Source organism: Bradyrhizobium sp. cf659 (assembly GCF_900113725.1).
In the GTDB taxonomy this organism is placed as follows: domain Bacteria; phylum Pseudomonadota; class Alphaproteobacteria; order Rhizobiales; family Xanthobacteraceae; genus Bradyrhizobium.
Genome location: NZ_FOQJ01000005.1, coordinates 394,389 through 450,732, shown reverse-complemented (window position 1 = coordinate 450,732; position 56,344 = coordinate 394,389). Strand labels below are relative to the sequence as shown.

Sequence of the window (56,344 nt, the reverse complement as noted above, 5' to 3'; positions counted from 1 at the left end):
GATCCTCACCGGCGCCGGGCGCGGCTTCTGCTCGGGACAGAATTTGAAGGCCGCCGAAGCGCTCGGCGAGGACATCGCGGCCGGCGTGATGCGCTTCTACTGGCCGGCCTTCAGGGCGTTGCGTGAATGCCGCGTGCCCGTCGTCGTCGCCGTCAACGGGGTAGCGGCGGGCGGCGGCTTCAGCCTCGCGATGGCCGGCGATATGATCGTCGCGGCGCGGTCGGCGAGCTTCATCCAGGTGTTCAGCCGCATTGCGCTGGTGCCCGATCTCGGCTCGACCTGGCTGTTGCCGCGGCTGATCGGCCGCCAGCGCGCGCTCGAGCTGATGCTCCTGAACGAGCCGCTGACGGCCGAACGCGCCCAGGAGATCGGCCTGGTGCGGCAGGTCGTCGACGATGACAAGCTGATGGGGGAGGCATTGACGCTGGCGCACCGCCTGGCCGACGGTCCGACGCGCGCTCTGGTCGCGACGCGCGCGCTGGTCGAGGAGAGCGAGCACGCGACCTACGAGGCCCAGTTCCGCCGCGAGATCGAGCTTCAGGCCACGATCCGCAAGAGCCCCGACGCGATCGAAGGCCGCAATGCCTTCGTCGAGAAGCGCAAGGCGAGATTTACGGGGAGGTGAGGACCCTGCCGCCACGTCGTCATGGCCGGGCATAGCCGTCCGAAGGACAGCGTCGCTTCCGCTCGCCTATGTCCCGGCTATCCACGTTTTTCTGACGTGAGCGCCAAGACGTGGATGCCCGGGACAAGCCCGGGCATGACGAGTGGAGAGGCCGATCTGTTGGGAAAACGGCGAAACCCGGGCGCTCAGAGCGTGCGGTTCAGCCGGCTGGCCTGATACTTGGCGCGCCATTTCGGGCCGGGCCCGCGCATGTAGTGCAACTCGGGGCGGTAGGGGTCGCCGGCAATTCTCAGCAGCGTCTGCCATCTGGTGGCGACGAAGCTCAGGGGCTGGCGGAGCAGGCACAGTGAGGCGAGCAGCATGGCATCACCTCAATGCGGCTTGCCGAGCATGGCGGTGAAGGGGAGGTCGAAGATCTCCTCGCCGTCGTCGTCGCTGACATGGATCACCCAGTCGCGCCAGTCTTCCGCGCCGGGCGTCAGGATCATCGAGCGCATGATCTGGGCGGCGCGGTCGCGTGCCTCGGTCAGATTGGCTACCGCCGTGCCGTACCGATCGATCAGCGTGCCTTCGGTATTGGAGCAGTGGAAATACATCTGGACCATACACGCCTCCTGTAGAAAGCGATTGGGACGGCAAACCGATACCACCCCAGGCATTCGCGAAACATTCGGGACGAGCCCGGTAAGGGAATCTACGGAGATTGGTCGGCACGAAGGTCGTTACAGGTTTAATCACAGGCGGGTGATGGGCAACTGGACGGCGCTGAGGCAGCATGGAACAACCCTGGACGATACGTCCGGGGAGGCTGTTGTGAACGACTTCACATTCTGCTGTGAACGCCCAGGCCTGCGCTTGTTCGCGGCGGCCGTCGTCGGAGTGCTGCTCGGCCTGGCCCCAGCCTCGTCCGAGTCGCTCAGGAGGAGCGGCTATGCGGTCGGCACGGAAAGCTGCGGCAGCGGCGATCTCGCTTTTCCAAGACTCCAGATCGACATGAAGGCCGGATTTTGCGCCGGTCTCGTCGCCAGCGAGGAGGATCACCTCAAATTCCCGCGTTCGATCGTCCAGGTGCCCGGCCGCGACCTGTTCGTGGTCGCCGACATGGGCGGCTGGGGCCACACCGATGGACGGCTGCTGCTGCTCGATCCGCATGCCCCCTTGGGCCAGCGGTTCAAGGAACTGCTGACCGGCCTCGAATACCCGTTCGGCCTCGTGATCGGCCCGGACAAGAAGCTCTATGCCTCGACCGCGGAGGCGATCTTCCGGTTCGATCCGCTCGCGGACAATCCGCGCGGCACGGTCGAGACCGTCATCCGTCACCTGCCCGGCCGCCGGATTACGCTGCCGGATGGCACCCGGCCCGACGAGAGCGCGCATCCGCTCAAGCAGTTCGTGTTCGACCGGAACGGCCGGCTGTTCGTCAATGTCGGCTCGCACAGCGACGACTGCATCACGCAGGCGCCGATCACAAGACCCTGTGCGGCGGCCGAGGGCGCCTCCGCGATGGCCGCGATCTGGCTGTTCACGCCGCCGTCAGGCGGCGTCTTCCCGGCGTTGAAGCCGAACGACCCTGACCCGCCGCACACCGTCTATGCGCGCGGCCTGCGCAATTCGATGGCGCTGGCGCTGCATCCGAGCTTCCCGGATGCCGGCTACGCCTTCCTGCAAGGCGAGAATGGCCGCGACCTGCCCGACATCTTCAAGCCCAACGAGGAGATCAACGCGATCGAGCAGGGCAGGCATTATGGCTGGCCCTATTGCTACGACCTGTCGACGCCGAGCCCCGAATTCAGGATCGTGCTGCAATCCGGGACCTACAAATCGCTCTGCACGGCCAATGCGCTCTACAAGCCGCCGTTCTCGCTGCTGCCGCCGCACGGCGCGCCGCTCGCGATGCTCTATTATCACGGCGCGAAATTTCCGGAGCTCGAGGGCAAGCTGCTGGTCGGCCTGCATGGCTATCGTCCGACCGGCAGCCGCGTCCTCGTCTACGATGTCGACGACCACGGCTTCCCCAAGTCGAGCCCGGCGCCGGTGCGCTACCACGTCAGCTGCGCGGCTGATCCGACCCACAGCTTCCAGACCGACGCCGGCGAGGTCGCCGCCGCGCCGTTCGAGGAGCTGATTGCAGGCTGGCACCGCGTCAACGGCGCGCGGCCGCAAGGCGCGCCGGTCGGCATGACGGTCGCCGAGGACGGCGCGATCTGGCTGGTCGAGGACAAGAACCAGACCGTGATCCGCATTGACCGTGCCGCGGGCGACGCGCCTCAGCCGCTGCCCTGCGACACGCGCAGCCAGGCGATGATCGACCAGCTCGCGGCCTTCGTCGCCAGGGACGCGCAGAACAGCGTTCGCCTCACCACGCTGCGCAAGGGCCTCGTCGAGAAGCATTGCCTCGGCTGCCATTCGGATTTCGGCCTGAAGGCAGGACAGTCAGACGCAGAGAAGGACGCAACCGTGCTCCGCTTCATGCTGGCACAGGACGGCTGGATCTATCCGGGTGACCCTGATGCCGGCAGGCTGCGTATGCGCCTTCGCGGTCTCGGCGCGGAGAAACTGATGCCGCCGGGCGGCGAAAGCCTGCCGAGGACCGAGCCCGGCTATGCGCGTCTGCTCGACACCGCCGACCTGCTCGCCGCCAGGATGGTTCCGGGAACGCGGATGCGGATCAAGGCCGGTCCGCCGCAACGCAAGTTCTTCGGCAAGACCAATAAGGAATGCGGCGAAATACCGGCTGCCAAGGTCGTTGTCGTGACACAAAGGAGCGCTGTAGACAAACCCGGCTTCAGCCGATTCTTCCGGCCGGCCGATCCCTATCTGAACGGCGAGTGCACCGACGACGATGGCTATTACATCCGGCAGGAATTTCTGGTGCCTGTGCAGTAGCATTTTGCTCATCGCGACGCCCCCGGCCGCTGCCGAAACCAGGCTGTTCGACAGCGTGCAGGTGACGCCCGCCAGCGAATACACTTTCGGCATCGAAGGACCCGCCGTCGATCTCGATGGCAATTTGTTCGTCGTCAATCTCGGCAAGCCCGGCACCATCGGCAGGCTGCCTGCGGGCGGTGCGGCTTCGGAGCTGTTCACGACACTCCCCGAAGGCAGCGTCGGCAACGCGATCCGTTTCGATCGGAGTGGCGCGATGTTCATTGCCGACTACAAGAAGCACAACATCTTCACCATTGCGAAGGGAAGCACCGAGCCTGCCGTCTGGTTTCACTCCGACGAGATGAACCAGCCCAACGACATCACGCTCGCGCGCGACGGCACGATCTATGCGAGCGATCCGAACTGGAAGGGCCGCGAGGGCCACATCTGGCGCATCGCGAAAGCCGCCGACGGAACGGTGCAGGGGCAGGTGATGCCGGCGCCCCGCGCGATGGGCACCACCAACGGCATCGACCTCAGCCCCGATGGCAAGACGCTCTATGTCGGCGAGTCCAGCAGCGGCCAGATCTGGTCCTACACGATCAGCGGCAACGAGCTCACCGGAGCAAGGCTGGTGAAGTCGTTTCAGCCCGACACCGTCGACGGGCTGCGCACCGACGTTGCCGGTCGCCTCTACGTCGCGCGCATTCTCAAGGGCACGATCGCGCTGATGAAGCCCAATGGCGCGGTCGAGCGCGAGATCGTCCTGAAGGGCAAGGAGCCGACCAACCTCGCCTTCGGAGGCAATGACGGCAAGACCGTCTTCGTCACGCAGCGCCAGGGCGGCTTCGTCGAGGCCTTCCGCACCGACCAGCCAGGTCGCGAGCACTGCCTCCAGCGCGGGCGCTGCTGAGTTTCACAGGCGATCTGCTTCCGACGCAGGGCGGTGCGACAGAGGCGGCATTCTTCTTGCTTGCATCTGGCCGCCGCAGCGATCAAGAATCTGTGGCACCGTCAAAGCGACCACGGAGTGTTTGAGTGAAAGCCGTCCATACCGAACTGCACCGCAGCCACGATCCGCAATTCTTCCTGGTTCGCGGCGTCGTCAAGCGCACCACCGAGCAGCCCGAGCGCGCCGATCGCCTGCTCAAGGGGTTGAAGGACGGCAAGCATCAACTGGTCGAGCCGATGACATTCGGGCAGGGGCCCCGCGCGCGCATCCACAGTCCGGAATATCTGTCGTTCCTGAGCGAGGCCTGGGACGCCTGGACCGCGCTCGGCGATTCCGGCCCCGAGATGATCGGCAACATCCATCCCGTGCGGCATGCCGCGACCTATCCAACCCACATCGTCGGCAAGCTCGGCTGGCACACCGCCGACACCGCAGCGCCCATCGGCCCGGGCACCTGGCCCGCGGCCTGCGCTGCGACCGATGTCGCGGTCACCGCGGCGCAGATGGTGATGGACGGCGAGGATGCGACCTACGCGCTCTGCCGTCCGCCCGGCCACCACGCCTATCGCGACATGGCCGGCGGTTTCTGCTTCCTCAACAACAGCGCGATCGCAGCCGCACATCTGCGGCTCAAGCACGAGCGCGTCGTGATCCTCGACGTCGACGTCCATCACGGCAACGGCACGCAAGGCATCTTCTACGCGCGGCCGGACGTGTACACGGTGTCGATCCATGCCGATCCTGTCGCATATTATCCTTATGTCTGGGGCTATGCGCACGAGCGCGGCGAAGGCCCGGGCCTCGGCACCAATCTCAACATCCCCCTGGCGATCGGCACCGGCGATGACGGCTACATCCAGGCGATGGACGTTGCGCGCCAGGCGATCGAGTCCTTTGCTCCCGGCGCCCTCGTCATCGCCCTCGGCCTCGATGCCTCCGAGCACGATCCACTGAAGGGCCTTGCCGTCACCACGCCGGGCTTCCGCCGTATCGGCCAGGCCATCGCCAAGATGGGCCTGCCGACCGTGTTCGTGCAGGAGGGCGGCTATCTCTCGGACATCCTGGGTGCGAACCTGACCTCGGTGCTGGCAGGATTCGAGGAGGCGCGTTGAGGCAAACTCTTCGCCTCTCCCCGCAAGCGGGGCGAGGGAGACGACCCGCCGCGCCCTAATCCTTGAACAGAATCTGCTCCAGCAGGTCGACCCGCCTGATCCGGATGGTGCTGCCGTCGATGGCGATGATGCGGCGGTTCTGGAAGCGCTTCAGCATCATCGTCACCCATTGCCGGGTCGAGCCGACCATGGCCGCGATCTGGTCATGGGTGATCTTGCGGTTGATGACGACGGTGTCGCCGTCGGCAATGCCATGCAGCTCCGACAGAGTGAGCAGGAACTGCGCCAACCGCTCGATCACCGACCGCGTGCCGAGGATCTGCGCCATCGAAGAGTAGCATTTGCCCTTGGCGATGAGGCCGTCGATCAGCGCCAGCGCGAACGTCGGCATGGCAGTCAGCAGCTTTTCGAGCGCCGGGCCTGAGAGCGCCGAGATCTCGCAGGCCTCGATCGCGATGCCGGACCACATGTGAATGCCGCCGCCCGAGATCTCCGGACCTCCGATGAAGTGCCCCGGCGTCCAATAGGCGAGCGTGATCTCGCGCCCCGACGGCGCCGTATAGTAGACCCGCACCTGACCGCGCCGGATGATGAAGATGCCGTCATGGCGGTCGCCCTGGCTGAACACCATCTCGCCTTGCGGAACGGTGATCGTGCGTCCGGCTGCATGCACGCGCGCCCGCTCCGGCGAAGACAGGCGATCGAGGAAATGCGCGCCGGCATTCAGTCCGTCGATCGTCTCGCTCATGAACAGCGCCGAGCTTGCGGTCTCTGCGCGTGCGCCAGGGGCGCGCCGCGTCGCGCGGTCTGCCCAGTCGAGCTGAATCCCTGCATGGCGCCCGTCAGCGAAAGCAGCAGGCTCGGTCGCGGCAGCTTCCTTGAGTATGGTCATCGCAATCCGTCAGCTCTCGGAGGTCTTGCGAATAGGTAAGGGCGGCGATGGCGCGATGTCCATCTCTTTGCGATCGTTACAAATCACTTAGCAAAGCTTGATACGTGCGGCGATCGCCTGCGAAACGATTCTCCTGTCGATCATGTCGTCTTGAGAAAATCCTTTGCGTCGCTCGCGACTGAATCGCGAAGCGAGCGGACCGCGACAGCGATGCAAGTAATTGCTTCAACCGCTACGTTGCGCCTTCGATAGTGCCGGCTCGCACCGCTGCCGGCATGAGCCCGGCCTCCGAGGACAGCTCGATGATCGATTTCAGCATTTTGAGAATGAGCGCGGCCGCCGTGGCCATGACCATTGCCACGTTCGGACCGTCGCAGGCGGAGACGATCCGCGTCGCGGTGGGAACGCAGGATACGACCATCAATTGCGCGACCGAAGCCACGACCTTGTCACCGAGCCCGAGTTCGTGCGCCTGAAGCGGCATGTCATGCAGCTCTTGCGGCGGCCGGGGGGCACCGAGCCGCTGGCGCGGCTCAGCCCGCTCGGCGTCTGATCTCAAAACATCCCGCTCGCCGCAAGCGCCTTGCAGACGTGCTGCATCTCGGTCTCCTCCGCGACCATGTCGAGCATGATCGTGGTCAGCCCCTTCGCCGCAAATTCCTTCAGCCTCGCGCCGATCCCGGCGTAGCTGCCGACGAGGTAGGGGCAGTCGGCCTGGAAGGTCAGGAACGGCAGCAGCCAATAACCGTTGTCCGCGAGCTCGCCGCTTTGCCCCTCATACAGCCGCCGCTTCCACACGGAGTCGCTGTTCTCCACGGTGAGCGCGAGCAGCTCGCGATCATCGGGGTTGTCGCGGAAGCGCGCCATGGCCGCTTGCCGCGCCTCGTCGCGGCTCTCGCGCGCGAAGATGCCGAAATTCATGCCTGATACGTCGAGCCCGCGATCGAGGTCCGGCGGCAGCATCTGCATCTTGATGCAGCCCGTCTCCTTCGCCACGCGCTGTGCCGCCTCGGACTGGCCCGCGATCAGGAATTCCGGCATCAGCTCCGCCGGCAGGCGGGGGCGCAGTTGCAGATTGCTCGCGCGGTAGAACCGGCCCTCGACATTCGCCGGCCGCGGGCTCGAGAGCAATTGCCGCATCAGCGCGACGAATTCGCCGAGCCGGACGTAGCGGTCGGCATGGGACTGGTCGTCGCCGAGGCCCTGCAAGTCGCTGACCGCGGTCCCCGTGATCATGTTGAGATAGACCTTGCGGCCGTAGAGCTGCGCGAAGGACGAGACGAATTTCGCTGCCGTGAACGGGTGCATGTAGACCGGATTGACGGCGATCAGCGGCGAAGATCGCGTCGTCCCTGCCATGATGTGCTGGGCCATGGCCCAGGGCTCGACGAACACGTCGTTGCCTTCGAACAGCAGAATGCCTTCGAAGCCGTTGCGGTCGGCGAACTGCGCCACCCGCATCAGCTCGCCGACATATTTCCTGGGGTCGCGGTTGCGTGAGATCGCGGGGAAGACGCGCAGCCGCGAGGTCGTCATTCAGCCGCTTCCTGGAGCGGCCAGGCATTGCGGCTGATGGGAAGGCCGCCGTCCGCACGGGAGCCGTCGGCGATCGCGAGGCGATGCGAGGGGGAGGGCGAGCACAACGAGAAGCGCCATCCCTGCGGATCGTCGGCGATGTCGGGCTTGAAGCTGATCTCGATGGCCTCGCGCGACACCTGCATCGCGAAGGCGTCGAGCGGCAAATTGAGCCCAAAGCCCCTGGCCTTCAGATAGGCCTCCTTGAGCGTCCAATAGTCGAAGAAGCGCTCGATCGCCGCCGGCTCCGGCAGGCTGCGCAGCGTTTCGACCTCCTCCGGCGCAAAGAAGCGATTCGCGGTGGAGAGCGGGGCGACACGCCGTGACACGGTTTCGACATCGACGCCGACGGCCTCATGCCTGGACACGACGCAGGCGACGCAGCCATCGGCATGCGACAGGCTGAAATGCTGCGCGGTCGAGGTCGCGGGCGCAGCGACAAACGGTCGCCCGTAGCGGCCGGCCCCAAAGGACCAGTCGGAGGGAGCGACGTTGGGCGCGACCTGCGATAGCGCCAGGCGCAGCATGGCATGGGCGAAAATATATTGCCGCCGATGCCGCTCGAACATGAAGCGGTCGGCGCGGACCCGTTCGTCGACCGAGAGCAGGCGCCGGCACGCATCGGCCGCGCCCGGCGCGTCAATAGTCTCGATCAGTCCGACAAACAGTTCAATTCTGTCGTCTGCCATCAATCAGGCCCATAGCGTCAGGCGGAGGCCAAATCCCCCGGTCCTGACGGAAGAATCAATTGAGCAAGAACCAACTGAGCGGACCGGTATTATCGGTCCACCCGGGCGAATTCTTGTCGATTTGCAGGCCGGTTTACGAGCTCAAGCTTGTGCGAGACCCCAACTCGCAGGCGAGCGGCCCGTTGTCCGAAAGATTCGTGCGGCGTCCCGGCCGACTAATCTTACTTTTTCTTCTTGGCCTTCTTCGAGCCGCCCAGCATGGAAAGGCTGGCATCGACGTCCTTCAGCGCGGACTGGAGCTTCTTCTTCTCGTCGGTCAGCAACTTTTGCAGGGCCTTGCGGTCCTTGTCACTCAACGAGGTGCCCTTGGTAAATTTGATGAAACCCATAACACTCCCCCGGTTGAAAATTTTCGTCCAAATCAAAACGCGAGAATAATCTTGCGCGCTGGCGCCAAATAATCAAGATGCAACTTGGTCATTCACAGCTTTGGCGAGTGAACCAGTATTCGCCCGTCCTGTGCAGCCGGTCAAGCCGCCCTGCGATCGAGCAACCGGCCGAGCGGCGTGTTGGGTTGGGCGGCGGCGGCCCCCAGCAGCGCGACGAGATCCTCCATCCACTCGCCGACCATGCGGCCGTCGAGCAGTTCGCCCTTGTAATTGCATGAACCGGTGATTCCGGTCGGGCGCTCCTTGAGCATCAGCGACAGCCAGGTCTGGTCGATCGGCAGCACCGGCTGCCCCTCGCGCGCGACGTTTCCGATCGATTGCACCGCAATCTCCGGCAGATCGAGCGGCTGGCGCAGCGGATTTTGCAGCGTGAAATAGACCTGGAGCAGCGCGGCCGGGTCGATCCCCTCCTGCTCCAGATGGTCGGCCAGCATGTTGAACGGCAGTTCCTGCCGCGCATGGGCATCGAGCACGCTCTGGCGCACCCGGACCAAGGCTTGCGCGAACGACAGATCCGGCGTGATTTTCGTGCGGACGATCACCGTATTCTCGAACGGGCCGACGATTCGCTCGGTGTCCGGCTGGGCGCGATTGGCCATCGCGGTGGCGACCGAGATATCGGTGCGGCCGGTCCGTGCCAGCAGCAGGGCCTTCAGGCCGGTGAGCAGGCACATGAACAGCGTGGCGTTCTGCTGGCCGGCGAACGCCGTGAGCCGCGCGATCAGATCGGGCTCGAACCTGAGCGGATGGTGACCGGTGGATGCGCCCGGGCCTGCGTCGCCGTCAAAGATCGGGGCCGAACCGCGCAGATTCTTCGTCCAGTCGGCGGCCTGGCGGCGGGCGGCGTCGGTGCCGCACCACCAGCGCTGCCAGCGCGCGACGTCCGAAAAGGCCGGCGGCAGTTTCGGCAGCGGCGCCGAGGGACGTCCGGCCAGCGTCGCATAGCGGCTCGACAGTTCCTCGAACAGCACGCCGATCGACCAGCCGTCGGCAACGGCATGATGCAGCGTCAGCAGCAGCACGTGGTCGTCGGCATGGAGCCGCAACAGCCGTGCCCGCAACAGCGGCGGCCGCGCGGTGTCGAACGGGGTGTAGGTCTCCTGCTCGATCAGGAGATCGATCTTCCTGAGTTCGAGGGCCTGGCGCCGCTTGTTGTTGTGCGGCCGCCCGTCGCCGATGACTTCGACGGTGAGGACGGGCCCGAGTTCGCCGGGTGTGGCGAGGCGGCTGATGGGCTCCCCGCCGTTCCAGCCGAACGCGGTCCGCAGCGATTCGTGGCGGCGCACGATGTCGCCGAACGCCTGGGCGAGGGTGGCGGTATCGAGCGGGCCCTGGAGGCGGAAGGCAAAGGGCAGGTTGAACAGCGGCAGCCGCGGCAGGTTCTGCTCGATGCGAATCATCTGGTCCTGCGCGATCGAGAGCGTTGGAGGGCCGCTTTCGATCAGCCGCGATACGGTTGCGGCAGGCTTGTGCGGCTTCGCCGCCACGGCCTCGTCGACCCGACGGGCGAGTTCCTCGATCGTCGGCGCCTCGAAAATGGTCTTGATCGGCAGCGAGACGCCGAGCGCACGAGCGACGCGCGCCATCGCCTGGCCCGCCAGCAGCGAATGGCCGCCGAGATCGAAGAAATTGTCGGTGACACCGAGGCTCTCGACCTTCAGCAGATCGATCCAGATGTCGGAGAGCACCTTTTCGGTGAAATGGCGCGCCGGCACGGCCGCATCCGGCCCGGAGGTCTCCTGCTGCGCGGGCGCCAGCAGCGCGGACCGGTCGATCTTGCCATGGGCGTTGAGGGGCACCTGATCCAGGAACAGGAATGCGGACGGGATGGCGTGGCCGGGCAGCCGGCCCTTGATGAATTCGCGCAACGCGCTGGCGCTGACCCGGCTGCCGGGCCTTGCGACGATATGGGCGATCAGCCTGACATCGCCGCTGGCCTCGCTGCGTGGCTCGACGATGCCGGCGCGCACGCTTGGATGGTCGGCCAGCGCGTTCTCGATCTCCTTGAGCTCGATGCGGTAGCCGCGAACCTTGACCTGATGGTCGGAGCGGCCGAGGCATTCGATCGTGCCGTCGGCGCGGCGGCGGGCGAGGTCGCCGGTCCGGTACAGCCGGCTAGCCTGGCGCGAGAACGGATCGGGCAGGAAGCGTTGCTTGTTCTGCGCGGGATCGTTGATATAGCCGCGTCCGACGCCGGCGCCGCCGATGCAGAGCTCGCCGGTCACGCCGACCGGCTGCGGCTCAAGGTTGGCGTCGAGCACATAGAGCTGGGTGTTCGGCAGCGGCGCGCCGACCGGAACATTGCCCGTCGCGGTCGCCGGCGGCTTGGTCAGGCGATGCAGGGAGACGTCGTCGGAACATTCCGACGCACCATAGGCATTGATCAGCGGCACCTTCGGGCAGCGGGCGAACCAGGCGCGGCAGAGATCGACCGGCAGCGGCTCGCCGGTCGAGATCAGGAGACGGAGCCTTGCAAAGGCGCGCTGGATCTTCGCCTCGTCCATGCGATCGAGAACCACCCGCAGCAGCGACGGGACGATCTCGATCACGGTGATCTGCTCGCGCTCGATCTCCTGCGCGAGCAGGATCGGGTCTTGCACGATCGCGTTGCCGCAAATGTGCACGCGCGCGCCGACCATCGGCCCGGCGAGGAACTGCCAGACCGAGATGACGAAGCTCTGCGGCGCGGTCTGCGCGATCACATCCCTGGCCGAGAGGTTCAGCCCTGATATCAGCGACGCCAGATGGTTCGACAGCCCGCGCTGCTCGATCATGACGCCCTTCGGTGCTCCGGAGGAGCCGGACGTATAGATGAGATAGGCGAGGCTGGATGCTGCGCGCCGCGCCGCGCGGGCCGGCTTGGTCGTCCCTGGCGCGATCGCGTCTTCGAGCGCGGCCACCTGGATGCGCTCGACCAGCGGCTCGAGCAGTGCCTCGACCATGGCCGATTGGGCGCGCCCGGTCAGCAGCACACGGGCGCAGCTCGATCCGAGAATGGTCGCAAGCCGCGCCGGCGGCTGGTCGGGATCGAGGTTCAGGAAGGCCGCGCCCACGCGCTGCACCGCGATCATTGCGGCGAGCAGATCGGGTCCGCGCTCCGCGAGCAAGGCGACCACGCTCTCGGCACCGACGCCTTCGCGGGCCAGCCAGCGCGCAGCCGCCTGGCTGCGCCGGGCCAGCTCGCGATAGCTCAGGGATGCGTGTCCGTCCGACACCGCAACAGCGTTCGGCGTCGTCCTGGCCTGACGGTCGAAGCGTTCGCTCAAGTTGCCGCGCGTGGTGAAATTGGCCGGCACGCCGTGGCCCTTCGCCAGCAGTTGCCGGCGTTCGGCTTCGGTCAGCAGCGGCAGGCGCGAGATGCGCTGCTCCGGATTGGCGATGACGGCCTTGAGCAGGGTCTTGAATTGAGCCGCCATGTCTTCGATCGTGGCCGCGTCGAACAGATCGATGGCATACTCGAAGAACCCGGTGAATCGCCCATCGGCCTCGACCAGCTCGAGCGTGATGTCGAAGCGCGCCACTTCTGGATCGACCTCCAGCCGCCGTGTCGACAGGCCGGGGAAGCGTGCCGCCTCGATCGAGGCGTTCTGGAGGATGAACATGATCCGGAACAGCGGATTGCCGTCGCTCCGGCGTGCGATCTGAAGCGCGCGCAGCACCTCCTCGATCGGGAGGTCCTGATTGCGATAGGCATCCAGCGTGACCTGCCGCACCCGCCGCAACATTTCGCCGAAGCTCGGATCGCCGCCAAAATCGTTGCGCAGGATCAGGGTGTTGGCGAACAGCCCGATCAGGCGCTCGCTCTCGATCTGGTTGCGGTTGGCGATCAGCGATCCGGTCGCGACATCCTCATGCGAGGTGTGACGGAAGAGCAGGCACTGAAACACCGCGAGCAGGGTCATGAAGGGCGTGACGCCCTGGTCCTGGCTCAGCGCGCGGACATCGCCCGAGAGGGTCCTGGAGAATTCGAAATAGTGACGGGCGCCGTGACCGCTCCAGATCTCCGGCCGTGGCCGGTCGGTCCGCAGCGGCAGCGTGGTGACGCCGTCGAGTTGCGCCCGCCAGTATTCGAGCTGCTCCTTTGCCGCCGGCGTTCGCGCCCAGCCCTGCTGCCACAGCGCAAAGTCGCGATATTGGAAAGTGGGCGAGGGCAGCGCCGCCACGCTGCTCTTGCGTGCCGCGGCATAATGGGCGGCGAGCTCCTCCCAGAACAGCCGCTGCGACCAGCCATCGGTGACGAGGTGATGAAAATTGACCACCAGCGCGTGGCTGGACTTGTCGAACGACAGCAGCGTGACCTTCAGCGGCGGCTCGTGCGCCAGGTCGAACGGATATTGCGCGAGCTTGAGCGCCTCGCGCCGGATCACCGCGGCCTGCTTGTCCGCAGGGCAGGGCTTGAGCTTGATCCGCTCGAATTTTGGCGGCGATCGCAGCACAAGCTGCGCCGGCTCGCCCTGCCGTTCGATGAAGACCGAGCGCAGCGCCTCATGGCGGGCACAGATCGCGGTGAGGCTCGCAGACAGCGCGGCGACGTCGACCGGGCCTTTGAGAAGCGCGACTTCGACGACATTATAGTTGTAGCGGGTCGGATCGAGCCGCGAGAGCACGTACATCCGCTGCTGCTGGAACGACAGCGGTGCGTCTGCTGTCGCAGCTAGGGCCCGGCGCCAGGCCGGCAGCGCCGCTTCGCGATGGGTTGCGGCAGTCTCCAGCCGGGCCGCAAGCGCGGCGACCGTGGCGCAATCGAAAATGTCCTCGAACGAGAAGTCGACGTTGAAGCGCTCGCGCAGGCGCGAACGCATCTGCGTCACCGCAAGCGAGTCCGCGCCGAGCGCGAAGACGTCCTGATCGATGCCGACCTGCGGCAGCTCCAGCAGACCGGCCCAGATCTCCGCGAGCTGCGTTTCCAGCGTGGTGCGCGGCAGGCGCGCCGCGTCGGCATCCTCTGCCGTCGCGATCAGATCGGCCAGTGCATTGCGCTTGACCTTGCCGCTGGCGCCCTTCGGCAGCGCCGTCACGCCGCGGATCAGGCTCGGCACCTTGTAGGCCGCGAGACGCTTTCGCGCGAACTGGCGCAACTGGTCCGAGGTCGCCTCGGAATTCGCGCGCAACACCACGACGGCGGCGACGTTCTCGCCGAGCTTTGGGTGCGGAACGGCAAAGACGCCGGCCTCCAGCACCGCCGGATGGCTGAGCAGGACCTCTTCCACCTCCAGCGGCGAGATCTTCTGCCCGCCGCGATTGATGACGTCCTTGATGCGGCCGACGATGAAGAGATAGCCGTCGGCATCGAGATAGCCGAGATCGCCGGTCCGGAACCAGCCGTTGCGGAATGCGGCCTGCGTCGCCGCCTCGTCATTATGATAGCCACGCGACATGTTCGCTCCGCGCAGCACGATCTCGCCGTGCTGGCCGCTTGCGACCGCGCGGCCCGTCTCGTCCATGATCGCGATCTCGGGCCCTGCGGCGCGGCCGACCGATCCGACCTTGCGCAGCTCGAACGGATTGGCCGCGATCTGCGAGGCCGCCTCCGTCATGCCGTAGGTCTCGAGCACGGGAACGCCGAACGTCGCCTCCAGTCCGCCAAGGATCGCGGGCGCGAGCGAGGCCGAGGCCGAGCGGATCACGCGCAGCGACGAGGCCCGGGCGCGGTCCGGATTCGCTTCCGCCGCCGTCAGCAGCGCGCGATGAATGGTCGGCACCGCCGTGTACCAGGTCGGTTGCAGCTCCCGCATCCAGCCGAAGAAGGACGAGGCGTCGAAACCGTCGGTGCAGATCACGCTGGAGCCCGCGGCCAGCGCCGTCAGGAGGCCCGAGATCAAACCATGGGCGTGAAACAGCGGCAGGACGTTGAGCAGGCGATCATGAGATGTGAGCGACAGAACGCGGCCGGCATTGGTGGCGGACAGGCACACATTGCGATGCGTGAGCGGCACCATTTTCGGCCTCGCCGCCGTGCCCGACGTCAACAGGATGAACGCATCGTCGTCGCCGCGCGAGGCGCCGCTCGTGCTCGCCGGACCGATAGTGGGGCCCACGAACGCGCAGCCGCCGAGATCGTCTTTCGGCCCCGGCACGAAATCGATCACCGCGATATCGAGCGCCCTGGCGACGTCGCGACTGGCCGAGTTCATGTCGGCCCGGGTGACGAGTGCCGTCAGCTTCAATTCGCTGAAATAGCGTTGCAGCTCGTCCGCGGTCAGATCGGGATTGACGGGGACGCAGGCGCCGGCCGAGGCGACCGCGATCAGTGCCAGCGCGCTGTCGGCGCCGCGCGGCAGCGCAACCGCAATCCGGTCAGCCGGCGCGATGCCGAGCCCGCGCAGCGTGCGGACCAGATCCTGGGTCCGCTCGCCAAGCGCGCCGTAGGTGAGGGCCGGCCGGCCAGGGGCGAGAAGAGCGGGCGCCGCGGGCGTCCTGCGGGCGTAGAAGTCGAGAAGGCCGCCGATATGGGAAAAGATCTTCGTTTCGCCGCTCGCGCCGACCGATCCCGCTCCGGATGCAATGTCCGACAATGCCATTCCTTTTTGATCTGATTGAGCTATTCTTCCTAGAAGTTAGGGAACGCGTCCAGTCTGAGGTGAAGTTCGGGCCCCAAAATCTGTGGTTGAGGGGCCTAAAGCCCTTCGACGGAGTGAGGGTTGGGCAGAATCACCATGCTGGAGAATGAGCCGGGCACGGAAGCGGATGGCGGGCTGAAGCGCTGGCTCGAAGGTATCGGCCTTGCGCACTATTCCGATCTCTTCGCGCAGCACCGTCTCGATCTCGATGTCATGGGGGATCTTACCGAATCCGACCTGGTCGAGCTCGGATTGCCGCTTGGCGATCGCAAGCGGCTCCAGCGGGCGATGGCGGCGCTGTTCCGGGCTGAAACGGCGGAGGCGCCCGCCGTGGCGGCGCGTCCGCCGACCCGGGTGGAGGTCGGAGCCGAACGGCGCCAGCTCACCACCATGTTCTGCGACATGGTGGATTCCACCTCGCTCTCGGCGCAGTTCGATCCGGAAGACGTGCGCGACTTGATCGCAAGCTTCCGCGAGACCTGCGTCCGCGTGGTCAAGCATTACGAGGGATTTGCCGCCCGGTTCGTCGGCGATGGTATTTTGGTCTATTTCGGCTATCCGACCGCACATGAGGACGACGCCGAGCGCGCGGTGCGTGCGGGGCTCGAGATCGTGCGGGTGCTGTCGACCGCACGCGCGATCGAGCCGCGTGGCGCGCTCAGCCACTCGCCCGCCGTCCGCATCGGGATCGCGACCGGTCTCGTCGTGGTCGGCGACCTCGTGGGACAGGGCACCGAAGAGCGCGACTCCGCGGTCGGAGAAACCGTCAACCTCGCCGCGCGCCTGCAAGGCCTGGCGCCGCCCAACGGCGTGGTGATTTCCGCTTCGACCCAGTCGCTGCTGAAGGGGAAGTTCGACTACCGCAATCTCGGCGTCCATGCGCTGAAGGGCATCTCGGAGAAAGCGCAAGCCTGGCACGTGGTGCGCGCCTCGCGGGTGGAGACCCGCTTCGCCGCCGCGATGGGCACGCGGCTGACCCCGCTCGTCAACCGCGAGGAGGAGATCGCGCTGCTGATGGGGCGCTGGCAGCAGGCCAAGGACGGCGACGGCCAGGTCGTGGTCAAGTTCGGCGAGCCCGGCATCGGCAAGTCGCGCGTCATCCAGGAAATTTTCGAGCGGATCGCGGGCGACCGCCACGGACAGGTCTCGTTCCAGTGCTCGCCCTACTACACGTCCACCGCGTTCTATCCGTTCGCCGAGCAACTCAAATTCTCGCTCGGCCTCGACCGCGAGGATGCGTCCGCGCTGTCGCTGGCGAGCCTGGAGACCGCGATCGCCGCCGCTCATGGCGACATCGAGCAGGTCACGCCGCTGTTTGCCGCGCTGTTGTCCATACCGACCGGAGACCGCTATCCGCCGCTCGAGCTGTCGCCGCAGCAGCAGAAGGATGCGACGGTCGCGGCGCTGGTCAATCACTTCCTCGGCCTCGCGCGCGAGATGCCACTGGTGATCGCGTTCGAGGACCTGCACTGGATCGATCCGACCTCCCGCGAGGTCATCGACCTCCTCGTCGACCGGGTGCAGAACCGGCCGATCCTGGCCGTCATCACCGCCCGCTCCGAATTCCAGCCCAGCTGGAACGCGCATTCGCACATCACCACCCTGGTGCTGAACCGCCTGAGCCGGCAGCTGCGCGCGACGCTGGTCGAGCGCGTCGCCGGACGGGAGCTGCCCAAGGAGGTCGTCGAGGAGATCATCGTCAAGACCGACGGCGTGCCGTTGTTCCTGGAAGAGCTGACCAAGACCGTTCTCGAATCCAACCTCCTGACCGAGCGGCACGGGCGCTACGTGCTGTCGGGCCCATGGCGGCAGCTCGCGATCCCGGCAACCCTGACGGATTCGCTGATGGCGCGGCTCGACCGCATGGGCCCGTTCAAGCGGATCGCGCAGATCGGCGCCACCATCGGCCGCGAGTTCTCCTACGAGACGCTCCAGGCCGTCGCCGACACGTCGGCGGAGCAGATCGAGGCCGCGCTCAACCATCTGGAGGAAGCCGGGCTGATCATGCGCCGTGGCCATCCGCCGGATGCGCTCTACTCGTTCAAGCACGTGATGATCCAGAACGCCGCGCATGCGAGCCTGCTGCACAGCGAGCGGCGCAAGCTGCATGCCCGCATCGCGCAGGTGCTTGCCGAGATGTATCCGGAGAAGACCGAGCGCGAGCCGGAGTTGCTCGCCCATCATCTGACCGAATCCGGCCAGAGCGAGGGTGCCGCGAGCTTCTGGCTCAAGGCCGGCAAACAGGCAGCCAAGAGCGGCGCCAATCTCGAGGCGATCGGCCATCTGCGCCGCGGCCTCAGCGTCGTGCAGGCCAATGCGCGCATGCAGGGCGCCGACGAGATGGAGCTCGAGCTGCGCATCGCGCTCGGCAACGCGCTGATCGCCGCCAAGGGCTATGCCGTGCAGGAGGTCGAGGAGAATTACATCCGCGCGCTCGAGCTCGGCCAGCAGCTCGACGACGACGAAAAGGCCTTTGCCGCCACGCGCGGCCTCTGGGTCTGCCATTTCATCCGCGCCGATCTTACCCGCGCGCACGATCTCAGCGTCGAGCTGTTGAAGTTCGCCAAGCGCCAGCGGCTGAACGAGCGGACGCAGCCGGCGCAGCAGACCGGCTATCTGATCGAGGCGCATCGCTCGATCGCGATGACCATGCTCTATCGCGGCCGCTTCGCCGCCTCGCAGCATCATCTGCACCGCTGCATCAACCTCTACAGCCCCGATCTGCACTCAGATCTGATGGAGCGCCACGGCACCGACCCCGGCGTGGTCTCGCTGTCCTATCTCGGCTATCTCCTGTGGTTCCTCGGCCGGCCCGACGCGGCGCGCCAGCACAGCGAGCAGGCGATCGCGAATGCCGAGAAGATCCGCCACCCCTTCACGCTCGCCTTCGCGCTCGTGTTCGGCGCCTATCTCTGCCAGCATTTGCGCGACGTCGAGGGCACGCGCGACCACGCCAACCGCGCCATGATCATCGCCACCGAACACAATTTCCTGCACTGGAAGCAGCAGGCGGCGATCCTGCGCGGCTGGGCGCTGACCCAGCTCGGCGAAGCCGACGAAGGCCTCAGCCAGATGCGCTTCGGCCTCGACGAATATGAGGCGATGGATTCCTGGCTCGCCGGCTGCTGGTTCCGCTGCCTGCTCGCGGAAGCCTACGCCAAGGTCGGGATGCGGGATGCCGCCTTGCGCGCGCTGGACGGCGCGCTCGCGACCGCCAGAAGGACCGGCGATCACTCCTATCTCGCCGAGGTCTATCGCCTGCAAGGCGAGATCACGCTGTCGGACGGCGACCCGGCCTCGGTGCAGGAGGCCGAGGATCTGTTCGGCCTGTCGCTGGAGATCGCGCGCAAGCAGGGCGCGCTGTCCTGGGAGCTTCGCACCGCCGTCAGCCTCGCGCGTCTGTCGCTCGAGGCCGGCAAGCGCGAGCACGCAAGGCTCCTGCTCGTGCCGATCGTCGGCAGGTTCAGCGAGGGGTTCTACACGCCGGACCTGAAGCAGGCGATGCAACTGGTCAACGAACTCGGGTCCGACGCGCCCGTTCGTGAACGGGCCGATCCCTGACATGAGCGATCTCGCCGCCGCGCGTGCGCGCTACGTGGAAAGAATCGCAAAGCGCGAGCGGATTTCCTCGAAGCGCCTGCTCGAAGCGCTCGCCGCCGTGCCGCGCGAGGATTTTCTGGCGAAAGGACCCTGGCGCATCAAGAGCGAGGCGGCGCGCAGCTACCGGCTGACACCCGACGCCGATCCCGTTCATCTCCAGGACAATGTGCTGGTCGCGATCGACGCGCGCCGCAAGCTCGACACCGGTCTGCCGAGCCTGTGGGCGCATTTCATCGATTTGCTCGACGTCGGGGAGAAGGACCGCGTGGTCCAGATCGGCTGCGGGCTCGGCTATTTCTCGGCGGTGCTGTCCAGGATCGTCGGTCCGAAGGGCAGGGTGCGTGCAATCGAATGCGACGAGCGGCTTGCGGCTCGTGCCGCGAACTATCTTCGCGCCTATCGCAATGTCGAGGTCGTCCACGGCGACGGGTGCGAGGACATCGGCGCGCCCGCCGATGTGATCATCGTGCATGCCGGCTTCTCGCATCCGCATCCGCTCTGGCTCCAGTCGCTCCGTCCGCGCGGCCGCCTTCTGGTGCCGCTGACCCAGCGGGACCGCGAAGGCACGGTCATCAGGATCACGCGCAAGGGCAAGAGGTTCGAGGCCGAGCCGGTCCAGCAGATCCGGATCTTTCCCGGCCGGGGCCGCGGCACGACCGCGCTCGACGACCGCGTCGCCGACTGGTGGCAGCGCGCCTCCGCCCTGGCGCCGCTGCGCTTTCGCGGCATCGAGCAGGGGCTGCCGTCGGATGGCTGATGCTTCGTTTCACTTTACCTTGATTCAGGTTGTGAGTTTCCCCCGCCTCCCGGTGCGGCTATGACGGTGGCCTGATGGCCATTTGAGCACGCTCCATGCATTCCGTTGCACTGCTGACTGCCAGCTATGCCAAGGATATCGAACGCTTTTCGCTGCTCAGCGAGAGCATCGACACCTGGCTGACGGGATATACGCGGCATTATGTTCTCGTTAACGATGAGGACGTGCCGCTGTTCGAGCGGTTCGCTTCCGACAAGCGGGTCATCGTTCCAGCCTCGCGCTACTTGCCGAAATGGCTCTGGGCGCTGCCGCCGGCGCTCCAGTTCATCAGCAGCCGTCGGGTCTGGCTGTCGCTGCTGTCGTCACCCGTCCACGGCTGGCACATCCAGCAGATCCTGAAGATCGCCGGCGTCCTCTATGCGTCCGAGCAGCGCGTCTGCATCCTGGATTCGGACAATCTGTTCTTCCGCGAATTCGACGTCGGCCAATATGCCGGCGGCGAGAAGACGCCGCTGTTCGTCACGCGCAGGGGGATCGACGCCGACCATCCCTTGCATGTGCTGTGGCTCCGCACCGTCGATCAGCTTCTCGGTATCAAGGAGCGCTCGTTTCCGGCGGACGACTATGTCGGCAATGCGCTGGTCTGGGACAAGGACACCGCGCGTGCGATGACCGACGCCATCAAGGGGGCGACGGGCCTGAGCTGGGCTCTCGCACTATGCCGCAAGAAGAAGTTTTCCGAGTACCTGCTCTACGGCCACTTCGTCGCCAATTCGCCGAAGCACCTGGCCGCGCACCGGGTGACGGAAGACAGTATCGCGGTCTCGCATTGGGATGACACGCGCCTCGACCGTCCGGCCATCGAGGCGATGATGCACGCCGCCACGCCCGAGCAGGTCGCGCTCTGCATCCAGTCCTATTCGTCGACCTCGATCGACGACATCCGCGACGTGTTCCGTCTCAGCTCGCGCGACCGTCGCGGACCGAGCCTGTCTCCCGATCATATGGGGGACACGGTCGAATTCGAGACGCCGAGGACGCGCTAAGGCAAGCTGCTCTCAAACGTCCCTAGTAAACTTGCTGATGACGTCCATGAACGGCTTCGGCTTGAACTCGCCGTCGAGCGGCAGCGGGCGGTTCGGCTGCTTGTCCGCGCGGGCGAAGGTGCCGTTGATCCAGCTGTAGCGATCCGAGAGGCCCCAGGTCAGGATCGAGCGCGCCGGACCGCTGGCGGAAATGGCCGTCAGCAGATCGTCGACGCGCTTGGCGACGATGGCGTCGCGCTCGGCCGGATTGCCCGTCAGCTTCTGATCGTCGACGTCGAGTTCGGTGACGAGAACGTCCAGCCCCCACGAGCGGAGCTCGGTGACGAATTCGGCCAGCCCATGCGTGTCGATCTCGAGCTCGGCATGCAGATGCGATTGCAATCCCACGGCGTGCAGCGGCACGCCCTGGTCGAGCAGCTCCATGATCAGGTGGCGGTAGGCTGCGCGCTTGGCGATGAAGGAATCCTTCGCCGATTCGATGTCATATTCGTTGATCGCGAGCTTGACGAAGGGATCGGCCGCGGCCGCCGTGCGGAAGGCGAGCGGGATCCAGCTGCTGCCGAGATGCTGCGTCCAGAACGTGTCGCGCCGGTCTTTCGGACTGCGGGGATTGTCCGGGATCGGCTCGTTGACGACGTCCCACGACGTCAGCTTGTCCTTGTAGTAGGAGACGACGGTGCCGATGTGGTCGACGAAAGCGCGCTCGACGCCTTTGGCGTCCTTGATCTGCTTGGTCCAGTCCGGAATGTCGTGATACCAGGCGAGCGCATGCCCCCGCATCGTCAGATCGTTCGCCTGCGCAAAATCCAGGATCGCATCGGCGCGTTCGAAAGCAAACGTGTGTGCGTTCGGCCGCAGCATCGGCCATTTCAGCTCGAGCACCGGTACGACCTGCGTGCAATAGGTGCTGATGGCTTCGCCGAGCCGCGGATCGGCCTGCAGGTCCCAGAGCGTGGCCGCAGCGCCAAAGCCGGCACGGCGCTGGGCAAGCTTCGACGCCGGCAGGGCCGACGCGGATGCGCCCGCCGCAAGCGTTGCGGCAGTGCCGAGAAGGAATTCGCGTCTGTCGAGCCTGGCCACGGCATTCCTTTTGGGAACCAACGCACCATCGTACCAAGCGGCGCTGTGCGACGCCGGGGTTTCGTCGTGTTGGGTTAACCTTTGCCGGGTATCCGGTGCGTCAACGCTCATGCCGCTGCACCGCTGTTCCGGCGCGGCCACGCGCTGGAAAAGGTCGTACGGCGCCTGGATCATGGTCTCTTTCCCGTGATCGCGGCCGCCGGTTCGAGGAAGGGCAAATTTAACGCTAACGCGCGAAACCCGCCGCGTGGCTCCATTCGCGGCCCGATTTGCAGACTTATGTGACACTCTTCGGGGATGCTGCGGCGCAGTCGATCGCCGCGCCAAGGTCCAACCGATTAACGGCCGCAAAACTCGCATGACCGCTTCCGGTCCCGTGCCCGCATGCTGAACCGCCATTTCTCCATCTACCTGGTCGCCTACATCCTGCCTGCGGCGGTGGGCTTCGTCGCGGTCACCGCCTACACGAGGCTGCTGACGCCCGCAGAGTACGGCGTCTATGTCGTCGGCATCAGCCTTGCCGGCATTCTGGGCGCGATCTTCTTCGCCTGGATCAAGCTGTCGGTGTCCCGCTATCAGGCGATGTCGGCGGAGGTGGATTTTCGTGGCACGGCGATGGTCGCCTTCGGGCTCACGGTCGCGGTGCTCTGTGCCACGACCCCGCTGGTCTTCCTGTTCCGCAGCGACGTCAGCGTCGAGCTGCTGCTCGCCAGCATGTTCGTCGCGATCATGGCCAATGCGGTCGATGTCGGCCAGGAGTTCGAGCGCGCCAAATTGCGCCCCTACCGATTCGCGGCGATTTCGATCGTACGCAGCGTATCGAGCGTCGGCTTCGGCCTGCTCGGGATCTGGCTCGGCTGGGGCGGCATGGGCCTGCTCGCGGCGTTCGGGCTGGGCTCGCTGACCGGCATCATTCTCAATCTCGTCGGCGACCGCACCCGGATCGCAGGCTTCCAGCGTAGCCAGTTCATGCAGCTGGCGCGCTATGGCCTGCCGCTGACGCTGGCCGGTCTCTCGGTCGCGCTGTACTCGACCTGCGACCGCCTCATCGTCGCTTATCTCCTCGGCAAGGACGCCGCCGGCATCTTTGGCGTCGCTGCCGATCTGCCGCGCCAGTTCATGGTGATGATCGCCTCCAGCGTCGCCGCGGCGACCGTGCCGCTGGTGTTCCGATCGCTGTCGGAGAAGAACAATGAGACCACCCGCGAGCGGCTGAGCGAGAGTCTCGAGCTGCTGCTCGTCGTCGTCGCGCCGGTCGCGATCTGGCTGGCGCTCGCGGCGGATCAGGTCGCAGGCACGCTGGTCGGCGTCGATTTCCGCGCCGGCGTGTCGGCGCTGCTGCCGACCCTGGTGCTCGCCCGCTTCTTCGGCATCGCCAATCAGTTCTATGTCCAGATCAGTTTTCAGCTCGCCGAACGGCCCTTCATGCTGGCGGCGCAGTCGTTCCTCACGCTGCTGGTGAGCGTCGCGCTGATGTTTGTACTGGTCGCAGGCTACGGCCTGAACGGCGCGGCACTGGCGACGCTTGCGACCGAGGCGATCGGCTTCGTCGTCGCGGTCGCGCTGATGCATCGCGCTCATGCCGTGCCGTTCGACGTCAACCGTCTCGCCGGCGTTGCCGCCTCCGCCGCGGCGATGGCGGCTGCGATTCTGATCGCGCGATCGCAAGTCGACGGCACCGGCTTCGTGGCGCTGATCATCGTGAGCCTCGCGGGCGGGCTCGCTTACGCCGCCGCGGCGTGGCTCCTCAATGTCGCAAATGTGCGAACGCTGTCGCTGCGTGTCCTGCGGACCTTCAACCGGAAGGCGCTGGGCGTCTAGCCGGAGCTGACGAGGCGCCCGGCGCAGGCCGGCCGTCGCGAACTGCCCGGGAATTTATTGCAGCGGCGACCGCACCCCGGTCGCAGCATCGTAGACCAGGATTTGCAACATCGGGAACCTGCCGAGCAGCTCGGCGCCGGCTGCTCGGGCAGCCGTTTCGCTGTCGTAACGGGTCTTGAAGTGGCCATCGACCACAAGCGAGAAGCCATCGGCCGGTGCGACGTCAGCCCGTTGAATGGTTCTCGGCGCGATCTCTTCGACTTGGGCGGCCGGCTTTTTCATGGGGTACCTTCATATCGTTGCAGGAGATGGCTCGAAGCGTTTCTTGCCGCCAACTGTCTCAATTGTCCCTCACGATCTCAGGCTTTTCATACAAGACCGCGTTCAGGAGGGAACTGTGAACCTCGATCTTGCCGTTATAGGTGATGAAGCCGAGCTTGCGAAACTTGTTCATGAAGAAGCTGACGCGTGAGCGGGTTGTCCCGATCATCTCTGCGAGAGTCTCCTGACTGACCTGCGTCGAGATGGGCTGAGTGGCGCCATCCTTGCCAAAATTCGCCAGCAGCAGGAGAAGACGCGCAAGCCGCTTCTCGCTCGAATTGAACAACTGGTCGATCAGGTCTTCTTCGATGCGGCTGTTTCGACTGAGCAGATACTCCATGAACAACTCGGAGAACTTTGGTTCGTCCTTGAGTGCGGCGAGCATCGCTGATTTCGCGATGGACGTGATCACGCATTGTTCCATCGCCACCGTTGTCGAGATCCGCAAGGGATGGCCGTTCAGGCAGCCTTCGCCGAAGAACTGTCCGGGCTCCATGATCCCGACCACGGCCTCCTTGCCCTGCTCGGAGACGACGAGAACCTTGATCCTCCCCTTCTGGATGTAGAAAACCGTGTCCGCGGCGTCGCCTTGCGAGAACACGACCTGGTTCTTGTCGAAATTCAATATGGCCTTGCCGTCGCCGACCTTGGCGAGAAAGAGTTTTGCGTCGAACGCGCTTTTCGCCGCTCTAGGCATGAGGTCGACAAAGACCTGGTGGAAGGACCTTCAGTCTAGCAGGTCCGGTGCCGGGCGCGTTAGACAAATCTTGCTTCCACCCTCGGCCTTGCCGGAGATCCCGACCAGACAATTGGGGGGCGGCGGTATCGGCCGGCTCGTCTGCGCTCAATGCCGCACGACCGTCTGATGCCGGTCCTTCATGGGTGCGGCATCCTGCTCACATTCCCGGAAAATCGCCGGCCGGCCGGCGAATGCGTCCGACCAACCCTTCCCATCTCAGTCGCGGTGTGTCATGGGGGCAGGCAAGTTCGGCGACAACGCCGGCTCCCGGCGTGAGCAATATTGCTCAGCAGGACCTCCTGGTACGGATCAATATGAGCGCGTGCGGGGCACGACCTCAGAACTGCTGCCGGAGGCGTCCGTGGGCGATAACAGTACTTCTTCGGTGGACATCGGGAGCAGACCAGAAATGACTCAAGGAACGCCGGAGATCCGCGCGTCGGCGCAGTTGCTCGCCCGCTATCGCGAGCCCGACAGTGCGCGCGGTGTTCTCGAACTGGCGATCACGGCGGTGCCGCTCTGCGTCATCTGGGCTCTGATCTGGACCGCTCTTGACCACGGCTATTGGTTTGCTCTGCTGCTCGAGGTGCCCGCGGCGGGTTTGCTGGTCCGTCTGTTCATGATCCAGCATGATTGCGGACATGGCTCGTTCTTCCGCGGCCGCGTTGCGAACGACTGGGTCGGCCGAGCCATCGGCGTGATGACACTGACGCCATACGATTACTGGCGGCAAAACCATGCCCGCCATCATGCGAACTCCGGCAATCTCGATCACAGGGGCTCGGGCGACATCGATACGTTGACCGTGCGCGAGTTTCGCGACCAATCGCGATGGCGCCGGATGCTGTATCGTTTGTATCGGCATCCCATCGTGATGTTCGGCGTAGGCCCCACGTATTTGTTCATCTTGAAGCATCGATTGCCGGTCGGGCTGATGCGCGGCGGCTGGAAGCCCTGGCTGAGTACAATGGGCACCAACGTCGCGATCGCGATTCTCGTCGCCGCGATGATCCAGCTGGTCGGCTATGGGCCATTCCTGCTGGTCCATCTGCCGATCGTCGTTCTGGCGGCGTCGATCGGTGTCTGGCTGTTCTACGTCCAGCACCAGTTCGAGCACACCTACTGGTCCCACGACGAGACCTGGAATTTTCACGACGCTGCGCTGCACGGCAGCTCCCACTATCAATTGCCGGCCGTCTTGCGATGGTTCACGGCAAATATCGGCGTCCACCACATCCATCATTTGTGCAGTCGAATTCCCTGCTATCGCCTGCCGGACGTGTTGCGGGACCATCCGCAGTTCGCCGGCGTCGGACGGATTACGCTGCTCCAGAGCTTGCGGACCGTGCGGCTGACGTTGTGGGATGAGGAGAGGCTGCAACTCGTCTCCTTTGGAGAGGCTGCTTTGACCTCAATCGCCTCGCCGACGGGGGGCGCCTCGCGGCGAGGCCGCTGAAGGTTGCGAATGCGTGCCCCGCAGTTGCGCTCACTACTGAGGTTCGGCCGGAAGGTGCTGGGCGTCTAGCCACCTTTCTCAATCCAAGCCTGTCGGTCCAAAGAATATATGCCGGTTTTGGGCCGCATCGCGTGACCCGGATTGTGATCGCCGGGGCGCTCCATTTCCGCAATGGGGACAAAAACCGGCGGATCCGGCCCCTCCAAGGCGGACATTCTGCCGCAGCGATCGCCGCCAGTCTCGGGCCAGCCTCGGCCGTGAGCCACCCTTCCGCCCGCGCGGGCCGTCGTATATGAGAGATTTGTCGCCGGAACGTGCCGAATATCGCCACAGACGGAACGTATGGCGGCTGCGATTTCTTAATCCAAAGATCGCAATCTGAGACGTAATCGACATGAGCGCGGACTGGCATTTCGACCGGGGCATGGCATGAGAAACCGACTGACGACGGCGCAATCCACCCTGGCGATGCGGCGTTGGGCGCTTCCCGGCACGATCGCGCTTGCGGCGCTGGCCGGACTTGCGGCGCTGACCCCGGCCGCCGCGGCCAAGCAGGCGCGCCAGCCGGCCGAGGCGGTGGCGCCGCGGGAGGCCGGCGAGCCGATCATGGCGATCGTGTCGATCAAGGGCCAGCAGGTCACCTTCTACGACGCCGACGGCTGGATCCTGCGCGCGCCGGTCTCGACCGGCACCACCGGGCGCGAGACGCCGGCCGGCGTCTTCGCCGTCGTCGAGAAGGACAAGGACCACCGCTCGACCATGTATGACGATGCCTGGATGCCGAACATGCAGCGCATCACCTGGAACGGCATCGCGCTGCACGGCGGGCCGCTGCCGGGCTATGCCGCCTCGCACGGCTGCGTGCGGATGCCCTTCGGCTTTGCGGAGGGGCTGTTCGACAAGACCAACATCGGCATGCGCGTGATCATCTCGCCGAACGACGCGGCCCCGATCGATTTCGCCCATTCCTCGCTGTTCGTGCCGAAGCGCGAAGCCATCGCGGCGGCGCCGAACCGGGCCGACAAGCTCTCCGCCGAGGCCGAGGAGGCAACCCGGGCCGCCGACGAGGCCAAGAAGGCCGCGGCAATGGCCGCCAAGGAGGCGGCATCGCTTCCCGCCTCGCTGCGCAAGCTGGAACAGCAGAAGGCCCGCGCCGATGCCGAGCTCGCCTTCGCCGACAAGACGCTGGCGGCCGCAAAGACCGATCAGGCCCGCGCCAAGGCCGAGGAGCTGAAGCAGAAGGCCGCCACCAGGGCTGCCGACGCGGCAACGCAGCTCGACACAGCCAAGGCCGCCGCACAGCCGAAGCGCGACGCGGTCGCTGCCACGAAAGAGGCCGCGAAGGCGACTGCGACCAAAAAGGCCGATGCGGTCAAGGCGGCGACCGACGCCAAGCTCGCGCTCGAGCCGGTCTCGGTCTACATCAGCCGCGCGACGCAGAAGCTCTATGTGCGGCGGAACACGCACAAGCCGGCGCCGGATGGCGGCGGCGAGGTGTTCGACACCAGCATCGAGGTTCCGGTCACGATCCGCAATCCCGACCAGCCGCTCGGCACGCATATCTTCACGGCGATGGCGAAGAACGATACCGGCCTGCGCTGGAGTGTGGTCACGATCGAAAACGGCGACGACGCCAAGGACGCGCTCGACCGCATCACCATTCCGCAGGACGTGTGGGATCGCATCGCGCCGACCGCATTGCCGCGCTCGTCGATCATCATCTCGGACGAGCCGCTGAGCAGCGAGACCAACTACCGCACCGAGTTCGTCGCGGTGCTGAGCAACCAGCCCCAGGGCGGGTTCATCACGCGCAAGCCGACCGCGCCGATGGACATTGCGAGCGACGACAGCTGGGACAACGGCGGCAACGGCTTCGGCTTCTTCTTCCAGCGCGACCCGAACCCGCAACCCGTCAACCCGCGCCGCCAGCGCGGCGGCCAGTACCAGTACTACCAGCCGCAGCCGATGCCGCGGAGCTTCTGGTAGGACGCGGGACGCAAGCTGAAGCGTCCCGCAACTACGGCTGTGCCGTGATCACCAGCGCCTGGATCTTGCCCTCGACCGGTCCTGATCCATGGCGCGTTCGGATCGCCTCGGCAACGGCGTCCGTCGCAGCCTGAAGCTTGCTCGCATCCCTTGCCTCGATCTCGTTTCGCAGCGGCGTCCCCTGGCAGTATGCGAACGCCACATATTCGGGCGTCGGCGCGCGGCTCACCGCGGGAAGCGTTTCAATCGAGATGTGACGAAAGCCCGCCTGCTCCAGATCGGCCTTGATGACGGCCTTGTCGTGGTAGCCGTGCGGGGTCCGCGCCATGAAGCGCGGCGGATCGTCGGGAAAGATCTTTCCGAGCACGGCCGTCGCCTCGTCGGCGAACACGTTCTCCTCGATGCGGTCCCAGACGTTGAACACGAACGTGCCCTCCGGCCGCAAGACCCGCTTCGCCTCGGCGTAACCCTTGATGCGATCCGGAAAGAACATGGCGCCGAACTGGCAGCAGACCACGTCGAACGTGGCATCGTCGAAAGGCAGCGCGGTGGCATCCGCCTGGCGCCAGGACATGCGCTCGTCTTCGCCCTGGCGCTGCGCGGCGATCGCGAGCATCGGCTCGTTGAGATCGGTCGCGACGTAACGGATGCCGGCAGGCAGCGCCGCCGTCACGGCCCGCGTCACGGCGCCAGTGCCTGCGGCGGTTTCCAGCAGCGTTGACGGGGAGAGCGCGGCGACACGCCTGGCGATGTCGGCGGCGTAGTGGGAGAAGATCAGCGGGACGAGATACTCGTCGTAGATTTTCGGGATCGAGCCGGCGAAGACCTTGTCGGTGGAGGACATGTTTGCCTCGCTGATGGTTCGGACAGGGGATCACGCTAGCATGGAACGCCGCCTACCGCGCGAGCAGCGAAGTAAACCCCGCCGGTTCCTGCATCGCCTTGCGCGCTTCGAGCGACATCGGCTCGTAGCGGCTGCCGCTCAAGATGCTGAGCCGGCTCTCGATGCCGTTTGAACCGGCATAGCAGCCTTCGGGCGTGTAGCTGACATAGCCGTCGTCGCCGAAGCCGATGGCGGTCAGGAGCACGCGGCGCCGCAAGCCGGCGCAGGTGTTCTACGATTTCGCCCCGCCGACCTCCCGGATCGGCCGTGATCCATCCCAGTTCATCGCCGCCTGCCGGACCTTCTCGAAGAACGGCCCCTTGGCGCCGCTGATGTCGGAAATCTCGATCACGGTTCCGGGATGCGCCTGGGTGTCGAAATAGGCAAAGCGTCCCTTGTCGCCGCCGATCTGGCCCTCGTGGCCCACTTTGTAGCCAAGTCCGAGCGCCTTGTCGTAGAGCGCCTGATAGTCGTGGCTCCAGTACGACATGTGCTGGAGGCCTTCGTGGCCGGCGTCGAGGAATTCCTTGTACAGCGAGGGCGCGTCGTTGCGCTGCTGGATCAGCTCGATCTGGAGGTCGCCGGAATTGGCCAGCGCAATGCTCATCTCGACGGCGGCGTCCTGGCCGCGATGGCGGAACCAGTCGGTCCGGACGCGGTCCATGTAGTACCAGGGGCCGACGCCCATCACCTCGATCCAGTGCTTCATCGCGGCATGGATGTCCCGCACCACATATCCGTTCTGGCGCACCGCGCCGAAGATGCGGCTCATGCCCGCGCTCCCTTGATCGCTTGGTTCAATTGACTTCGATTCACTTGACTTCGATGCCGGCGTCCTTGGCAACCTGCTTCCAGGCCGTGATGTCGCGGGCGTTGATGTCGCGCTGCTCATCGCCGGGGACGAATTGCGGCGTGATGCCGAGCCCGAGCAGCTTCTCCTTCACCTCGGCATCGCCGAGCGCATCCTTCAACGCCGCCGACAGTTTCTGTGCGATCGGTGGAGCGACGCCCGCCGGGGCATACATCGCCCAGGACAGGCTGCGGTCAAACGCCACGCCCTGTTCCTTGTAGGTCGCGACGTCAGGCAGGCTCGGCGAGCACTCGCCGCAGGCGGCCAGCGCCTTGATCGAGCCGTCCTTCACCAGCGGCGTCGCGGTCGCCATGTCGAGCGTCGCCAGCGAGATGTGACCGCCGAGCAGGTCGCCGGCGAGTTTTGCGATGCCGTTGAAGGGCACGTGATCCATCTTGATGCCGGTTTGCTGCATCAAGATCTCGGCGCAGAATTGCCCGGTCGAGCCCACGCCCCAGCTGCCGTACTGGATCGGCTCGCCCTTCCTGGCGAGCGCGATCAGGCCCTTGATGTCATTGGCGGCAAAATCCTTGGTCGCCACCAGCATGATCGAGGAGGTGCCGACGCGGCCGATCGTCGTGAAATCCTTGATCGGATCGTAAGCCAGCTTTGGATAGATCGCGGGCGCCAGCACATGCGTGGTCATGCCGCCGACGGTGATGGTGTAGCCGTCGTTCGGTGCCGCCGCCACCATCTGCGTGCCGAGCGTTCCGGCCGCGCCCGTGTGGTTCTCGATATAGACGCTCTGTCCGAGCGTCTTGCCCATCTTGTCCGCGAGCAGCCGGCCGATCACGTCGCCGCCGCCGCCGGCCGCATAGGGCAGCAGCATCCTGATCTTGTGGGTGGGGTAGGCGGCGGGGTCCTCGGCGCGCGCAGTGAGTGCCGCGGGCAGCAATGCGAGCAATGAAAGCGTGACGGTGCGCAGCATCATGATGGCATTCCCTTAATTCTCGAAACGAAACCGGTAGGCGTCGCCGTGCCGGATCACGCGCCCGGCCGTCGGGGCGGGAAAATGGCCGGTGAGCAGATAGCTCGGCGTGTCCGCGAGCGCTTCCAGCAGCGCCAGCCGGGTTGCGATGGCCGCGGCCGGATCGACATCGGCGGCATTGGACAGCCACGGCGCGGCGCACTGGATCGGATGGTGGATGACGTCGCCCGACATCACCGCGTGGTCGTGGCCGCCATTGAGATGGATCTGCATGTTGCCGGCGGTGTGGCCGGGTGCCGGCGCGAAGCGCAAGGCGGCGTCGCGGTCGTCGAACAGGTGATGGTCGGTCTCGACGAACTCGGCGAGGCCCGCCGCGACCACCGGCAGCACGGAATCCTCGAACGAGCCGTGGTTCACCGGGTTTTTCGGCGCCGCATTGTGCGCGGCCTCGAAATGCCGGTACTCCTCGCGTCCCATCAGGTAGCGCGCGTTGGGGAAGGTCGGCACCCAACGGCCGCCGACGAGCCGCGTATTCCAGCCGACGTGATCGACATGCAGATGCGTGCACATCACGAAGTCGACTTCTTCAGGCGCAACGCCGAGCGCCCGCATGTTGTCGAGATAGGGCTGGTTGAGGTCGTTCCACACGGGCACCCGCGGCCGTTTCTTGTGATTGCCGCAGCAGGTGTCGACGATGGCGGTCCAGCGCGGCGTGCGCACGAGATAGGAGTGGTGGCTGAGGATGAAGCGGCCGGTCTCCGGCTCGATATAGCGGTGATCGAGCCAGCTGCGGTTCTCCGCGATCACCGCGTCGGTGACGTTGGCGAACAGCCAGCTCTTCTCAAAAGCGAGCGTGGGGATCTCGCTGACGAGATCGACCCGCATGCTGCCGATCCGCAACCCCCGCATGTGTCAGTTCTTCAGGAGGTCGCCGAACGGCACCCAGCGCGTGCCGTCGAAACGAATGAGCTGGAGGCTCGTCATCGGCGTTGTGTGCTCGGGCGAATTGTTCACCGCGGTGCCGTTGATCAGCATCGGCAGCTGCACGTCCTTCAGGTTCGTCGCCTGCTTCATCACATTGGCGCGGGTGAGGTCGTTACCGGATGCCTTCAGCACCGTCACCAGCGTCTGCGCAATGGTGTAGCCATAGACGTTGAGCCAGTCGCTCTTGTTGGCCTCGGGCAGATATTTGTCCATGAAGGCGGCCCACTCCTTGTAGCCGGCATCGTCCTTGAGCGCCGGATCGGTCGCGTCCTTCAGGTACTGGCTGGAGATGACGCCGGTGGAATTGTCCCTGCCGGCCGGCTCCAGCACGCCGCTGATCGAGGCCGAGACGTTGGAGATGATGGTCACGGGCTTCCAGCCGATCTCGCCGATCTTGCGGATCGCCTGCGCCGCAAACTTCGGCGTCGCCGCAACCAGCACCACATCGGCGCCCGCGGTCCTCAGTTGCAGGATCTGGGTGTCCACCGTCGGCGCCGAGGTCTCGTAAGCCGCGCGCGCCACGATTGCCTCGCCGCCGCCGAGCCCTTCCTCCAGCGCCTTCAGATAGTCCTTGCCGAGATCGTCGTTCTGGTAGAGCACGCCGATCTTCGCCTTGGCGTGGCTTGCCTTGATGTACTTGGCGTAGGCGATCGCCTCGTCGCGATAGGTCGGCTGCCAGCCGACGGTCCACGGAAAGTTTTTGGGATCGTCCCACTTCGCGGCGCCCGAGCCGAGGAACAGCTGCGGTACCTTGCGGTCGTTGAGATATTTGTGCACGGCGCTGTTGGTCGGCGTGCCGACGCCGCCGAAGATCAAGAGCACCTCATCGCTCTCGACCAGCCGCCGCGTCTGCTCCACCGTCTTCGGCGGGCTGTAGGCATCATCGGCGATAATCATCTGGATGCGCCGTCCGTTGATGCCGCCCTCGTCGTTCACTTTCCGGAAATACGCTTCCGCCGATTTCGCGATCTGGGCGAAGGCCGAGACCGGGCCGCTCAGCGGCGCGGTGGTGCCGATCTTGATGGTCTTGTCGTCGGCGCCGGGATCGTATTTCGCGGTTTGGGCCTGGGCGGTGCTGGCTGCGAGCAGCGGCAACAGAATGCAGGCCGCACGAAGGCTGGCAAAGCGCGCCATGACGTCGTCTCCCCAGATTTGCTCTCCGCCTCTCAAGGGGCGGAGTTGAAACGCGAGAACAGCGCCCGCGAGCAGACTTGCGGGCCGCAATCGTCGTCGCCAGACTGGCAAACGAACGATCGTTCGTATGGTTGACTAGCGAACGATCGTTCGTTAGTCAAGCGCATGGCTGTCCACACCTCCAGCGCGGCGGAAGCGGCCGCGCCCACCACCCGCGAGCGCATCCTCATCGAGGCGCTCAATCTGTTCGCGCAGAGCGGCTATGGCGGCGCCTCGATGCGCGAGCTCGCGCGCCGCGTCGGCATCCGCGAGAGCAGCCTCTACAATCATTTCGCCGGCAAGGCCGCGATCCTCGAGGCCATCGTCGCCGAGCACGGCCCGGCCAGCTCGGCGAGCCGGCTGGAGGAGCCGCGCTACAAGCAGCTCGCGCGCCAGCCCGCCGCGTTCTGCCGGCAGTTTGCATTGGACCTCGTCGAGCAATGGTCCGACCCGCGCGAGCATCAGTTCCAGAAGGTGATCACCGCCGAGCGCAACCGCGTGCCCGGCATCCGTGCCAAGTTCGCCGACCATTTTTACGCGCGCGAGCAGAGCCTGATGACGGATTACTTCCGCGGCTTCGCGCTCGCTGGCCTCGTCTCGACGCCGGATCCGCGCGAGACCGCACGGCTGTTCGCGGCCGGCCTCATCTACATCCGCCTCGAACATTACGTGATGGGCGCGATGCCGTCCTCGCGGCCGAAGGTGATCGAGGCGATCGACCGCTATCTCGCCTTCTTCCTGTCGCTGATCGCGGCAGGCGACGACGACAACAAGAAACGAAAACCCAAGGGAGAAACGCGTGGCAAGGCTGCCCCTGATTGATCCGGAGACGACGAGCGGCGACATCCGCGCCTCGTTCGACCGCATGCCGGTCAAGCTCAACATCTTTCGCATGATGGCGCATGCCGAGGCCAACATGATCCCGGCGATGCGGCTCGGCAATTCGATCCTGCATAAGCAGAAGCTCAGCGCCGTCAACCGCGAGCTCCTGATTCTCCAGGCCGCGCAGCTCGAAGGCGGCGCCTATGAATGGCGCCAGCACGTGCCGATCGCGCTCGGCGTCGGCTGCACGCAGGGACAGATCGATGCGGTCGAGCGCAGTGACTACGATTCCGCCGGCTTAAGCGATGCCGAGCGCGCGTTGCTGAAATTCGGCCGCGAGGTCGTCGAGAACGTCCGCGTTGCGGAAGCGACCTTCGCCGGCATGCGCCGCCACTTCAGCGACCAAGAGATCGTGGAATCCATCGTCGCGCTCGGTTTCTACATGATGATGGCGCGCCTCACCGAGGCGACCGAGACCGATCTCGACCCTGCGGCCGGCATGAAGGTCTATGACGGCGGCAAGAAATAGGCGGGGCGCATGGCTGAGAATACCGAGATCAAGCCGGAACGTTACGTCCGTCCGCCGAGCGCAGAGTCGCTCGGCGAGGCGCCGGGCAGGGGGCGCCTGAAGGGACGCCGCATCCTGATCGTCGGCGGCGGCCAGCGCGTGTTCGACGCAGCCACCGATCCGATCGGCAACGGCCGCGCCATGAGCATCCTCTGCGCCCGCGAAGGCGCGAAGGTCGCAGTCGCCGATCTCAACCGCACCTCCGCTGAGCAGACGGTGAAGCGCATTACCGACGAAGGCGGCGAGGCCTTTGCCATTGCGGCCGACGTCACGAGCGAAGCCGACGTCGTCCGCATGGTCGACGAAGCGCACCGCGCGATGGGCGGGCTCGACGGCATGGTCTTGAACATCGGCACCTTCGGCAACGTCGGTCTCGATGCCGTCAGCCCCGAGGAGTGGAACAGGATCTACGACGTCAACGTCCGCGGCCCCATGCTGTGCTGCCGCGCCGCCATGCCGAAGTTCGACAATGGCGGCGCCATCGTCTTCATCTCCTCGATCGCCGCGCTGAAGGCGGGCTCGCAGATGGCGGTGTACGATTCCTCCAAGGCCGCGCTCGGTGGCCTGATGCGCAACATCGCCCATCTCGGCGCGCGCCGCGGCATCCGCGCCAACCTCGTCTATCCCGGCCTCGTCGACACCCCCAACGGCCGCGAAGCCGGCGCCGGCCGCCCCTCGCGCGGCAAGGGCCACGTCCCCTTCGGCCGCCAGGCGACGGCGTGGGAGATCGCCTACGCCGTGCTGTTCTTCCTCTCGGATGAGAGCGTCTACGTCACCGCGCAAACGCTCGCGGTGGATAGCGGCCTGAGCGGGATGTAGCGCCAACGCAGTCGGACTACGCTTGTGGCACCGCTGGTCCCACATCGTCATGGCCGGGCTTGACCCGGCCATCCACGGCTTGCCTCTCTGAACCAAGAACGTGGATGCCCGGGACAAGCCCGGGCATGACGACTCGCGGCTGTCGCCTCCCCCAGATTCAGATTGCACGCGCTAGCCATTCCCTCTAATTGTCTTGGACAACTGACCAAATAAAATGGTCGCGTGCCGAATGGCGCGATCTAGGATGGAAGCGCAGCATGTCGCAGGACGGATTTGGCTTAGCGGGGGTCATCGGCATGCCGGTTGCGCATTCGCGCTCGCCGGTCATTCACAATTACTGGCTGAAGGCGCACGGCATCCGCGGCACCTATGTGCCGCTTGCGGTCAAGCCGGAGCGGCTCGAGGATGCGCTCGACGGGCTGATCGCGCTCGGCTTCCGTGGCTGCAACGTCACCATGCCGCACAAGCAGACGGCGATGCCGCTGCTCGACCGCGTCAACGAGACCGCTAAACGCATCGGCGCCGTCAACACCATCGTCGTCGAAGCGGACGGCACGCTCTCCGGCTTCAACAACGACGGCAACGGTTTTGTGCAGAGCCTGCGCGACGCCAAGGCCGACTGGCGCGGCGATGCGGGGCCGATCCTGCTGCTGGGGGCGGGCGGCGCCTCGCGCGCGGTGGTCGTCGCGCTGCTCGAGAACGGCGCGCGCGAGATCCGCATCGCCAACCGCACGGCCGAGAAGGCGCAGGCGCTCGCCAGGGATTTCGGCTCCGCCGTCAGCACCGTTGCGTGGGATGCCCGTGGCGCTGCGCTCGGCGATGTCGCCCTGCTCGTCAACTGCACCGATCGCGGCATGGTCGACAAGGACGCGCTGGAGATCGACCTGTCGCGGCTGAAGCCCACGACGCTCACGGCGGATCTCATCTACACGCCGCTGGAAACGCCGTTCCTGGCCGAGGCCCGTGCGCGCGGCTGCGTCACCGTGAACGGGCTCGGTCTTCTGCTCAACCAGGCCCGGCTCGCCTTCAAGGCCTGGTTCGGAATCATGCCCGACGTGACGCCCGAACTGATCAAGGCCATCGAGGCGACATTCTGAACCGTGCGCCGGGGAGACTTGCGCCATGACAATGCCGGCGTCCCCCAGGATCGATTGCCACATCCACGCCATCGATCCCGTCCGCTTTCCCTACGCCGCCGACACGCCATACCGGCCGACCGGGCAGGAGATCGCACCTGCGGCGCAGCTCATCCGCGTGTTCGATGCCTTCGATATCAGGCACGCGCTCGTGGTGGCCACCAACACCGGCTATGGCAGCGACAGCCGCATCCTGCTCGACACCTTGAGGCAGGGCGGCGGCCGCTTCAGGGGCGTCGCCGTCGTCGAGAATGACGTCGACATCAGCGAGCTGGAACGCTTGAAAGCCGCCGGCGTGATCGGTGTCGCCTTCAATGTGCCCTTCCACGGCACCGGCTACTATCTCAGGGCTGCGCCGCTGCTGGAGAAGCTGACCAGCCTCGGCCTGTTCCTCCAGATCCAGGTCGAGCAGGACCAGTTGCTCGATCTGCTGCCGCTCATCGAAAAATCGGATGTGCGCCTGGTGTTCGACCATTGCGGCCGGCCCTCGGTCGCGCAGGGACTGAAGGGCAAGGCCTTCCAGGCCCTGCTGGCAATCGGCCGCGAGCGCGACGCGCATGTCAAACTCTCCGGCTATTACAAGTTCTCGCAGCAGCCGCATCCTTACGAGGATACGTGGCCGTTCATTGCAGCGCTCGTCGACGCCTTCACGCTCGACCGCTGCGTCTGGGGCTCGGATTATCCGTTTCTGCGCGCCGCTGAACGGCTCGACTACGGCCCGCTGCTCGCGGTGCTGACAAGACTGTTTCCGGACGCGAGCGATCAGCAACGCCTGTTGTGGCGAACTCCAGCAAAGCTGCTCGGCTTCGACGAGGCGGCCGACCAAACAAGATAACAACAGAGTAAAAAGGGGAGGGACGTGATGAGGCATCTTAAAGGGACGCTTGGTATCGCCATCGTGGTATCGCTGTGGGCGGGCGCGGCTTGTGCGCAGACCATGGTCTACATCCCCGACGTGATCGAGCTGTCCGGGCCCGGCGCGGTCTCCGGTACCAACTGGCGCGACGGCGTCGCACTCGCCGTCGAGGAGGTCAACAATGCCGGCGGCATTCTGGGCCGGAAAATCCAGACCGAACATCTCGACACCCAGAGCAATCCCGGCATCTCGAGGGCGCAGGTGCAGAAGGTTTTGGACAAGGATCCCTATGTCGTGCTCGGGCCGATCTATTCCGGTTCGGTCAAGGTCAACATGGCGCTGACGCAAGCCGCCGAGATCCCGCAGATCGTCGGTGCGGAGGCCGCCGACATCACCACGCAGGGCAACCCCTGGGTGTTCCGCACCGCCTTCGGCCAGCAATTCTCGATGCCGAAGATCGCCAACTATCTGCACGACAAGCTGAAGGTGAAGGCGGTCGCGGTGGTCTGGGTCAACAATGATTTCGGCAAGGGCGGCCGCGATAATTTCGTGAAGGAGATGAAGGCGCGCAACATCGGGATCGCGGCCGATATCTCCACCGAGCAGGGCCAGGTCGATTTCGGCTCCGACGTCATCAAGCTCAAAAGCGCCAAGGCCGACGCGATCTTCGTCTACACCAACGAGGAGGAGAGCGCGCGTTTCCTGATCGAGGCGAAGCGGCAGGGCCTGTCGACGCCGCTGTTCGGAGAGACCACGCTGCTGAGCCAGAAGGTGGTCGAGCTCGCCGGCACCGCTGCCAACGGCGTGCGCGGCCATGTCGGCCTTTCCGCCGACGCGCCGATTCCCGCCATCGAGGACTTCACGAGGAAGTTCAGCGAGCGCTACAAGTACCGGCCCGACCACAACGGCATCAAGGGCTATACCGCGGTCTATCTCGTCAAATACGTCACCGAAAAGATCGGCAAGTTCGACAGCAAGGCCTTTGGGGCTGCGATGAACGGCCTGACCCTGACGCCCGACAAGGCCCCGGGCATGCTGATGGAAGCAAGCTGGGACCAGAACGGCGACATCGACCGTGCCAGTTTCCTCGCCGAGATCATCGACGGCAAGCAGAAGATCGTCGAGACACTGCCGAAGCTGAAGGGCGGCAAGGGGGACTGAAGCAGCACGTCCCTCCGGCGTCCGCGCTCAGAGCTCGTCGAGCGCGGCCCAGTGCGGCACGTGCGCGGCGAGCTTGTCGAGCAGGCGCTGGAATTCGTTGCGCTCGGTGCGCGTGAGGCAGGCCAGCATGGCGCGCTCCCGATCGCGCAGGGCCGGGATGTATCTGGCGTAGAGTGCGCGGCCGGCGGCCGTCATGAACAGTTGCTGGCGACGGCTGTCGGCCTGGTCGGCGGCACGCCGGATCAGCTTCTTCTTTTCCAGCGCGATGATGCCACGGCTGATATTGGCCTTGAGATGGCCGGAGAACTCGCAGATATCGCTCGCCGTCACGCCTTCGCGGAAATTCAGGAAGATCAGGGTCACGATCTCCGGCCGCGTCAGGCCGAGTTCCATCTCGATCCGCCGAAACGACGGCTCGCGGTAGAAGTTCAGCACGTACCCCATTCTGTAGGCGATCTGGAGCTCGGTGCCGCCGATCACCGCCGAGAGCGGCTTTCGCTCCGGCACAACGCCCTTGGACGTGACGCGCGCTGATTTTCGAGATGGTCTCATATGAGACTTTCTGGTTGATTTCCGGTTCGGCATGATCTTAACATCGCCGCGCGGCCCGCAAGAACGGCCGTCGTCGATAGTTGTGGAGGATCGGATGGAGGCGGCCGGGCGGAAGGCCATGGACCCGTCGTGCGAGCGCGAGGTTCGGTGCTTCTATGCGGGAACGCCGGCGCATCCGGTCTATGTCGATCATCTGCAGTCGCCGCGCGCGGCCACGGACAGGGCGCCCGTCGTCATGGTCCACGGCGCCGGTCACACCGGGACCTGCTATCTGGCGACGCCTGACGGGCGGCCGGGCTGGGCGGTGCGATTCGCGGCGACGGGCCGGGACGTCTTCGTGCCGGATTGGCCCGGTCACGGCCGCTCGCCGCAACCGGTGGATTTTCCGCGGCTCGGGACCGCGGATGTCGCGACCTCTCTGCTGGCGCTGATCGAGCAGGTCGGCCCTTCCGTGCTGCTGGTGCATTCGGCGAGCGGGCCGATGGCATGGTGGATGGCGGAGCGGCGTCCCGATCTCGTCCGCGCGGTGATCGGCATCGCGCCGGGGCCGCCGGCCAATCTGCTGCGTGATCTGCCGGACGATCCCTCCGCGATCCTCACCTTGCGCGATGACGCCAGCGCCGGTCATCCCGTCTACTCGAGTGAGGACAGGCCGGTACGACTGACGGCGGAATTCGCCGCCGCCTATTGGGCCAATACGCCGCGCTTTCCGCGGCACGCGCTCGAAAACTACTGCCGTTCATTCGCGCCGGAAAGTGCGCGCATCCTGAACGAACGATTCAACATCGGCGGGCGTGGGCTCAGGATCGACGATCCCGCGCATCTGCGGTCAACGCCGATCATGATCGTGACCGGGGATCGTGACCCGCGCCATCCGCGCGAGATCGACGCGACAACGGCCGGCTATCTCGGCGCGGAGTTCGTTTGGCTTCCGGATCGCGGCATCAAGGGGAACGGTCACATGATGATGATCGAGGACAACAGCGACGATCTGGCCGCGATGGCCCTGGCCTGGCTCGACGCCGTCAGATGCTGAGCTCTCGGCCATGCCCGCGCATCGAAGGATTCGACAGATGAAATGGATCGCCTTCGCCGGTCTGCTTATCGTGCTTCCCGTCGCCGCACAGGCGCAAATCAGCGGCGACGCCGTCAAGCTCGGCGTCTTGACCGACATGGCCGGCGTGACCGCCGACATCACCGGCAAGGGATCCCTGGCCGCGGCCGAGATGGCGGCAGACGAAGCTGGAGGCAAGGTCCTGGGCAAGCCGATCCAGATCATCTCTGCCGATCACCAGCACAAGGCCGATGTCGGCACCGCGATCGCCCGCCGCTGGCTCGATGTCGAGGATGTCGATGCGATCGTTGATGTGCCGAATTCCGGCGTCGCGCTCGCAGTCCAGGGCCTTGCCCGCGAGAAGAAGCGCATCGTCCTCTATTCCGGTCCCGGCACGACCGCGCTCACCAATGAGCAATGCTCGCCCTACGGCTTCCACTGGACCTACGACACCTATGCGGTCTCCCACGGCACTGCGTCCGCGGTGGTCAAGGCCGGCGGCAGCAGCTGGTTCATCCTGGCCTCGGACTATGCCTTCGGCCATCAGCTCCAGCAGGATGCGACCAGCGTGATTACCGCTTCGGGCGGCAAGGTGCTGGGCGCCGCCCGTCATCCGCTCAACACGCCGGATTTCTCCTCCTTCCTGCTGAGCGCGCATGCCTCGGGCGCCAAGGTGATCGGCCTCGCCAATGCCGGCAACGACACCGTCAACGCGATGCGGCAGGCCGGCGAATTCGGCCTCGTGCAGGGCGGCCAGAGTCTTGCCGCGCTGATCCTGTTCCTCCAGGACGTGCACGCCCTCGGCCTCAAGGATGCGCAAGGCACTTACCTGACCACCGCGTCCTATTGGGACATGAACGAGGCGACGCGCGCCTGGTCGAAGGCGTTCTTTGCCAAGACCGGTATGATGCCGTCGATGCTGCATGCCGGCGTCTATGGCGCGGTGCGCCACTATTTCAAGGCCGTCGCCAGCGCCGGTACCGACGAGGCCGACAAAGTCGCAGCCGCCATGAAGGCGCTTCCTGTCGAGGATGTCTTCTCGGAAGACGCACGCGTCCGCGAAGACGGCCGCGTCACGCGCACCATGTATCTGGTCCGCATCAAGAAACCCTCGGATTCCAAATACCCCTGGGACTATTTCGAGATCGTGCGCAAGATTCCGCCTGAGGAGACGGTCTGGCCGCTCGCGGAAAGCAAATGCCCCCTTCTCAAGGGCGACCGGCGCTGAACGCGTCCAAATCGGTTGGCAGAGCCGCTCCATCCTGCGCATGATGGGTCGATGATATCGGCCCATATGCGGTTCCCGGACGGCTCGAAGACATGAAGATCACGCTGCTCAAATCCGAAGACTACACCCGCTCGCCCTGGAAGAACGGCGGCGGCATCTTCACCGATATCGCGGATGCTCATCGCACTGGCGCGCCGGCGAAGGATTGGGACAGCCTGCTCTGGCGCTTTGCGTCCACGCCGATCGTGGCGCCCGGTCCGTTCTCCTACATGCCGGGCATCGACCGCTTGCAGATGGTCGTCGCCGGGCGCGGGCTGGTGCTGAAAGCACCGGGGCAGGAATTCGACGAGCGCGAGCCGTTCACGACCGTGCGCTTCACCGGCGAGCTCGAGATCGTGACCGAGCTCGAGGCCGGTCCCGTCGAGGTCGTGAACCTGATGGCCCGGCGCGGTGCGGCGGAGATCGCGCTTCTGGCGCTCCGGGAGCCCGGCGATCGGCCATTGTCCGCCGGCACGCATCTGGTTTACGCGGTTTCCGGCAATTGCAGCATTCGTCTCAATAGCGAGGATCTTGTCATCCCCGACGGCAGCACGCTGAAGGTCGAGCTGACCGAGGCATCGCAGCTCGCGCTCGTTTCGGGGCTGGCGGTGCTGGGATCGATCCGGCTCGCCGGCTAGGCGGCAACCGCGCAGCCGATGCGCGCAATCCGGGCATCTGGCTAGGTTGACGCGGTCGCGCCGGAGCACGATATCTCCTCACGTGCAGACCGCCGCGAAGGGCCAGGATATGAACGCGCCAGACAAAAATCCGCCCGCCACGCTGTCCGACGGCGTCGTCGACTGGTTGACCAACGGCACGCGCGACGAGCGCTTCATCGACAATATCTTTGCGCAGATGTGTCTCCGCCTCCAGCAGGCCGGCATTCCGCTGAAGCGGTCCACGCTTCATGTCCTGATCCATCATCCGCAATGGCTGGGGGCCCGCTTCATGTGGTCCGACGGCATGCGCGAGGCCGAGATCGCGCGGGTCGATTACGACGTGCGCGAGCGGTCCGAATTCATAGGCAGTCCCGCCAACGAAATGTTCGAGGGGGCGACCGAGGTGCGCGAGAATCTCGAACGTGATCCGGCGCTCGGCCGCAAGCACGCGCTCTATGACGAGATGCGGACCAAGGGCCTGACCGACTATGTGGCCTGGCCGCTCTACCACACCCTCGGCAAGCGCCATCTCGTCACCTTCGCGACCGACCGTCCCGGCGGTTTCGCCGACGCGCACATCGCTGCGCTGAAGAAACTGTTGCCGGTGCTGGCGCTGGTCAGCGAAATCCGCATCAAGAACCGCCTGGCGCGAACGCTGCTCGAGACCTATGTCGGCTCCCACGCCGGTGAGCTGATCCTGGCCGGCGCCACAAGGCGCGGCACCGGCACCACGGTGCGCGCCGCGATCATGATCTGCGACCTCAGGGATTTCACGAAGATCTCCGACAACTGGCCGCGCGACGACGTCATCGACCTGCTCAACGATTATTTCGACGCGATGTCCGAGCCGATCGCGCGGCACGGCGGCGAGATCCTCAAATTCATCGGCGACGGCCTGCTCGCGATCTTCCCGCTCAGCCAGCCCAACGCCTGCGCAAACCTGCTGCATGCCGTCACCGAGGCCCGAGCGGCCATGGTCGCGCTGAACGAACGGAACCGTAGTACCGGCCGAGCGCCGCTGAACTACGGCATCGGCGTCCATGTCGGCGACGTCATGTACGGCAATATCGGCTCGACCACCCGGCTCGATTTCACCGTGATCGGCCCCGCCGTCAACATGGCCTCGCGTCTCGAGGCCCTCACCAAGCATCTGGGAAAAAAGGTGCTGCTGTCCCGCGCGTTCGCCGAGCTGGTGGAGCGGGAGTTCGAGCTGGAGCGGATGGGCGAACACGAGGTGCGGGGATTCAGCGAACCGATCGAGCTGTTTGCGTTTTAGCCGGGCTCCACGACGTGATCGCGAGCTGACGCGGGCGCCATCGGCCTTCGATCGGGGAGTCTTGTTGCCAACGCGGGAATGTCCGACTACGCTTTACCCTGGGTAGCCCAAACGTTCCCACGATTGGCCGCGCGTTCATGCCAAAATTTCTTCGCATCGGAGTCCATCAGTCCAACGTCTCCGGATACACGTCGAAGGCATGGTGTGTCAGGCGCGTTGGCTCGGCGGTTTTCCTGAAGTGGGGCGCCGTGGAGGTCCATGGCGCCGGAGACGGGCGCAAGGTCTACTGGTCGCGTCTGCCGCAGGAGAAGACCATTCGTTGCGGCACGGCGCAGCGTGCCCAGGACTACGCCAAGGCCGCGATCGCGCGGCGCCGCAACCATCGCTACGAGCCGCTGGCCGGGCCGATTGCGAACCGGCGCCCGTCGGCCGGCGGCAGCGCCGAGCCCAAACAGGCACTCGCCACCATCCTGATCGTCGATATCGTCGGCTCCACCGCAAAGGCCGCTAAGCTGGGCGACGTGCGCTGGACGAAGATCATGGGCCACTATTACGCGGCCGTCCGCAAGGAGCTGAAGACCTCGCGCGGCAAGGAAGTCACGACGACGGGCGACGGCGTGCTGGCGACTTTCAAGAAGCCCGCCGCCGGCATCACTTGCGCGACTGCGATCCAGAAAGCCGTGCGCACGCTGGGCCTCGAGATCAGGGTCGGTCTGCACGCCGGCGAATACACGGTGAGCGGTGGCGAAATGGTCGGCCTCGCCTTCCACATCGGCACCCGCGTCGCCGCCAAGGCACGCGCCGGCGAAGTCCTGGTGTCGAGCGCGGTGAAGGACCTGATGAAGACGCAGTCGACGATCAGCTTCAGGGATCACGGGGTGCATCAGCTCAAGGGCGTGCCGGAGCGGTGGCGGCTGTATAGGGTGGAGGGGTGAGGGGATGAGAATGCAGAGCGGTTCACATTTTGCCCCGAGGTGCTCGGTGCAACAGCGTTCACCTAGTCCGACTCTCATTTTTGGTGCGGGCTTGCCGCCTTGATGCCCGCGGTCAACGAAGGCGTGAGAGACACTTTGGTCGGACTAACCTTGGCGGCAAAGACCATGTTAGTGGCATCATAGTCTTGGGCAACACCATTGAGGAATCCGAAGCCCAGATTCGACTTGATCTTATTCGCGACGACAAACTTGGCTATGAGACTAACATTCTCCTTGAATAGGATTCTGATGCGCACGTCACCTGCCAGAATTGTCCGCAAACGATAAAGATCTGGTCGGCCAGCGATCGCCGCAAAACACTCGCGGGAAAAATTGGGTTTCTGCCCCGGGTACAGTCGGTACGTTCGAGCGGAAGAGACGGAAATCTCAACCCGCCGCAATACTTCTATCTCGTTTTCTTCGAGCCGAAGATCGGCCTTAGCCTTGTCAAAACCTAACGACTGCCTCAACGAAAGATCGAAATTGTGCAGAACATAAGCGTCTTTGGCTTTGGCAGATTTGAGCGCTGACAGTGGAATGTTGATTGGGCAATAGATCGAAGATTTCTCGCTCCAGACAGCTGCGGCTTCGAAGGTTCGCGGTTCTGTAAGTTCTAGAGCAATGACATTTCCGGGTAGGTACTGGTAGCGACCTTCATCTGGCAATATTCCAGATGCGGGCAACAACTGGTCGTAACCACGGTAATTCTTGGCAAGAACGTTCCTCAAGGTGGGTGTGGGTGCGCAACCTCCAAGGCCAATCGTCAAGATCGCTGCGACAACGCCGAATCGAACACCCATTTCGTCACCGCAGTGACGAAATGGGCACTGCCTTGACGGCGAAAATCAGTGGTTCGGCACTTTCTATGACAAAAGGCTTGTCAGCTGAACCGGTGCGAATGACACGGGACTTGAAGCTTAGATTTGCCGCGATCCTAGCTGCGATGGTGGCAGCAATGCCCAGATCCAATTTTCTGTCGAAGATGACACTGAGGGTAATCTTCCCGTACAGCACGCTTGCAATCGCATACCGAAAGTTCGGGCCGCACGAGCTGACCGAAGCGCTTACCGTGCTTTTGAGCACGTTTGCGCCTGGGAGATACATGCGACGAACATTTGTCCCGGTCGCCGTGACGGACTTCAGGTATTGGGCGTCAATGGCGGATAGTTTGAGCAGCACCTTATCTGGCGTGGCGCCTGACACGGTAATGTCGCCGGTCGCGCCGAACTGAGTGACTCTCTGAAAATCCCTAAATGGGGCGGCAGGCACATCGAACGGCTTCGGAATATTTTGGCCCGGGCAATACATTTCTACGTGTTCAAATACCCGACCGCCTCCCGAACCTGGCGATACGGCGAAATTCCACAGGTGGCCGGGATACGTCTGTCCCTGACGATTGGGATCGTCGGCAGCAACAGGAAGGCCAGTAAAAGGTACTAACACTGACCAGCCTGACCCATATGTCCCTGCGACTTGAGCCGCTAAGTCTTGATAGAAGAAATCTGCCGCCTTAGCGGGGCTGAAATTCAGACAAGCAAGTAAAGACAGTGCGGACGCAGCAATTGCGCGCATATGAAGCCCCCCTTAATTAAGGGGACTATATCGGCTGCTACCTAAGGTTCAATCAGAAAATGAACACGCAAGGCGACAAGCCGACGCAGCAGTATCACCCGAATTGAACTGTCGGCCTGCAGCTTAGGTTGAGGGTCACGCTTCGAGACGAGCTTTTCAGCGTCCATCAGCGTAAGGTTGCGGCCTGTCAACGTCAGGACAAGATCGTGGAAATATGCTCGATCTATTATCGGTGTCCTTGGCCGCTCACTGTCGCAATCGCTGCTCCTTTTGGCCTTATCTGGACTCTCCCTGAATCCCTTGGGTATTGCGTACACCGAAATGCCGTTTGTTAGTTGGACATGGGCGGAGTCGACATTGGCCATCGATCCAACTGGCGCGCCGATAAAGATACGGAGATTTTCTAATTCCAGTTGCCCCTCTGTGTGAGACTCTGTGCCTGGCGCGGGCACGGTCAAGATTTCCCTCGGATCAGCTGGTCGGCAAGTTCTTGCTTGGCTCACCTGCAAGACATCGGCGCCGCCCTCGCGTTGAGTTGTAACACCGAATAGTCGCGTACCTGGTAGAACAGTATTCTTTTCAAGACTCTGCACTGGGACCAAGGGTAACGCCTGCAGAGCAGCGGCGACATTCGCGGTTATCTGTCCTGCCGCTTCAGCAAGAGTAGTCATGCTGAGTGCAGAAATGAAGACAAGGGCAGTCGTTAGTTTTGCCATAGGCGTTCCACCAGTGCAGGCTGTCTACGCAAGGCTTGACGCGGATAGTAGAGCCTCGAATGTGGCTTTAGTATCTATCGAAGTCGTTCTAGACGGGTTGGCGCAGTCCGCCCGTGCGCTGGTGCTGCCAGCTTCGTCGCAGCCTTGACGCCAAAACGCTGTTCAGGTCGATCCCGTTCTAAACGCATTCAAGATCAGAGATCGCGCCGCCGCGATGAAAGCGGTGGGCTCGCCAGTGGCCGATTTTCATCGATTGATGAGCGGCAGCGAACTCCTTGATGGGAATAGCGTGAAGCCGGGGGAATTGTAAGACGAGCGGCTCCTCCGGCGAAATGGTCAGTCTCGCCTTCCACATCGGCACCCGCGTCGCCGCCAAGGTGCGCTGGCGAGGTTCTGGTGTCGAGCGCGGTGAAGGACCTGATGAAAACGCAGTCAACGATCAGCTTCAGGGATCACGGGGTGCATCAGCTCAAGGGCGTGCCGGAGCGGTGGAGGTTGTGGCGGGTGGAGTGAGGGGGCCCGACTGGGAGCCCGCATCAGTCGCACCGCGCCTCTGCTCGCAAGGCGGGTGGTCCACCTGAGCTTGCCCGTGAATTCAGGGTGTCCTGCCGGCCTCAACTCTCGAAAGGCGCGGCGTGATGATGTCACACACGTTCGGAATCTCGAGGGCGATCGGCCGCGCCTATTGATCGAGCCGAATCTGCGCGGTTTTGACGATGTCCTGCCAGCGCGCGATTTCTTCGGTCATCCGCTGTTTGAGCGGTGCGGGGCCTCGCTGATCCGGCGGCGGCAGAATCAAGCCTGCCTGTTCGAGCCTTCTGCGCACGCCGTCGTCGTCGAGCGCACCGCGAAGCGCATCGGCGAACCGGTCGCGAATGGCGTCCGGCGCGCCTTTCGGCAGGTAGAATGCGAACCAGCTCGACGCGACGAACCTTGCGAGCCCCGCTTCCGTCGCCGTCGGCGTGTCCGGCAATTGCGGAACGCGTGCGGGCGCCGAAACGGCCAGAAACCGCAAATGGTTGTCAGCCAGGAAGGGAAGAACGTCGCCCAGCAGCGCGCAACTGAAGTCGCTGCGGCCGGCGATCAGGTCGGTCATCGCCAGCGCCGATCCGCGATAGGGGACCCCGACCGGCCTGAACCCGACCACGTCGGTGAACAGCACGCAACTGATGTGGCTGATCGAACCGACACCCGCATGGGCCAAAGTGAGGTCCGGGCCGCGCGCCTTGGCGATCGCGATGAACGGCGCCATGCTGTCCGCGCCGAGGTCCTGGCGGGCGACGACGAGGATCGGCGTTTCTGCGACCAGGCCAATCGGCGTGAAATCAACCAGCGGATCGTAGCGCAGGTTCGGATATAGCGAGACCGATGCCGCATGCGTGCCGACGTGACCGCTGACCAGCGTATAACCGTCGGGCGCGCTTTTGGCGACGCGCGTCGAGCCGGTCGTGCCGCCCGCCCCGGCGACATTCTCGACAATGATCGGCTGCCCGAATTGTCGCGACATGTGCTCGGATACGATCCGGCTCATCACGTCATTCGGGCCACCCGCCGCGAACGGGACCACCAGTGTGATCGGCCGTGACGGAAACAGAGCCTCGGCCTGTGCCGCATTCAGCATTGTCAGCACCGCAGCTGCGGCAACGACGGGGCGAATGCGTTTCAGCCTCATGGGGTCCCGCTCCACTTGGCCTGTTGGGCGGCGCGGCCCGGCCGATCGGCGGATGCGGCGAGGACGCGGTCGACTTCGCGGCCCGACTGGCCGACGTATCGGGCCGGGTCCGCGGCTGCTTCGACCTCGTGCGGCGTGAGATGGGCCGTCACGGCCGGATCGCGCGCAAGGCTCTGGGCCAAGGTGAGCCCCGAAGCGATGGCGTGCGTGCATGCCGCGCCCACCATCTCGTGCGCATGATGGCGCCCGACGTGCGGAGCGAGCGCCATCATGACCGCCTCGGCTGCGATCAGTCCCTGTGTCCGGCCGAGATTGGCCTGCATCGCATCGGGTCTGACGACGAGTCCGGTACAGAGCCGGATGGCGTTTCCCATGGCCCGGGCGATCAGCATGAAGGCTTCCGGCAGCAGCAACCATTCGGCCTGCCACGGTCCCGTCGCCCGTTCATGGTCGTGGACCGAGGCATCGAGCATGGCGCTTGCGAGACGGCGCAACGCCGATCCGGTGCTGAGAATCTGCTCGCAGATGATCGGATTTCGCTTGTGCGGCATGGTGCTGGAGCCGCCATGGCCCTGGCCGCCCGGCTCCAGCACTTCGCCGACCTCGGTCTGTGCCATCAGCACGACATCGGTTGCGATCTTGCTCAGGCTCGTGGAGATCAGTCCGAGCAGGCAAACCGTCTCGGCCAAGGCATCGCGCGCGGCGTGCCATGCCACAAGCGGCTCGGCGAGCCCGAGTTCGCGGGCCAGCCCGGCGCGGACGCGATCGCCGTCGTCACCGAGCGAGGCGAAGGTGCCGACGGCGCCGCCGAACTGAACCTGCAGGACTCTTGGTCTGAGTTCGGCGAGACGTTCCCTGTGGCGCAGCAGGCCCGACAGCCAGACGGAAGCCTTGAAGCCGAAGGTGATCGGAATTGCGTGTTGAAGCTTGGTCCTGCCGACCATCGGTGTGTCGCGGTGGGTTCGTGCCAGCTCCGTGATCGCCGATATCAGGCTCTCCAGATCGCGCTCGACGAGTTCGAGCGCGTCGCGAATCTGCATCACGAGCGCGGTGTCCATGATGTCCTGGCTCGTGGCACCCCAATGGACGAATTCGCCATGGGGTTTGCCGGTGAGCCGGATCAGCTGCTCGACCAGATTCACGACCGGCAGTCCGGCGCGCAACGTGCCCGCGGCCAGCTCGTCGAGATCGAGCCGCTCCGCACGCGCAGCGGATGTGATGGCCGCCGCAGCCTCGGCTGAGATTACTCCGAGCTGCCCCTGAACCCTGGCCAGCGCGGCCTCGACCAGGAGCATCGAGGCCAGTGAATTGCTCTCGCCGAAAATGGCGCGCATCGGCGCGGTGCTGAAAATGTCGGCAAGGTGGCGGCTGCTGAAGACCGTCGCGGGCTCGAAACTCAGCATGGCGATGCCGCGATCGTCGATCGCGGAGCGGTCGTGTCGCTCTCTGTCACAGGCGTCCCGTCGTCGCGAACGTGGTCTGATAATCTGGAGAGCAATCGCCGCTTAAAAATTAGCCGCATCGGTCGATATCCGCCCCTCCGCCGTCACGCCTCATTGCGCGACTGTATGGCTCAGTATCGATCGAGCCTAGGCCACCTCTTCATCTCTCAAAAATGCATTGTTGAGATATGTGCGTTCTGAATCGAAGAACGCGGCTTTCGAGCGATCGATGCCATGATCCGTCTCTGATCCGCTGGTGGGCCCGGCAGGACTCGAACCTGCAACCAGACCGTTTTGAGCGACGGGATATGGATCAGCTTCGTTGATTCTGTTGTGTTTCGGTTGCCTTCGATCGCGTTTGTTGCGCTTCGTTCAAGTCGTTTCTGGTGCGAAACTGGTGCGGTTCATTCCGTCTTCCGTTTGAGATCGACGGCCTCGTCGTGCACGACCAGCTGCGCTTCGCCACTCAGGCAAGGGATGAGAGTGGGGTGGGATCTGCATGCCTGCGGGATCGCCCACTGTTCACGCAATTGTTCCTGGAGGCAGTCTCGAAGGTCGCTGATCGATCGGCATCTTTATATTGCATTTATATGCCGGTACACCTTATAATTGATGCTCTTCAAGAGATGCAAAATATCGGTCGCTGGCTTCCGGGTCCGAGCACGGGCGGCTGGAGTCGAGCACCTTTGCAAGGAGGGCAGCATGACGCTCAAGTCGGGATTCCAATTCGCGGAGGCGCAACTTCTGCTCGAGATGGCGCAGCATGCCTACGCCGGCACGCCATCGCTGACCGAAGCGGTGGCAACCTGCGGCGTTCCCTCGGTGCCCGATCCAAGCTCAAATTGGGCGATCCGCAAGGACCTCACCCCGACGAGTGCCACGCTATTGGATAATTACTGGCAGGTCTGGCAGAACCAGAGTGACACCACCCAATACGCGATCGCAGTGCGCGGCACGGTCGCAAGTGCGGCCAGCGTGTTGGCCGACTTGCTGTTCCCCCTGATCAATGCGCGCTTTGACGTGAAGCTCGGTCCGATCTCGCTGCCGTTCTACCTCACCCGCGATGAGGGTGACAGTGCGGTGAAGGCCGGTGTGCATTCGGGCTTCGCTCTGAGTTTGCTGCTCATGCTGTTCACCACCGATAGCCCATTGTTCGTGACCTTGGGGCTGCTCGCGGAGCAGGGCAACGACGTCTACATCACCGGGCACAGCCAGGGTGCCTCAATTGCCACGCTGCTGACCTCGCTGGTCCGGTACTCGACGGATGTTTTTAAGGGGCCGGCCTATAAGACCTATACCTTCGCGCCTGCCAAGGCTGGCAACGACCATTACGCATACGATTACGCGCGGCTTGCTGGGGTCGATGGATACGCTTGGGCCGTGACGTCGACGCAGGACTGGGTGCCGCAGGCACCGTTTGCCCTGGAGTGGATATCGGACCTCAACACGCCAAATCCGCTGCGTGGGTTCGGCGGCAGTCCCAATCCTGAGGCAATGGTCGCGCTCGGCAGCGTGGTCACCGACGGCGAGAGCGCGGTCAATCGCGTTCGCGACGATGTGGTGAAGCGGCTCAAGCAGCGGGTCGAGAGTCTTTCTCGGAGACTGACATCTGAGACGATCCATTTGAACGCCGGCGATCTCGGCGCGACAACCGCCGCAGCGATCACGGGATCGACGATCTCGGATATGATCCAACAGATCCTCGATCAGATTCAGGCCTCGCTGAACTATGCTGACGCCGGCTCGCTGCTGCCGCTATTCGCCGACCCGGGCGGCAACCCGACCGATGGGACGCCGGGATGTCAGAAGCTGGACTATTTCTGGCAGCACCACCTCGGCAACTACCTGAAATACATGAAGCAGCAGTATGGCGGCTGAGCCTGGAATGACTGCGTGTGCCCTCCGAGCGCACCACGTTCATCCTTATCGTTGTTTTGGCTGGATTTCGGCGACTGCCTCGCGCGGCGCCCATTGGTCCAAGCGATCATCGGCTTGTCCGCCGGTCAAAGTGAGCGGCGGGAATATGCTGTCGTAGATCGCACGCGCCTCGCGGATGAGGCGCTGCCGCTCGAGCTCGGATTTCGGAACGAATTGGACGACGTTGGTCATTCGTGTTCCGCCTGCACATGTTACTCGCGTGACGACGCTGGGTGAACTGACAGCCTCCATCGCCCACGAAATAACCCAGCCGCTGGCTGCCATTGCGTCGAATGCCGATGCGTGCCTGAAGTGGCTCGAGCGCGAAACGCCGGATCTGGACGCAGCCTGTCGCTCGGTGGAATGGATCATCGACGACTGCCATCGGGCGAGCGAGGTGATCCAACGCGTCCGCGCGCTTGCAAGAAAGACCGATATTGAGAAAGCGCCCATCGATATCAATAACGTCGTCGGGGAAATCATGAATCTGGTCCAGCGTGAGCTGATTGGCCGAGAGGTGTTGGCGCGTATGGAGTTAGCACCCAATCTTCCCAGGATTTTGGGCGATCGGGTCCAGCTGCAACAGGTTGTTATCAATTTGGTGATGAATGGAATCGAAGCCATGCAGCCCGTCACAGATCGCCCACGCGAGCTCGTGATCCGATCGGGCCAAGACGATGTACGCAGGGTGTTTCTGGGCGTGACGGACTCCGGCATCGGGATTTCTACTGAGGAAGCGGATCGCATATTCAATCCCTTCTTCACCACCAAGTCTGGAGGCATGGGCATGGGACTCTCGATCTGCCGTTCAATCGTGGAAGCTCACGGCGGACGGCTATCAGCCTCGTGCAACAAGGGGCCTGGAGCGACGTTTCAAATTGTCATGCCTTTGCCGGAAGACGATGCCGTCGAGGTCGAATGCCCGAAACCGCCGTCTGCCAGCGTGTAAGAGCACTGTCCGTGGCATCGATGTCGAGACCTTTGTCGTTGAAAGCCATCCGGCGCCATCAAGGGGCCGCTGTGCAGTTCGTTATGGGTGTGAAGGATGTGATGCTGGTCGATCGACGCGTCTTCGAGTCCTGTGTCGAGACGTTGAAGCGATCCGCTCTTGACGTGACAAGGACGGGCGGCGGGATCGGCTGGGTCGAACAACCCTCAACCGGTGGCTGCTTGAACTGGGGGACATTCCCGGACGGACTTCGAAGACAATGTCCGGCTCGATCGTGATATGCTAGGGTCGTCCGATACGGCGCTTGTGCGGCCTGCCGTCGAATCGTGTCTGGACTAAGGGCGCCCTCTGGCAAGTGTTGTGGCGGTCTGACCCTGCCGCGATTATCGTCACGGTTGGCTCTCTCAAGGGGCGAAGACAGGCGTGCGAGCCAGCAATCCATCCATCGCGTTTCGCGATGGCTGGCTTCCGCATCGCGCGTTCTCCTCCTGGCGGACCGTGCTTAGCGTGGCGGGCCGGTATCAAGCGCACCGAGGGGAGAATCATGAGCAGAGATTTCGCGACTTTACGAGGTTTTCTGGTCAGCTGCCGCAGGGTTCTCGGTCTTCTGGCCGCCATGGCGATGGCTTGCGCGGCCTCGACTGCTCTCGCGCAGTCCAGCAAGGAGACGATCACCGTCTATACCGCGTTAGAGAAAGAGCAGCTCGGGCCTTATAAGGCTGCCTTCGAGAAAGCTCATCCCGACATAGAGATCGCCTGGTTGCGGGATAGCCCCGGCATTATCCTTGCCCGCCTGCTCGCGGAAAAGGACAATCCGCGCGCGGACGTCGTCTGGGGCGTGCCACTGATGCATCTCGTCAGCCTGGAGAAGCTCGGCATGCTCGAGCCCTATGCGCCGAAGGACTACGAGAAGCTGAAACCACGCTTCCGCGACGCCAAGAATCCGCCGGCTTGGACTGGCATGGACACCTGGATGAGCCTGATCTGCTTCAACACGGTCGAAGCGAAGAAGCGCAACATTCCCGCTCCCGAAACCTGGGCCGACCTCGCCAAGCCGGTGTACAAGGGCCAGATCACCATGCCCAACCCGGCCTCGAGCCATACGGGCTACATGGCCGTCAACCACTGGAAGCAGTCAATGGGCGACAAGGCCTGGTCGTTCATGGACGGGCTGCACGAGAACGTCGCGCTCTATACCCATTCCGGATCGAAGCCCTGCAAGATGGCGGCGACCGGCGAATATGTGATCGGCATCTCGACCGACATCACCTCGCCGCAGCTCAAGGCCAAGGGTGCGCCGATCGACATCATCCTGCCGAAGGACAAGACTGGCTGGGACATCGAGGCCACCGCGATCATCAAGGGTACGAAGAAGCTGAAGGCGGCGCAGGCGCTTGCCGACTTTGCGGTGAGCAAGGCGGCCAACGATCAGTACAACAAGTTCATGGCCATTGTGGCCTATCCGGGTGAGTTCGAGACGCCGAAGGCTTATCCGCCGGGCGCCGAGGCCGCCATGGCCGAGCAGGACTTGACCGCCAGCGCGCTGGGCCGCGAGGCGCTGACGGCCGAATGGGTCAAGCGCTATGATGGCAAATCGGAGCCGAAGTCGAACTGAGCGAGGCCGGGACGGGATACTGTTTCGCCGCCCAGTCTGCCATGATCGACGCGCGGCGAGCTCCTTGACCGGAGAGCGAGCCGCAACGGCGCAACATCTCCGGATTGCGAATTCAACATGGCTTTTCCTTCCGGTCGCTCCTCGCCGTTGCTGTCTATTCGAGGCTTGAGCAAGACCTTCGGCCCTCATGCCGCGCTCAAGATGATCGACCTGGACATCCGTGACGGAGAGTTCCTTAGCTTTCTCGGGCCCTCGGGCTGCGGCAAGTCGACCCTGCTGCGGATCATTACCGGGCTCGAGCGCCAGAGCGGCGGCACGATCAGTCATGGCGGGCGCGACATTTCGAGGCTCTCCGCGGCCGAGCGTGGCTTCGGGATCCTGTTTCAGTCCTACGCGCTCTTCCCCAATCTCACCGTTCGCCAGAACGTCGCCTACGGCCTCAAGGAGAGGGGCCGCGATGCTGCCGCGCGCGTCGCCGAGTTGCTTGAGATGGTCGGCCTGCCGGACATCGGCGGCAAGTTTCCCGCCGAGCTGTCTGGAGGCCAGCAGCAGCGTGTCGCTCTGGCTCGCGCGCTTGCGCCGAGCCCAAAGCTTCTCCTGCTCGACGAGCCGTTGAGCGCGCTCGACGCCAAGGTCCGTGTCCACTTGCGCGAGCAGATCAAGGATCTTCAACGCCGGCTCGGCATCACCACTGTCATGGTCACGCATGACCAGGAGGAGGCGCTGGCCTTGGCCGACCGGATCGTGGTGATGAACCACGGCACGGTCGAGCAGATCGGAACGCCCGACGAGATCTACGGTCGTCCCGCTTCGCTGTTCGTCGCCGGCTTCGTCGGCAAGATGAACGTACTGGTAGGGCGGGTGTCTGACTCTCTGTTCAGGCCGCAAGGCGCCACGGCTGCGATCACGCTTGCGACAGGCATACCGGATGGTGTCGCGCGGCTTTGCGTGAGGCCGGAGGATGTCGAGGTTTCGGCGCGGCAACTGGTGCACGAGGACGGCAGCATCGAGGCCACCGTGACTGGAGCGGAATTCCTTGGTGCCTTCACCCGCTTGCGTCTTGCCGTCCCGGAATGGGGGGCAGCGCTGACGGCCGATGTCGCTGCGCGGCAGATAGGCGGCCTGGCCATCACGCCCGGGGCGTCTGTGTCGGTGACGCTTGATCCGACCCGCCTGCGGTTGTTGCCAGGCGGCGGCGATGCGTGACGCCATGGCGGGAAGGGGCGCGCCCCGGCATGGGGCACCGTTGATGTCGGAATCCGTTCTACGGCTTGCTCTGACGGTGCTGCTGGTCGTCGTGCTCGTCGTATTGGTGCTGTTGCCGGTTGGTGCCATTCTCGGCAAGAGCCTGGAAGATCAGGCTGGCAGCTTCATCGGTCTCGCCAATTTCCGGGCCTATCTCGGCAGTCCCTCACTCACACGCTCGATCGGCAACAGCTTGTTGCTTGGCCTGCTGACGACGACGATCACGATCTCGCTCGCCTTCCTCTACGCTTACGCGCTCTCGCGGAGCTGCATGCCGTTTAAGCCGCTGTTCCGTGGTATCGGCCTCGTGCCGATCCTCTCGCCATCGCTGCTGCCCGCGATCGCGCTGACCTATCTGTTCGGCAATCAGGGCTTGCTCAAGGATCTGCTCGGTGGCGGATCGATCTATGGACTTGCCGGCATCGTCGCCGCGCAGGTGTTCTACAGCTTCCCGCATGCGCTGATGATCCTGATCACCGCGCTCGCCCTGTCGGATGCTCGCCTCTACGAGGCGGCTGAGATCCTCGGGGCCTCGCGGGCGCGCATGTTCCGTACGATCACGCTGCCTGGCGCCCGCTTCGGTTTGATCAGCGCGATCTTCGTGGTCTTCACCATTGCCGTGACCGATTTCGGCGCCGCGAAAGTCATCGGCGGCCAGTTCAACGTGCTCTCGATCGACATCTACAAACAGGTTATCGGCCAGCAGAACTTCCGGATGGGGGCCGT

Annotated in this window: 49 protein-coding genes and 2 pseudogenes (2 of these 51 only partly in view); 27 read left to right on the top strand and 24 right to left on the bottom strand. The window is 64.6% G+C overall.

Translation table 11 applies throughout. The features are described from left to right. Window positions 1–625, top strand: partial view of an enoyl-CoA hydratase-related protein gene (locus BM118_RS24105; RefSeq protein ID WP_092187956.1) — the 3' portion only. Its footprint begins 149 nt before the window's first position; the window shows 625 of its 774 coding nt (coding positions 150–774); the start codon falls outside the window, past its left edge; it ends in the stop codon at window positions 623–625. Window positions 626–810: 185 nt separating this feature from the next. On the opposite strand, the gene BM118_RS41650 is transcribed toward BM118_RS24105, so the two are convergent. Further along, on the bottom strand, window positions 811–987 hold the full coding sequence (locus BM118_RS41650) for a hypothetical protein (protein WP_177234629.1): 177 nt from the start codon (window positions 985–987) through the stop codon (window positions 811–813). A 9-nt stretch (window positions 988–996) separates the two neighbouring features. Beyond that, window positions 997–1,230 carry a DUF6894 family protein gene (locus BM118_RS41645; RefSeq protein WP_177234628.1) on the bottom strand — a complete coding sequence of 78 codons (234 nt, stop codon included), beginning with the start codon at window positions 1,228–1,230 and terminating at the stop codon, window positions 997–999. Window positions 1,231–1,438: 208 nt separating this feature from the next. On the opposite strand from BM118_RS41645, the gene BM118_RS24095 reads away from it, so the two are divergent. The 3 genes from BM118_RS24095 to BM118_RS24085 all read left to right on the top strand — a co-directional run bounded on the left by BM118_RS24095 (window position 1,439) and on the right by BM118_RS24085 (window position 5,557). Then, a complete protein-coding gene (locus BM118_RS24095) occupies window positions 1,439–3,511 on the top strand; it encodes a PQQ-dependent sugar dehydrogenase (RefSeq protein WP_092187955.1) in 2,073 nt (690 codons plus the stop codon). Then, window positions 3,468–4,406 carry an SMP-30/gluconolactonase/LRE family protein gene (locus BM118_RS24090; RefSeq protein WP_092187954.1) on the top strand — a complete coding sequence of 313 codons (939 nt, stop codon included), beginning with the start codon at window positions 3,468–3,470 and terminating at the stop codon, window positions 4,404–4,406. The genes BM118_RS24095 and BM118_RS24090 overlap by 44 nt, the downstream gene beginning before the upstream one ends. A 125-nt stretch (window positions 4,407–4,531) precedes the next feature. Next, entirely contained in the window at window positions 4,532–5,557 is a 1,026-nt protein-coding gene (locus BM118_RS24085) for a histone deacetylase family protein (protein WP_092187953.1), read from the top strand. A 55-nt stretch (window positions 5,558–5,612) separates the two neighbouring features. On the opposite strand, the gene BM118_RS24080 is transcribed toward BM118_RS24085, so the two are convergent. The 6 genes from BM118_RS24080 to BM118_RS24060 form a co-directional block, all read right to left on the bottom strand. Further along, entirely contained in the window at window positions 5,613–6,449 is an 837-nt protein-coding gene (locus tag BM118_RS24080) for a Crp/Fnr family transcriptional regulator (RefSeq protein WP_092187952.1), read from the bottom strand. A 232-nt stretch (window positions 6,450–6,681) separates the two neighbouring features. Beyond that, entirely contained in the window at window positions 6,682–6,933 is a 252-nt protein-coding gene (locus BM118_RS41640; protein ID WP_177234627.1) for a hypothetical protein, read from the bottom strand. A 71-nt stretch (window positions 6,934–7,004) separates the two neighbouring features. After that, window positions 7,005–7,985: an LLM class flavin-dependent oxidoreductase gene (locus tag BM118_RS24070; RefSeq protein ID WP_092187950.1), complete on the bottom strand. Its 981-nt coding sequence runs from the start codon at window positions 7,983–7,985 to the stop codon at window positions 7,005–7,007. Beyond that, the gene (locus BM118_RS24065) at window positions 7,982–8,713 is read right to left on the bottom strand and encodes a 4'-phosphopantetheinyl transferase family protein (RefSeq protein ID WP_092187949.1); all 732 of its coding nucleotides are present in this window, start codon (window positions 8,711–8,713) and stop codon (window positions 7,982–7,984) included. The genes BM118_RS24070 and BM118_RS24065 overlap by 4 nt, the downstream gene beginning before the upstream one ends. Before the next feature lie 221 nt (window positions 8,714–8,934). Further along, on the bottom strand, window positions 8,935–9,102 hold the full coding sequence (locus tag BM118_RS41635) for a hypothetical protein (protein ID WP_166466031.1): 168 nt from the start codon (window positions 9,100–9,102) through the stop codon (window positions 8,935–8,937). A 140-nt stretch (window positions 9,103–9,242) separates the two neighbouring features. Further along, the gene (locus BM118_RS24060) at window positions 9,243–15,683 is read right to left on the bottom strand and encodes a non-ribosomal peptide synthetase (RefSeq protein WP_092187948.1); all 6,441 of its coding nucleotides are present in this window, start codon (window positions 15,681–15,683) and stop codon (window positions 9,243–9,245) included. Between the two features lie 135 nt (window positions 15,684–15,818). On the opposite strand from BM118_RS24060, the gene BM118_RS24055 reads away from it, so the two are divergent. The 3 genes from BM118_RS24055 to BM118_RS24045 all read left to right on the top strand — a co-directional run bounded on the left by BM118_RS24055 (window position 15,819) and on the right by BM118_RS24045 (window position 21,125). Then, window positions 15,819–19,283, top strand: coding sequence for an ATP-binding protein (locus BM118_RS24055; RefSeq protein WP_092187947.1), 3,465 nt, complete (start codon window positions 15,819–15,821; stop codon window positions 19,281–19,283). 1 nt (window position 19,284) lies between these two features. Then, window positions 19,285–20,079 (top strand): protein-L-isoaspartate O-methyltransferase family protein, encoded by a 795-nt coding sequence (locus tag BM118_RS24050; RefSeq protein WP_092187946.1) that lies wholly within the window; start codon window positions 19,285–19,287, stop codon window positions 20,077–20,079. 95 nt (window positions 20,080–20,174) lie between these two features. Further along, window positions 20,175–21,125 (top strand): DUF6492 family protein, encoded by a 951-nt coding sequence (locus BM118_RS24045; protein WP_092187945.1) that lies wholly within the window; start codon window positions 20,175–20,177, stop codon window positions 21,123–21,125. Window positions 21,126–21,137: 12 nt separating this feature from the next. Here BM118_RS24045 and BM118_RS24040 read toward each other — a convergent pair whose 3' ends face one another. Next, entirely contained in the window at window positions 21,138–22,205 is a 1,068-nt protein-coding gene (locus BM118_RS24040) for an endo-1,4-beta-xylanase (RefSeq protein WP_092187944.1), read from the bottom strand. Between the two features lie 384 nt (window positions 22,206–22,589). Here BM118_RS24040 and BM118_RS24035 point away from each other — a divergent pair, with 384 nt between their 5' ends. Continuing rightward, on the top strand, window positions 22,590–24,026 hold the full coding sequence (locus BM118_RS24035; protein ID WP_092187943.1) for a lipopolysaccharide biosynthesis protein: 1,437 nt from the start codon (window positions 22,590–22,592) through the stop codon (window positions 24,024–24,026). Window positions 24,027–24,080: 54 nt separating this feature from the next. Here the strand turns inward: BM118_RS24035 and BM118_RS24030 are convergent, their stop codons facing one another. Together BM118_RS24030 and BM118_RS24025 are read right to left on the bottom strand one after the other, a co-directional pair. After that, complete coding sequence (locus BM118_RS24030) at window positions 24,081–24,308, bottom strand: hypothetical protein (RefSeq protein ID WP_092187942.1); 228 nt, start codon at window positions 24,306–24,308, stop codon at window positions 24,081–24,083. Window positions 24,309–24,366: 58 nt separating this feature from the next. Continuing rightward, entirely contained in the window at window positions 24,367–25,044 is a 678-nt protein-coding gene (locus BM118_RS24025; RefSeq protein ID WP_092187941.1) for a Crp/Fnr family transcriptional regulator, read from the bottom strand. Between the two features lie 451 nt (window positions 25,045–25,495). On the opposite strand from BM118_RS24025, the gene BM118_RS24020 reads away from it, so the two are divergent. Both BM118_RS24020 and BM118_RS24015 read left to right on the top strand, forming a co-directional pair. Beyond that, on the top strand, window positions 25,496–26,542 hold the full coding sequence (locus BM118_RS24020; RefSeq protein ID WP_092187940.1) for a fatty acid desaturase: 1,047 nt from the start codon (window positions 25,496–25,498) through the stop codon (window positions 26,540–26,542). 429 nt (window positions 26,543–26,971) lie between these two features. Then, window positions 26,972–28,528, top strand: a complete 1,557-nt coding sequence (locus BM118_RS24015; protein WP_092187939.1) for a L,D-transpeptidase — start codon at window positions 26,972–26,974, stop codon at window positions 28,526–28,528. 31 nt (window positions 28,529–28,559) lie between these two features. On the opposite strand, the gene BM118_RS24010 is transcribed toward BM118_RS24015, so the two are convergent. The 6 genes from BM118_RS24010 to BM118_RS23985 are packed head-to-tail and all read right to left on the bottom strand — an operon-like array spanning window position 28,560 to window position 33,307. Next, on the bottom strand, window positions 28,560–29,372 hold the full coding sequence (locus BM118_RS24010; protein WP_092187938.1) for a class I SAM-dependent methyltransferase: 813 nt from the start codon (window positions 29,370–29,372) through the stop codon (window positions 28,560–28,562). 52 nt (window positions 29,373–29,424) lie between these two features. Continuing rightward, window positions 29,425–29,616: a hypothetical protein gene (locus BM118_RS24005; RefSeq protein WP_143099511.1), complete on the bottom strand. Its 192-nt coding sequence runs from the start codon at window positions 29,614–29,616 to the stop codon at window positions 29,425–29,427. Window positions 29,617–29,643: 27 nt separating this feature from the next. After that, a complete protein-coding gene (locus tag BM118_RS24000) occupies window positions 29,644–30,183 on the bottom strand; it encodes a VOC family protein (protein ID WP_092187936.1) in 540 nt (179 codons plus the stop codon). Window positions 30,184–30,223: 40 nt separating this feature from the next. After that, entirely contained in the window at window positions 30,224–31,192 is a 969-nt protein-coding gene (locus tag BM118_RS23995) for a Bug family tripartite tricarboxylate transporter substrate binding protein (protein ID WP_177234626.1), read from the bottom strand. A 12-nt stretch (window positions 31,193–31,204) separates the two neighbouring features. Then, on the bottom strand, window positions 31,205–32,098 hold the full coding sequence (locus BM118_RS23990) for an MBL fold metallo-hydrolase (RefSeq protein ID WP_092187935.1): 894 nt from the start codon (window positions 32,096–32,098) through the stop codon (window positions 31,205–31,207). Window positions 32,099–32,101: 3 nt separating this feature from the next. After that, a complete protein-coding gene (locus BM118_RS23985; protein WP_092187934.1) occupies window positions 32,102–33,307 on the bottom strand; it encodes an ABC transporter substrate-binding protein in 1,206 nt (401 codons plus the stop codon). 165 nt (window positions 33,308–33,472) lie between these two features. Between BM118_RS23985 and BM118_RS23980 the strand changes: the two genes are divergently transcribed. From BM118_RS23980 to BM118_RS23955, 6 genes are all read left to right on the top strand, one after another. Continuing rightward, window positions 33,473–34,168, top strand: a complete 696-nt coding sequence (locus BM118_RS23980; RefSeq protein ID WP_092187933.1) for a TetR/AcrR family transcriptional regulator — start codon at window positions 33,473–33,475, stop codon at window positions 34,166–34,168. After that, entirely contained in the window at window positions 34,146–34,697 is a 552-nt protein-coding gene (locus tag BM118_RS23975; protein WP_092187932.1) for a carboxymuconolactone decarboxylase family protein, read from the top strand. The genes BM118_RS23980 and BM118_RS23975 overlap by 23 nt, the downstream gene beginning before the upstream one ends. A gap of 9 nt (window positions 34,698–34,706) precedes the next feature. Next, window positions 34,707–35,555: an SDR family NAD(P)-dependent oxidoreductase gene (locus BM118_RS23970; protein ID WP_092187931.1), complete on the top strand. Its 849-nt coding sequence runs from the start codon at window positions 34,707–34,709 to the stop codon at window positions 35,553–35,555. 257 nt (window positions 35,556–35,812) lie between these two features. Beyond that, complete coding sequence (locus BM118_RS23965) at window positions 35,813–36,652, top strand: shikimate dehydrogenase (protein WP_092187930.1); 840 nt, start codon at window positions 35,813–35,815, stop codon at window positions 36,650–36,652. Window positions 36,653–36,677: 25 nt separating this feature from the next. Beyond that, window positions 36,678–37,526 carry an amidohydrolase family protein gene (locus BM118_RS23960; RefSeq protein WP_092187929.1) on the top strand — a complete coding sequence of 283 codons (849 nt, stop codon included), beginning with the start codon at window positions 36,678–36,680 and terminating at the stop codon, window positions 37,524–37,526. A gap of 27 nt (window positions 37,527–37,553) precedes the next feature. Beyond that, window positions 37,554–38,708: an ABC transporter substrate-binding protein gene (locus tag BM118_RS23955; RefSeq protein WP_092187928.1), complete on the top strand. Its 1,155-nt coding sequence runs from the start codon at window positions 37,554–37,556 to the stop codon at window positions 38,706–38,708. A 27-nt stretch (window positions 38,709–38,735) separates the two neighbouring features. On the opposite strand, the gene BM118_RS41630 is transcribed toward BM118_RS23955, so the two are convergent. Further along, on the bottom strand, window positions 38,736–39,260 hold the full coding sequence (locus BM118_RS41630) for a MarR family winged helix-turn-helix transcriptional regulator (protein ID WP_244550217.1): 525 nt from the start codon (window positions 39,258–39,260) through the stop codon (window positions 38,736–38,738). A 118-nt stretch (window positions 39,261–39,378) separates the two neighbouring features. On the opposite strand from BM118_RS41630, the gene BM118_RS23945 reads away from it, so the two are divergent. The 5 genes from BM118_RS23945 to BM118_RS23925 all read left to right on the top strand — a co-directional run bounded on the left by BM118_RS23945 (window position 39,379) and on the right by BM118_RS23925 (window position 44,451). Further along, a complete protein-coding gene (locus BM118_RS23945) occupies window positions 39,379–40,296 on the top strand; it encodes an alpha/beta fold hydrolase (RefSeq protein ID WP_244550216.1) in 918 nt (305 codons plus the stop codon). A 37-nt stretch (window positions 40,297–40,333) separates the two neighbouring features. Beyond that, entirely contained in the window at window positions 40,334–41,542 is a 1,209-nt protein-coding gene (locus tag BM118_RS23940; protein WP_177234624.1) for an ABC transporter substrate-binding protein, read from the top strand. Window positions 41,543–41,634: 92 nt separating this feature from the next. Beyond that, window positions 41,635–42,219 carry a HutD/Ves family protein gene (locus BM118_RS23935; RefSeq protein WP_092187925.1) on the top strand — a complete coding sequence of 195 codons (585 nt, stop codon included), beginning with the start codon at window positions 41,635–41,637 and terminating at the stop codon, window positions 42,217–42,219. Between the two features lie 109 nt (window positions 42,220–42,328). After that, on the top strand, window positions 42,329–43,516 hold the full coding sequence (locus BM118_RS23930) for an adenylate/guanylate cyclase domain-containing protein (RefSeq protein WP_177234623.1): 1,188 nt from the start codon (window positions 42,329–42,331) through the stop codon (window positions 43,514–43,516). A 137-nt stretch (window positions 43,517–43,653) separates the two neighbouring features. Then, a complete protein-coding gene (locus BM118_RS23925) occupies window positions 43,654–44,451 on the top strand; it encodes an adenylate/guanylate cyclase domain-containing protein (protein ID WP_092187923.1) in 798 nt (265 codons plus the stop codon). A gap of 74 nt (window positions 44,452–44,525) precedes the next feature. On the opposite strand, the gene BM118_RS40655 is transcribed toward BM118_RS23925, so the two are convergent. The 3 genes from BM118_RS40655 to BM118_RS40650 are packed head-to-tail and all read right to left on the bottom strand — an operon-like array spanning window position 44,526 to window position 46,778. Continuing rightward, a complete protein-coding gene (locus BM118_RS40655; protein WP_143099510.1) occupies window positions 44,526–45,290 on the bottom strand; it encodes a hypothetical protein in 765 nt (254 codons plus the stop codon). Window positions 45,291–45,294: 4 nt separating this feature from the next. After that, window positions 45,295–46,062: a hypothetical protein gene (locus tag BM118_RS23915; protein ID WP_143099509.1), complete on the bottom strand. Its 768-nt coding sequence runs from the start codon at window positions 46,060–46,062 to the stop codon at window positions 45,295–45,297. 41 nt (window positions 46,063–46,103) lie between these two features. Beyond that, entirely contained in the window at window positions 46,104–46,778 is a 675-nt protein-coding gene (locus tag BM118_RS40650; RefSeq protein WP_143099508.1) for a hypothetical protein, read from the bottom strand. Between the two features lie 320 nt (window positions 46,779–47,098). Here BM118_RS40650 and BM118_RS42405 point away from each other — a divergent pair. Continuing rightward, window positions 47,099–47,291: pseudogene (locus BM118_RS42405) on the top strand (adenylate/guanylate cyclase domain-containing protein); the annotation flags it as partial. A 169-nt stretch (window positions 47,292–47,460) separates the two neighbouring features. Here BM118_RS42405 and BM118_RS23905 read toward each other — a convergent pair. Then, on the bottom strand, window positions 47,461–48,450 hold the full coding sequence (locus BM118_RS23905; protein WP_092187920.1) for a Bug family tripartite tricarboxylate transporter substrate binding protein: 990 nt from the start codon (window positions 48,448–48,450) through the stop codon (window positions 47,461–47,463). After that, complete coding sequence (gene pcaB / locus BM118_RS23900; RefSeq protein WP_092187919.1) at window positions 48,447–49,853, bottom strand: 3-carboxy-cis,cis-muconate cycloisomerase; 1,407 nt, start codon at window positions 49,851–49,853, stop codon at window positions 48,447–48,449. The genes BM118_RS23905 and pcaB overlap by 4 nt, the downstream gene beginning before the upstream one ends. Window positions 49,854–50,594: 741 nt before the next feature. Between pcaB and BM118_RS23895 the strand changes: the two genes are divergently transcribed. Beyond that, complete coding sequence (locus tag BM118_RS23895; RefSeq protein WP_177234622.1) at window positions 50,595–51,770, top strand: lipase family protein; 1,176 nt, start codon at window positions 50,595–50,597, stop codon at window positions 51,768–51,770. A gap of 45 nt (window positions 51,771–51,815) precedes the next feature. On the opposite strand, the gene BM118_RS23890 is transcribed toward BM118_RS23895, so the two are convergent. After that, entirely contained in the window at window positions 51,816–52,001 is a 186-nt protein-coding gene (locus BM118_RS23890) for a hypothetical protein (protein WP_092187993.1), read from the bottom strand. A 13-nt stretch (window positions 52,002–52,014) separates the two neighbouring features. Here BM118_RS23890 and BM118_RS23885 point away from each other — a divergent pair. The 4 genes and pseudogenes from BM118_RS23885 to BM118_RS23870 all read left to right on the top strand — a co-directional run. Further along, window positions 52,015–52,758: pseudogene (locus BM118_RS23885) on the top strand (sensor histidine kinase); the annotation flags it as partial. Between the two features lie 616 nt (window positions 52,759–53,374). Continuing rightward, complete coding sequence (locus tag BM118_RS23880) at window positions 53,375–54,373, top strand: putative 2-aminoethylphosphonate ABC transporter substrate-binding protein (RefSeq protein ID WP_210189061.1); 999 nt, start codon at window positions 53,375–53,377, stop codon at window positions 54,371–54,373. A gap of 117 nt (window positions 54,374–54,490) precedes the next feature. After that, complete coding sequence (locus tag BM118_RS23875) at window positions 54,491–55,579, top strand: putative 2-aminoethylphosphonate ABC transporter ATP-binding protein (protein ID WP_092187915.1); 1,089 nt, start codon at window positions 54,491–54,493, stop codon at window positions 55,577–55,579. Between the two features lie 43 nt (window positions 55,580–55,622). Next, window positions 55,623–56,344: the 5' end (the start) of a putative 2-aminoethylphosphonate ABC transporter permease subunit gene (locus BM118_RS23870; protein ID WP_210189060.1), read on the top strand. The gene runs 970 nt beyond the window's last position; 722 of the gene's 1,692 nt are visible here — the first part of the coding sequence; its start codon is at window positions 55,623–55,625; the stop codon falls past the right edge of the window.

What these genes read in the sequence shown, in the direction of transcription:
- BM118_RS41650 (WP_177234629.1), bottom strand. Translation starts at nt 987, where the DNA reads ATGCTGCTCGCCTCACTGTGCCTGCTCCGCCAGCCCCTGAGCTTCGTC.
- BM118_RS41645 (WP_177234628.1), bottom strand. Translation starts at nt 1,230, where the DNA reads ATGGTCCAGATGTATTTCCACTGCTCCAATACCGAAGGCACGCTGATC.
- BM118_RS24090 (WP_092187954.1), top strand. Translation starts at nt 3,468, where the DNA reads ATGGCTATTACATCCGGCAGGAATTTCTGGTGCCTGTGCAGTAGCATT.
- BM118_RS24080 (WP_092187952.1), bottom strand. Translation starts at nt 6,449, where the DNA reads ATGACCATACTCAAGGAAGCTGCCGCGACCGAGCCTGCTGCTTTCGCT.
- BM118_RS41640 (WP_177234627.1), bottom strand. Translation starts at nt 6,933, where the DNA reads ATGCCGCTTCAGGCGCACGAACTCGGGCTCGGTGACAAGGTCGTGGCT.
- BM118_RS24070 (WP_092187950.1), bottom strand. Translation starts at nt 7,985, where the DNA reads ATGACGACCTCGCGGCTGCGCGTCTTCCCCGCGATCTCACGCAACCGC.
- BM118_RS24065 (WP_092187949.1), bottom strand. Translation starts at nt 8,713, where the DNA reads ATGGCAGACGACAGAATTGAACTGTTTGTCGGACTGATCGAGACTATT.
- BM118_RS41635 (WP_166466031.1), bottom strand. Translation starts at nt 9,102, where the DNA reads ATGGGTTTCATCAAATTTACCAAGGGCACCTCGTTGAGTGACAAGGAC.
- BM118_RS24060 (WP_092187948.1), bottom strand. Translation starts at nt 15,683, where the DNA reads ATGGCATTGTCGGACATTGCATCCGGAGCGGGATCGGTCGGCGCGAGC.
- BM118_RS24055 (WP_092187947.1), top strand. Translation starts at nt 15,819, where the DNA reads ATGCTGGAGAATGAGCCGGGCACGGAAGCGGATGGCGGGCTGAAGCGC.
- BM118_RS24050 (WP_092187946.1), top strand. Translation starts at nt 19,285, where the DNA reads ATGAGCGATCTCGCCGCCGCGCGTGCGCGCTACGTGGAAAGAATCGCA.
- BM118_RS24045 (WP_092187945.1), top strand. Translation starts at nt 20,175, where the DNA reads ATGCATTCCGTTGCACTGCTGACTGCCAGCTATGCCAAGGATATCGAA.
- BM118_RS24035 (WP_092187943.1), top strand. Translation starts at nt 22,590, where the DNA reads ATGCTGAACCGCCATTTCTCCATCTACCTGGTCGCCTACATCCTGCCT.
- BM118_RS24030 (WP_092187942.1), bottom strand. Translation starts at nt 24,308, where the DNA reads ATGAAAAAGCCGGCCGCCCAAGTCGAAGAGATCGCGCCGAGAACCATT.
- BM118_RS24025 (WP_092187941.1), bottom strand. Translation starts at nt 25,044, where the DNA reads ATGCCTAGAGCGGCGAAAAGCGCGTTCGACGCAAAACTCTTTCTCGCC.
- BM118_RS24020 (WP_092187940.1), top strand. Translation starts at nt 25,496, where the DNA reads ATGACTCAAGGAACGCCGGAGATCCGCGCGTCGGCGCAGTTGCTCGCC.
- BM118_RS24015 (WP_092187939.1), top strand. Translation starts at nt 26,972, where the DNA reads ATGAGAAACCGACTGACGACGGCGCAATCCACCCTGGCGATGCGGCGT.
- BM118_RS24010 (WP_092187938.1), bottom strand. Translation starts at nt 29,372, where the DNA reads ATGTCCTCCACCGACAAGGTCTTCGCCGGCTCGATCCCGAAAATCTAC.
- BM118_RS24000 (WP_092187936.1), bottom strand. Translation starts at nt 30,183, where the DNA reads ATGAGCCGCATCTTCGGCGCGGTGCGCCAGAACGGATATGTGGTGCGG.
- BM118_RS23995 (WP_177234626.1), bottom strand. Translation starts at nt 31,192, where the DNA reads ATGATGCTGCGCACCGTCACGCTTTCATTGCTCGCATTGCTGCCCGCG.
- BM118_RS23990 (WP_092187935.1), bottom strand. Translation starts at nt 32,098, where the DNA reads ATGCGGGGGTTGCGGATCGGCAGCATGCGGGTCGATCTCGTCAGCGAG.
- BM118_RS23985 (WP_092187934.1), bottom strand. Translation starts at nt 33,307, where the DNA reads ATGGCGCGCTTTGCCAGCCTTCGTGCGGCCTGCATTCTGTTGCCGCTG.
- BM118_RS23980 (WP_092187933.1), top strand. Translation starts at nt 33,473, where the DNA reads ATGGCTGTCCACACCTCCAGCGCGGCGGAAGCGGCCGCGCCCACCACC.
- BM118_RS23970 (WP_092187931.1), top strand. Translation starts at nt 34,707, where the DNA reads ATGGCTGAGAATACCGAGATCAAGCCGGAACGTTACGTCCGTCCGCCG.
- BM118_RS23965 (WP_092187930.1), top strand. Translation starts at nt 35,813, where the DNA reads ATGTCGCAGGACGGATTTGGCTTAGCGGGGGTCATCGGCATGCCGGTT.
- BM118_RS23960 (WP_092187929.1), top strand. Translation starts at nt 36,678, where the DNA reads ATGACAATGCCGGCGTCCCCCAGGATCGATTGCCACATCCACGCCATC.
- BM118_RS23955 (WP_092187928.1), top strand. Translation starts at nt 37,554, where the DNA reads ATGAGGCATCTTAAAGGGACGCTTGGTATCGCCATCGTGGTATCGCTG.
- BM118_RS41630 (WP_244550217.1), bottom strand. Translation starts at nt 39,260, where the DNA reads ATGAGACCATCTCGAAAATCAGCGCGCGTCACGTCCAAGGGCGTTGTG.
- BM118_RS23945 (WP_244550216.1), top strand. Translation starts at nt 39,379, where the DNA reads ATGGACCCGTCGTGCGAGCGCGAGGTTCGGTGCTTCTATGCGGGAACG.
- BM118_RS23940 (WP_177234624.1), top strand. Translation starts at nt 40,334, where the DNA reads ATGAAATGGATCGCCTTCGCCGGTCTGCTTATCGTGCTTCCCGTCGCC.
- BM118_RS23935 (WP_092187925.1), top strand. Translation starts at nt 41,635, where the DNA reads ATGAAGATCACGCTGCTCAAATCCGAAGACTACACCCGCTCGCCCTGG.
- BM118_RS23930 (WP_177234623.1), top strand. Translation starts at nt 42,329, where the DNA reads ATGAACGCGCCAGACAAAAATCCGCCCGCCACGCTGTCCGACGGCGTC.
- BM118_RS23925 (WP_092187923.1), top strand. Translation starts at nt 43,654, where the DNA reads ATGCCAAAATTTCTTCGCATCGGAGTCCATCAGTCCAACGTCTCCGGA.
- BM118_RS40655 (WP_143099510.1), bottom strand. Translation starts at nt 45,290, where the DNA reads ATGGGTGTTCGATTCGGCGTTGTCGCAGCGATCTTGACGATTGGCCTT.
- BM118_RS23915 (WP_143099509.1), bottom strand. Translation starts at nt 46,062, where the DNA reads ATGCGCGCAATTGCTGCGTCCGCACTGTCTTTACTTGCTTGTCTGAAT.
- BM118_RS40650 (WP_143099508.1), bottom strand. Translation starts at nt 46,778, where the DNA reads ATGGCAAAACTAACGACTGCCCTTGTCTTCATTTCTGCACTCAGCATG.
- BM118_RS23905 (WP_092187920.1), bottom strand. Translation starts at nt 48,450, where the DNA reads ATGAGGCTGAAACGCATTCGCCCCGTCGTTGCCGCAGCTGCGGTGCTG.
- pcaB (WP_092187919.1), bottom strand. Translation starts at nt 49,853, where the DNA reads ATGCTGAGTTTCGAGCCCGCGACGGTCTTCAGCAGCCGCCACCTTGCC.
- BM118_RS23895 (WP_177234622.1), top strand. Translation starts at nt 50,595, where the DNA reads ATGACGCTCAAGTCGGGATTCCAATTCGCGGAGGCGCAACTTCTGCTC.
- BM118_RS23890 (WP_092187993.1), bottom strand. Translation starts at nt 52,001, where the DNA reads ATGACCAACGTCGTCCAATTCGTTCCGAAATCCGAGCTCGAGCGGCAG.
- BM118_RS23880 (WP_210189061.1), top strand. Translation starts at nt 53,375, where the DNA reads ATGGCGATGGCTTGCGCGGCCTCGACTGCTCTCGCGCAGTCCAGCAAG.
- BM118_RS23875 (WP_092187915.1), top strand. Translation starts at nt 54,491, where the DNA reads ATGGCTTTTCCTTCCGGTCGCTCCTCGCCGTTGCTGTCTATTCGAGGC.